Source organism: Paenibacillus sp. SSG-1 (genome assembly GCF_002224835.1).
Taxonomy (GTDB): Bacteria; Bacillota; Bacilli; order Paenibacillales; family Paenibacillaceae; genus Paenibacillus_AQ; species Paenibacillus_AQ favisporus.
Genome location: NZ_MBRK01000001.1, coordinates 1647096 through 1704766, shown reverse-complemented (window position 1 = coordinate 1704766; position 57671 = coordinate 1647096). Strand labels below are relative to the sequence as shown.

Annotated in this window: 50 protein-coding genes (2 of these 50 cut by a window edge); 13 read left to right on the top strand and 37 right to left on the bottom strand. The window is 54.6% G+C overall.

Features of this window, described 5'->3' with window-relative positions:
* The 9 genes from BCV73_RS08000 to BCV73_RS07960 form a co-directional block, all read right to left on the bottom strand.
* Positions 1-537, bottom strand: the beginning of a protein-coding gene (locus BCV73_RS08000; protein ID WP_089546678.1) for a glycoside hydrolase family 3 N-terminal domain-containing protein. Its footprint begins 1782 nt before the window's first position; the window shows 537 of its 2319 coding nt (coding positions 1-537); it begins with the start codon at positions 535-537; its stop codon lies off the left edge, out of view.
* A gap of 29 nt (positions 538-566) precedes the next feature.
* Entirely contained in the window at positions 567-2162 is a 1596-nt protein-coding gene (locus BCV73_RS07995) for a response regulator transcription factor (protein ID WP_089546677.1), read from the bottom strand.
* Positions 2146-3954, bottom strand: a complete 1809-nt coding sequence (locus BCV73_RS07990; protein WP_089546676.1) for a cache domain-containing sensor histidine kinase — start codon at positions 3952-3954, stop codon at positions 2146-2148. The genes BCV73_RS07995 and BCV73_RS07990 overlap by 17 nt, the downstream gene beginning before the upstream one ends.
* Positions 3955-3984: 30 nt before the next feature.
* Positions 3985-4728 carry a carbohydrate ABC transporter permease gene (locus BCV73_RS07985; RefSeq protein ID WP_240913019.1) on the bottom strand — a complete coding sequence of 248 codons (744 nt, stop codon included), beginning with the start codon at positions 4726-4728 and terminating at the stop codon, positions 3985-3987.
* A 104-nt stretch (positions 4729-4832) separates the two neighbouring features.
* On the bottom strand, positions 4833-5708 hold the full coding sequence (locus BCV73_RS07980; protein ID WP_076167611.1) for a carbohydrate ABC transporter permease: 876 nt from the start codon (positions 5706-5708) through the stop codon (positions 4833-4835).
* A gap of 118 nt (positions 5709-5826) precedes the next feature.
* Entirely contained in the window at positions 5827-7131 is a 1305-nt protein-coding gene (locus BCV73_RS07975; protein WP_076167614.1) for an extracellular solute-binding protein, read from the bottom strand.
* Positions 7132-7183: 52 nt separating this feature from the next.
* Positions 7184-8203, bottom strand: coding sequence for a glycoside hydrolase family 130 protein (locus BCV73_RS07970; RefSeq protein ID WP_076167616.1), 1020 nt, complete (start codon positions 8201-8203; stop codon positions 7184-7186).
* Positions 8204-8463: 260 nt separating this feature from the next.
* Positions 8464-9867 carry an NAD-dependent malic enzyme gene (locus tag BCV73_RS07965; RefSeq protein ID WP_089546675.1) on the bottom strand — a complete coding sequence of 468 codons (1404 nt, stop codon included), beginning with the start codon at positions 9865-9867 and terminating at the stop codon, positions 8464-8466.
* Between the two features lie 292 nt (positions 9868-10159).
* Positions 10160-11023, bottom strand: a complete 864-nt coding sequence (locus BCV73_RS07960) for a GNAT family N-acetyltransferase (protein WP_218828114.1) — start codon at positions 11021-11023, stop codon at positions 10160-10162.
* 345 nt (positions 11024-11368) lie between these two features.
* Between BCV73_RS07960 and BCV73_RS07955 the strand changes: the two genes are divergently transcribed.
* Both BCV73_RS07955 and BCV73_RS07950 read left to right on the top strand, forming a co-directional pair.
* On the top strand, positions 11369-13477 hold the full coding sequence (locus BCV73_RS07955; RefSeq protein ID WP_089546673.1) for an acyltransferase family protein: 2109 nt from the start codon (positions 11369-11371) through the stop codon (positions 13475-13477).
* A gap of 266 nt (positions 13478-13743) precedes the next feature.
* Positions 13744-14670, top strand: coding sequence for an aldo/keto reductase (locus tag BCV73_RS07950; protein WP_089546672.1), 927 nt, complete (start codon positions 13744-13746; stop codon positions 14668-14670).
* Here the strand turns inward: BCV73_RS07950 and BCV73_RS35390 are convergent.
* The 5 genes from BCV73_RS35390 to BCV73_RS07930 form a co-directional block, all read right to left on the bottom strand.
* Positions 14626-14814, bottom strand: a complete 189-nt coding sequence (locus BCV73_RS35390; protein ID WP_218828113.1) for a hypothetical protein — start codon at positions 14812-14814, stop codon at positions 14626-14628. The genes BCV73_RS07950 and BCV73_RS35390 overlap by 45 nt on opposite strands.
* Positions 14815-14821: 7 nt before the next feature.
* On the bottom strand, positions 14822-15748 hold the full coding sequence (locus tag BCV73_RS07945) for a D-alanine--D-alanine ligase (RefSeq protein ID WP_089546671.1): 927 nt from the start codon (positions 15746-15748) through the stop codon (positions 14822-14824).
* On the bottom strand, positions 15742-17199 hold the full coding sequence (locus BCV73_RS07940) for an aminotransferase-like domain-containing protein (protein ID WP_089546670.1): 1458 nt from the start codon (positions 17197-17199) through the stop codon (positions 15742-15744). Before BCV73_RS07940 ends, BCV73_RS07945 begins: the two co-directional genes overlap by 7 nt.
* 316 nt (positions 17200-17515) lie before the next feature.
* A complete protein-coding gene (locus BCV73_RS07935) occupies positions 17516-17965 on the bottom strand; it encodes an OsmC family protein (protein WP_076167633.1) in 450 nt (149 codons plus the stop codon).
* On the bottom strand, positions 17962-18909 hold the full coding sequence (locus BCV73_RS07930) for a radical SAM/SPASM domain-containing protein (RefSeq protein ID WP_089546669.1): 948 nt from the start codon (positions 18907-18909) through the stop codon (positions 17962-17964). Before BCV73_RS07930 ends, BCV73_RS07935 begins: the two co-directional genes overlap by 4 nt.
* 216 nt (positions 18910-19125) lie before the next feature.
* On the opposite strand from BCV73_RS07930, the gene BCV73_RS07925 reads away from it, so the two are divergent.
* From BCV73_RS07925 to BCV73_RS07905, 5 genes are all read left to right on the top strand, one after another.
* A complete protein-coding gene (locus tag BCV73_RS07925; RefSeq protein WP_244169191.1) occupies positions 19126-19956 on the top strand; it encodes a protein-glutamine gamma-glutamyltransferase in 831 nt (276 codons plus the stop codon).
* 208 nt (positions 19957-20164) lie between these two features.
* Positions 20165-21529 (top strand): guanine deaminase, encoded by a 1365-nt coding sequence (gene guaD / locus BCV73_RS07920; RefSeq protein ID WP_089546668.1) that lies wholly within the window; start codon positions 20165-20167, stop codon positions 21527-21529.
* Between the two features lie 126 nt (positions 21530-21655).
* Entirely contained in the window at positions 21656-22990 is a 1335-nt protein-coding gene (locus tag BCV73_RS07915) for a uracil-xanthine permease family protein (protein WP_089550151.1), read from the top strand.
* A 247-nt stretch (positions 22991-23237) separates the two neighbouring features.
* Positions 23238-23750, top strand: coding sequence for a TetR/AcrR family transcriptional regulator (locus BCV73_RS07910; protein ID WP_076167639.1), 513 nt, complete (start codon positions 23238-23240; stop codon positions 23748-23750).
* Between the two features lie 169 nt (positions 23751-23919).
* Complete coding sequence (locus BCV73_RS07905; RefSeq protein WP_089546667.1) at positions 23920-24819, top strand: hypothetical protein; 900 nt, start codon at positions 23920-23922, stop codon at positions 24817-24819.
* A 10-nt stretch (positions 24820-24829) separates the two neighbouring features.
* On the opposite strand, the gene BCV73_RS07900 is transcribed toward BCV73_RS07905, so the two are convergent.
* Entirely contained in the window at positions 24830-25315 is a 486-nt protein-coding gene (locus BCV73_RS07900; protein ID WP_089546666.1) for a DUF1259 domain-containing protein, read from the bottom strand.
* 160 nt (positions 25316-25475) lie between these two features.
* Here BCV73_RS07900 and BCV73_RS07895 point away from each other — a divergent pair, with 160 nt between their 5' ends.
* A complete protein-coding gene (locus BCV73_RS07895) occupies positions 25476-26726 on the top strand; it encodes a methyl-accepting chemotaxis protein (RefSeq protein ID WP_089546665.1) in 1251 nt (416 codons plus the stop codon).
* Positions 26727-26864: 138 nt separating this feature from the next.
* Here the strand turns inward: BCV73_RS07895 and BCV73_RS07890 are convergent, their stop codons facing one another.
* Positions 26865-28634: an SgrR family transcriptional regulator gene (locus BCV73_RS07890; protein ID WP_089546664.1), complete on the bottom strand. Its 1770-nt coding sequence runs from the start codon at positions 28632-28634 to the stop codon at positions 26865-26867.
* Positions 28635-28789: 155 nt separating this feature from the next.
* Between BCV73_RS07890 and BCV73_RS07885 the strand changes: the two genes are divergently transcribed.
* The gene (locus BCV73_RS07885) at positions 28790-28990 is read left to right on the top strand and encodes a hypothetical protein (RefSeq protein ID WP_089546663.1); all 201 of its coding nucleotides are present in this window, start codon (positions 28790-28792) and stop codon (positions 28988-28990) included.
* Between the two features lie 113 nt (positions 28991-29103).
* Here BCV73_RS07885 and BCV73_RS07880 read toward each other — a convergent pair whose 3' ends face one another.
* The 16 genes from BCV73_RS07880 to BCV73_RS07805 form a co-directional block, all read right to left on the bottom strand.
* Entirely contained in the window at positions 29104-30585 is a 1482-nt protein-coding gene (locus tag BCV73_RS07880; protein ID WP_089546662.1) for a sensor histidine kinase, read from the bottom strand.
* Entirely contained in the window at positions 30564-31259 is a 696-nt protein-coding gene (locus BCV73_RS07875) for a response regulator transcription factor (RefSeq protein ID WP_089546661.1), read from the bottom strand. Before BCV73_RS07875 ends, BCV73_RS07880 begins: the two co-directional genes overlap by 22 nt.
* Positions 31260-31283: 24 nt before the next feature.
* On the bottom strand, positions 31284-32054 hold the full coding sequence (locus tag BCV73_RS07870) for an ABC transporter permease (protein WP_089546660.1): 771 nt from the start codon (positions 32052-32054) through the stop codon (positions 31284-31286).
* 12 nt (positions 32055-32066) lie between these two features.
* Positions 32067-32912 (bottom strand): hypothetical protein, encoded by an 846-nt coding sequence (locus BCV73_RS07865; RefSeq protein WP_089546659.1) that lies wholly within the window; start codon positions 32910-32912, stop codon positions 32067-32069.
* Positions 32909-33646 carry an ABC transporter ATP-binding protein gene (locus BCV73_RS07860; RefSeq protein ID WP_089550150.1) on the bottom strand — a complete coding sequence of 246 codons (738 nt, stop codon included), beginning with the start codon at positions 33644-33646 and terminating at the stop codon, positions 32909-32911. The genes BCV73_RS07865 and BCV73_RS07860 overlap by 4 nt, the downstream gene beginning before the upstream one ends.
* Positions 33647-33886: 240 nt before the next feature.
* On the bottom strand, positions 33887-35023 hold the full coding sequence (locus BCV73_RS07855; RefSeq protein WP_076167659.1) for a zinc-dependent alcohol dehydrogenase: 1137 nt from the start codon (positions 35021-35023) through the stop codon (positions 33887-33889).
* 235 nt (positions 35024-35258) lie between these two features.
* A complete protein-coding gene (locus BCV73_RS07850) occupies positions 35259-36455 on the bottom strand; it encodes a GTP-binding protein (protein ID WP_089546658.1) in 1197 nt (398 codons plus the stop codon).
* A 25-nt stretch (positions 36456-36480) separates the two neighbouring features.
* On the bottom strand, positions 36481-37542 hold the full coding sequence (locus BCV73_RS07845; RefSeq protein WP_089546657.1) for a metal ABC transporter solute-binding protein, Zn/Mn family: 1062 nt from the start codon (positions 37540-37542) through the stop codon (positions 36481-36483).
* Complete coding sequence (locus tag BCV73_RS07840; RefSeq protein WP_089546656.1) at positions 37539-38441, bottom strand: metal ABC transporter permease; 903 nt, start codon at positions 38439-38441, stop codon at positions 37539-37541. Before BCV73_RS07840 ends, BCV73_RS07845 begins: the two co-directional genes overlap by 4 nt.
* Positions 38378-39085 carry a metal ABC transporter ATP-binding protein gene (locus BCV73_RS07835; protein ID WP_076169492.1) on the bottom strand — a complete coding sequence of 236 codons (708 nt, stop codon included), beginning with the start codon at positions 39083-39085 and terminating at the stop codon, positions 38378-38380. The genes BCV73_RS07840 and BCV73_RS07835 overlap by 64 nt, the downstream gene beginning before the upstream one ends.
* A gap of 386 nt (positions 39086-39471) precedes the next feature.
* Positions 39472-40398, bottom strand: coding sequence for a DMT family transporter (locus BCV73_RS07830; RefSeq protein ID WP_089546655.1), 927 nt, complete (start codon positions 40396-40398; stop codon positions 39472-39474).
* Between the two features lie 80 nt (positions 40399-40478).
* Positions 40479-40961, bottom strand: coding sequence for a hypothetical protein (locus BCV73_RS07825; protein ID WP_089546654.1), 483 nt, complete (start codon positions 40959-40961; stop codon positions 40479-40481).
* A 104-nt stretch (positions 40962-41065) separates the two neighbouring features.
* On the bottom strand, positions 41066-41935 hold the full coding sequence (locus tag BCV73_RS07820) for an MBL fold metallo-hydrolase (RefSeq protein ID WP_256992772.1): 870 nt from the start codon (positions 41933-41935) through the stop codon (positions 41066-41068).
* Between the two features lie 45 nt (positions 41936-41980).
* Entirely contained in the window at positions 41981-43267 is a 1287-nt protein-coding gene (locus BCV73_RS07815) for an MFS transporter (RefSeq protein WP_089546652.1), read from the bottom strand.
* Positions 43257-44309 (bottom strand): ArsR/SmtB family transcription factor, encoded by a 1053-nt coding sequence (locus tag BCV73_RS07810; RefSeq protein ID WP_089546651.1) that lies wholly within the window; start codon positions 44307-44309, stop codon positions 43257-43259. Before BCV73_RS07810 ends, BCV73_RS07815 begins: the two co-directional genes overlap by 11 nt.
* A 199-nt stretch (positions 44310-44508) precedes the next feature.
* The gene (locus BCV73_RS07805) at positions 44509-46110 is read right to left on the bottom strand and encodes an S-layer homology domain-containing protein (RefSeq protein WP_256992771.1); all 1602 of its coding nucleotides are present in this window, start codon (positions 46108-46110) and stop codon (positions 44509-44511) included.
* A gap of 287 nt (positions 46111-46397) precedes the next feature.
* Here BCV73_RS07805 and BCV73_RS07800 point away from each other — a divergent pair, with 287 nt between their 5' ends.
* A complete protein-coding gene (locus tag BCV73_RS07800) occupies positions 46398-46967 on the top strand; it encodes a GNAT family N-acetyltransferase (RefSeq protein ID WP_089546650.1) in 570 nt (189 codons plus the stop codon).
* 203 nt (positions 46968-47170) lie between these two features.
* Positions 47171-47917: a hypothetical protein gene (locus BCV73_RS07795; protein ID WP_089546649.1), complete on the top strand. Its 747-nt coding sequence runs from the start codon at positions 47171-47173 to the stop codon at positions 47915-47917.
* 90 nt (positions 47918-48007) lie between these two features.
* Here BCV73_RS07795 and BCV73_RS07790 read toward each other — a convergent pair whose 3' ends face one another.
* The 5 genes from BCV73_RS07790 to BCV73_RS07770 all read right to left on the bottom strand — a co-directional run bounded on the left by BCV73_RS07790 (position 48008) and on the right by BCV73_RS07770 (position 54972).
* Entirely contained in the window at positions 48008-48571 is a 564-nt protein-coding gene (locus BCV73_RS07790; protein WP_089546648.1) for a GNAT family N-acetyltransferase, read from the bottom strand.
* Positions 48572-48650: 79 nt separating this feature from the next.
* Positions 48651-50375 (bottom strand): proline--tRNA ligase, encoded by a 1725-nt coding sequence (locus BCV73_RS07785; protein WP_089550148.1) that lies wholly within the window; start codon positions 50373-50375, stop codon positions 48651-48653.
* Between the two features lie 413 nt (positions 50376-50788).
* Positions 50789-51457, bottom strand: a complete 669-nt coding sequence (locus tag BCV73_RS07780; protein ID WP_076167690.1) for a class II aldolase/adducin family protein — start codon at positions 51455-51457, stop codon at positions 50789-50791.
* 200 nt (positions 51458-51657) lie between these two features.
* Positions 51658-53133 (bottom strand): rhamnulokinase, encoded by a 1476-nt coding sequence (locus BCV73_RS07775; RefSeq protein ID WP_256992770.1) that lies wholly within the window; start codon positions 53131-53133, stop codon positions 51658-51660.
* Positions 53134-53181: 48 nt separating this feature from the next.
* Entirely contained in the window at positions 53182-54972 is a 1791-nt protein-coding gene (locus tag BCV73_RS07770) for an L-fucose isomerase (protein WP_089546646.1), read from the bottom strand.
* Between the two features lie 501 nt (positions 54973-55473).
* Here BCV73_RS07770 and BCV73_RS07765 point away from each other — a divergent pair.
* Both BCV73_RS07765 and BCV73_RS07760 read left to right on the top strand, forming a co-directional pair.
* Positions 55474-56478, top strand: a complete 1005-nt coding sequence (locus tag BCV73_RS07765) for a LacI family DNA-binding transcriptional regulator (RefSeq protein ID WP_076167698.1) — start codon at positions 55474-55476, stop codon at positions 56476-56478.
* Between the two features lie 37 nt (positions 56479-56515).
* Positions 56516-57671: the 5' portion of a TrkH family potassium uptake protein gene (locus tag BCV73_RS07760; protein WP_089546645.1), read on the top strand. It continues 206 nt past the right edge of the window; the window shows 1156 of its 1362 coding nt (coding positions 1-1156); the start codon lies at positions 56516-56518; the stop codon falls past the right edge of the window.

Genomic DNA, 57671 nt, shown 5'->3' with positions numbered 1-57671 from the left:
GGAACGCCCCCAGCGCGGGTCATGCAATATATCAAGAGCCGATACAAGTCCAATGTGGGCTCCCCTGCTCCGGATCTCCGCCGCGATGTATGAACTGGCGCGCTGCATCAGATTCGGATTCCAGGTGGCGCCTACGCCCAGGTTGACCGGATACAGCGTTCCGTCCAACGCCTGGTGCCCATGAGGGCACTCCTCTGTCAGCAGTACCGGTATCCCGAGGCGCGTATTTTCGACGACATAACGCTGAACCTTGTTGGCAGCTTCCGCGCTTTTCTCTGTCGGGATTCCGTTACCATAATGAACGCCGGACCAAGGATCGCTGCGGAACAATCCGTACAGCGCACCCATTCCTCCGCCGCGGGCGACCTCCTCTTTAAAAGCATCGGTCAGCGTGATCTCTTCGCCCGTACGGACATAAGCGTCCCATCCATACATCCGCTGATTCAACTGACCTACTTTTTCCTGCAGCGTCATCCGCTCGATCAAATCTTGGACCCTTTCCTCGATCGAATAACCGGGCTGCCTATATTTCTCCATCCTTAAATCTCCTTCCGATATCTCCTTCGCTACTCTCCCTCAGCCTTTTTACCGGCCATCAACCCGCGGTATTCCTTCGGAGTCATTCCCGTATACGTCTTGAAAACCGACACAAAATATTTATACTCCTTGTACCCCGCCTGGTCTGCAATCTCGAATACTTTATCATGGGTCGTCGCAAGGAGCTTCTTGGCATGGTTAATCCGTTTCTCGTTCATATACTCGGTGAAGCCCTTGCCCGTACTCTGCTTAAATATATAACTGAAATGGCTTGGCGTGATTTTCAGCCAGGAGGCAACCTCAGAAGCCTTTAAATCCATCCTGAATTGATCATCCATGTACCTCTTCGCTTTCTCGATAATCCAGTAAGACTTATCAAGCCCGCTTACGTTGACTTGGTGCTGCAGTTCCAGCATCTCGTCCAGCACTAGCTTTTGAAGGGAATGATATGAATTGTAAATGCTCAAGTCGGCAGCCGCCTTGAAACCGGCATCCATATCCGACATCCCGCTTCGGCGCAGCTGCTGGCGCAGCAGTACCCATAATTCTTCATAAATATGAAGGATATCCTCCAGTAAAAGTCCATTTTCCCGAAAAACGGCAAACATATCGGCGATAAATGCACCCAGTTCTTCAGGATCCTGTTTAAAAAGCCTGCTGACCAGCTCCCGGACAGCCGTCACCGTGTCATAGTTTGGAATCACCCTCTGGATCTCCATGGCTTCCCGGTATTCAGGAAGCAGCAGTTGCTGTCCTTCCAGAACATAATACGGCAGCAGGCTGACCGCTTCCGTGCATGCGGATGCAGCAAGCTCAAGCGTATGGAAAGGTGCCGAGACGCCGAGGTAAACGGTACCTATTTCTTCAAGGCATGCAATCATTCCGGCTAGCAGTTCATCCCAGACCGGACGCTCCTGAGAGGTTTTCACCACGATCAGCGAAATCATCAGATTTTCGTTCTTCAGGACGGATACCGATTCCAGGCAAGGATTGTCGGTAAACAGATGGTTAATCGCCTTACTCCATCGATTTTGGAGCGCTTCCAATTCATCTGACGCCGTTCCGCCAAACCGGGTATGATAATCGGCGATCTGCGAAGCCACAATACGATACTCGGTCCCCAGCAGGCAGGCGGGAACTTTGCCGGAAGCAAAACTGCTTCTTATAAGACCTGCAAACCAAAGTCTCGCTTCCTGCAGTCCCATATGCTCCTGTCGGTCGACCCGGCTGACAACTCCCTTCACGACAGCTGTCAGTTCATCGATGTCCACCGGCTTAAGCAAGTAATCCGTCACACCAAGCCGCATTGCTTGGCGCGCGTAATCAAAATCCTCATAGCCGCTGACCAGAATCATGCACACCTCCTTAAAGAGGACCTTCAACCGCTCAGCAAGCTGAAGCCCATCCATGCCGTCCATGCGGATATCTGAGAGAACGAGATCTACGCCGCCGCATTCGGCGATTCGCTGCAGCGCCTCTCTGCCATCTTCCGCTTCTCCGACAACTTCGACGCCATAATCTGCCCAATCGATCGTATGATGAAGTCCTTTGCGGATCACGGCTTCATCATCGACGATGAGCATCCTGATTTTTCTGGACTGCTCCGGGTTAACCGTCATTTTCATTCACCGCCAGGCTAAGCTGTATGTCAGCATCGGGAATCCGCAGCCGCACCCAAGTCCCGTCCGTAGAAGTCTGAACGACTTGCAGCCCGAACCCTTCACCGAAATAGATCGAAAGCCTATCGTGTATGTTCATCATGGCGCCCTCCCTGTTGACGTCCGCCCCCGCATGTTCCAGCGCGGCCTGAACTTCTTCTTTACGCTCCGGCTCCATTCCCGACCCATTGTCAACCACATCGATCCAGATTTCGCCGGTGTTTTTGTAGCATTTCACATGTACGATATACCGCGGCTTATTTTTGTCCAAACCGTGTTTGATAAAGTTCTCCACCAAGGGCTGAATGGTCGCTTTCAGAATCGGCACCTGCTCGATCCCAGCCTCCATGAACAGCGCATACTGAAGCTTGTCACCAAGGCGATTCTGCTGCAAAAACAAATACGACCGCACGAACTCCATTTCTTTATAGAGAGTCGTCTCGTAGTTCCCGTTGTCAATGCTGCTGCGGAAAAACTTCGAGAGCATCTCAATCAGCTGACTCGATTTCGACGCTTTTTCCAGCCTAGCCGTCCAGCGGATCATATCAAGCGTATTATACAAAAAATGGGGGTCCATCTGGTTCTGCATAAGCTTTAGTTCCGATTCCCGCTGACGAAGCTCGAGCTTGTATTTATGCTCAATCAATTCCTTAATCGTGACCACCATTTCATTGAATTTACGGTTAAGCTCGGCAATTTCGTCATGGGAATTGACCGGAACCCGAGCGTTATAATCCCCGTAGGTCACGCGGTTCGTCTCCTTTTTCAGGCGAAGAATCGGGCGGATAATCGTATAATGGAACCCGATGAGCGCCGTGAGTCCGAGAAGCTGTATCACAGCGATAATGAAGATCATCAATATTTTGACGCTCCGGAATTCCTGATTGACCTTCACTTCCGGAATCATCGAGATGATCGTCCAGTCCGTATTTTCGATCCGGTTATAAAGCGTCAGATACCGCTTGTCCTCTATCCTCGCCGTAATAAAGCCATCTTTGCTGTTCTCAAGCTCATTCATCAGCGCGTTGTCCGGCACATAGGCATCCGGCAAATGATGCTTCGATTCCATAATCATCTGCCCCTGATCCCCAACGATGAACACGCTCCCGCTGCCCTCCTCGAAAATCCCTTTTTCCAGAAGCTCTACGATACTCGCCTCATCCAGACGAATGATCAAGCTGCCCAGAGGTTTAGTAATTTCGCTGTACGAGTTAAGCAAGCGAAACAAGGACAGCACGCGGGCATGTCCGTTCCATCCGCTGTTCAGCTCATATCCTTCCGTCCAGACGATCCCCCCCTTCCGCTGCCTTGCCAGCTCCATCCACCGCGACTCGTCCCCGTAGAACGGTTCTCCCATCCCGATAAAACTCCCGTTCAATCCGGAAATTTCAATCGAACGGATGTAGCTCTTCGACATCAGCTGGAACGTCAGAAAGTCTTCGATCTTCCGCTTGAGCTCCGTCTTTTGATCGCTCGTCAGCGGAGGGCTGCTTCTTAGAAAAGTTCTCATATCCGGGCTGAGAATCAAATAATTGGCAATGTCCTTCACCATCGCGGTCTGTTCTTCAAGCTGGTTCGTTACATTGTCCAAATTGCGTTTGGTCGAGTTGATAAAGCGCTCTTCCAGGATCTGATTAAATTGATGCTGAACGACGACCCCAACGCCGAGAGTCGGCAAAAGGACGAACAGCAAAAATATGACAAGCGCCTTTTTTTTCAAGCTGAAATTGCCTAGATGCCTTCTGAAGCTTGTCTTCATGCGATCTTCTCCTTCAGGCTGCCCTGCGCATCACCCTTTGACTGCCCCTGCCGTCATACCGCTTACCAGCTGCTTCTGCAGCAGCAGATAGAAAATAATAATTGGGATCAGGGCAATCGTAAGCGCGGCCATCTGCAGTGTCATACTGGCCGTTTCGATGCCGGCAAAGTTAGAAAGGCCCAGAGGCAGCGTCTTTAGGGAACCCGAAGTAATGAGTACAAGGGCAAACAAATATTCATTCCAGTTATAAATGAAATTTAGTATCACGACCGTAGCCAGGGCTGGTCTTGTGATCGGAAGAAGAATCGACCAGAAAATACGATAAATTCCTGCACCGTCCATGACCCCCGATTCTTCCAGATCCTTCGGAAATCCCCGCATGAAGCCTTCCAGGATAAACACGGTCAAGGAAAGATGGAACGCCGTATAGGGCAGAATCAATGCTAACCGCGTATCCAGCAAATGTACCTTTTGCATGATCAGGAAGATCGGAATGAGTGTCGCGTGAATAGGTACCAGCATGCCTAACAGAAACAACCCATACACGGTACCCCGCAGCTTAAACGTAAACCGCGACAAAAAATAAGCGGCGAGCGAGCCGAGCAGGACCGTGACGGCCAACGACACGAAGGTAATGATGATGCTGTTCAAAAAGTACGTGTTCATATTGGCAACTTTCCAGGCACCGGCATAGTTGGAAAACTGCAAATGCGACGGGAGCGAAAACGGACTTCTGGAATATTCCTGCTCTTCCTTAAACGAATTGACGACCATCCAAAATAACGGAACTATATTTATAATAGCGAACAGGCTCAAAAAAGTGTATGCAATTATATGGAACAGTTTGGACTTTCTGACCAAGGGATAACCTCCTTCCTTTAAGCGTTCTTTTCTCTTCCGAGTCGGTTTAACAGACTTATGACAATCAAACTGAACAGTAGAATCAGGATCGAAACGGCACTCCCATATCCGTAGCGCATATTCATAAAGGCGCTATTGTACATGTAAATCGTCATGACCTCGGTCTGATGGGCAGGACCGCCTCCGGTCATGATCTGAATAAGATCAAATACACGGAAAGAGTTGCTGATGCTGTAAACAACGCCCACCATAATCGTCCCGCGGATCATCGGAATCGTTATGCGCAGCGTACGCTTTAGACCGGTCGCCCCGTCCAGTTCGGCAGCTTCGTTAACCTCGTCTGGAATGTTCTGCAATGCAGCCAGAAAGATAACCATATAGAGTCCGCAGTTTTGCCAAATGTAGGCGATGCTGATGGACAGCATCGACCATTTGGAATCGCCCAGCCAATTCTGCTTCCAGCTCTCTGCGCCGAATAAACCGAGGACATTGTTCAGCATTCCGTATTCCGTGTTGTACACCATCCCCCAGATCATGGACACCATGACCGAAGAAATGACGACGGGCATGAAACCTATTGTCCGGAAGAATCCGGATCCTTTCATCTTGCGGTTAAGCAAAAGGGCGAGCACAAGCCCGAGCGGGATCTGGCCCGCCAGCCCTGTTACCATGATGATGAGATTGTTTTTGACTGACAGCCAAAAAATGTCGTCCTTCAAAATATCCAAGTAGTTATCCAAGCCGACAAAGCTCATGGAGCCGATGCCGTTCCAATCCATTAGCGAGTAGTACAGCGACAACCCGATCGGAACGATGGCGATTCCCAGGTAGATGAGAAGCGCAGGAAACAAGCCAAGAAAGATAGCTAGCTTCGTCCCTTTTAAGGTGTGCATATGTGGTCCCTCCTTTTCTTCACCCCACTCATGCGATCTGATAAAAGGAAGAAAACCCGGTAGCCCAGGTTTCCTTCACGTTTTTCATCTCAGACACGAACAGGCTCACAGTGCCATTCTATTTCATGTTATCGAAAGCTTCCTGAACATCCTTGGCTACCTGCTCCGGAGTCCCATGGCCAACAGTTAGCGCCTGCAGGCCGTTTTGCATGACGTCAACCACCTGTGTCGGAATCACACTGTCGAATACTGGAGCGGTTCCCTTACTGGTGAGTTCCATCATTTCTTTCAAATACTTGCTTGCATCTGCGGGAATGTCCACCTTTGCAGGAACAACGACCCCGCTGCTGATCAGTTGTTTATACAAATCCTCGTTCACAAAAAACTTCAGAAACTCCTCGGCGGCCTGCTGCTTTTTCTCGTCCAGTCCGCTTTTAATCCCGATGCCGTACTGAACGACTCCGGCGCTCTTGGCAGGATCACCTTTTCCGCCATCCACTTTCGGGAACAGCGCGATTCCGAACTTGTCCCCTTCATCGTTTTGGATACGAATGCGGCCGTCAACGGTTGAAGAGGAAATATGCATTGCCGCTTTTCCCTGGATAAAGTAATCCTGGGCCTGCACCGTATCCATATTGTTAGCGTCGGTATTAAACGCTTTCAGTTTGCTGAGCTCATCAATGACGGAGATCGCCTTGACGAAATCCGGGTCGGTAAATTTGGCTTCCTTGTTCATCACTTTCGTCAAGAAGTCGCTGCCCGTAAACCGGTCACCGATGATGGACAGGTAAGAGGATTGCAGCGGCCATTGCTCTTTATTTCCTAAAGAAATCGGCGTTATTCCCGCGTCTTTCAGCTTTTTCACCGCATCGATGAATTTCTCATAGGTATCCGGGAATTGGTCGTAGCCCACTTTGGCCAACATCTCTTTGTTATAGTAGATAATATCCACGAATGTCTGCTTGGTAGGGATGGCGTATTGCTGGTCGCCAACTTTAAAGCCGGCCAGCGCGCTTTCTGGAAGAATGCTGTTCCACTGGTCCATCATGTCATTGATCGGTGCAAGCAGTTTACCGTCTACAAGCGGGGCCAGATCCGCTCCCGGCCATAACACGTCGATGTCGGCCAAATTGTTGCCTGCAGCGAGGGTACGCAGCTTGGTCTTGTATTGGGCAGAAGGCACGCCGTCCTGCTTAATGATGATATCGGGATGCTGCTTTTCGAACTCTTCGATCCGTTTCTTATACACATCATTGTCCACGTTTGGCGATGTCCAAGGATGCATCATGGTCAGCGTCACTTTCCCGTTCTTGGCATCTGCTCCTCCGTCCGCCTGATTATTGCCGCATGCGGCTGTAATCACCATAATGACGGCAACCAAACCTGTCATCAGCCATTTCAATCGATTCTGTGATTTTTTCATACCTTTCCCCTTCTTTTCATATAAAGTAGTATTCTCGAATACCGGAGCTGTCCTACACCAAAGATTCGCTCAAAATATGCTGCACCAGGTCATCCAGCGGAACGGTAGCCAGCGCAATCGCCGTATCCGTCACGCCGTAATAAATATAGAGAAGTCCGTCTTTTACCACGTTGCCGGTCGGGAAAATGACGTTCGGGATTTGGTAGCCAAATTTCTCGTAATAAGTTTCCGGCTCCATAATATAATTTTTCGTCCGGGCGATGACTTTCTCCGGTTGTTCCAAATCCAGCAGCATCGCTCCAACGCGGTACACCGTGTCCTCGTCCACCCCATGGTAAAGGACCAGCCAGCCGTGATCCGTACGCACCGGAGGGGTGGAACCGCCGATTTTTTTAGATTCCCACTCCGGATTTTCGGCTTTGGCGAGGAGCACAGGCTCGTCCCAGTGGATGAGGTCTTCCGAGCTTGTGATCCACATCGCGGCTTTTTCCGTGCCGTAAGCTTCCCCGACATATTCTTCAGGACGCCGAAGAAGGTAGTATTTCCCGTTTATTTTTTCAGGGAACAGAATATTGTCGCGGTCATTGATATCCAGCGGCGTCGTGTCCGATACAAACTCCCAGTCCAAGAGATTGTCCGACTTGAGTATAGAGGAACGGGTTAGCCAGTGTCCCTCCTCTTCGCCCCACCCGTCCGGATAGGAAGGTATGGAACGCTCAGGTACACCCGAACCGGTCGGATAGTAGCTCATCGCGCATGGGCGCAGCGCGTAATTCAAATAGTACGTGCCCTCAATCTTGACAATCCGCGGGTCCTGAACACTCCCGTAAGGAAAACCGAGCATGTCCGGTGTGATAATCGGTTCATCCTTGACATGGGTGAAATGGACACCGTCCTCACTTTCGAGAAGCCCCAGCACGTTTTTGCACGGAGTCAATGATTCCGCCGTCCGTTCTATCATGTAGAATTTGCCGTTATCCATGATTACCGCCGGATTGAATACGGTTACTTTTCTCCAATTATATATGCCCGGAACGACGATCGGATTTTCCGGATGTCTTGTGATCTTCATAGGTAAAGCCTCCTTGTAAGCCCTTTATTTTCTCGTCACGGTTATTATAGCTCCCGGCCAAAACACAAAATATCCCATAAACTTTCGAAAACATCCGAATAATGCAGATCGTTTTACTTATGTCAGTTATAAATCACGGAGAGCAAACAAAAACCGCCCCTTGCTGCGATGTCCGGGTGACATCGCTTTACAAGGGACGGTTTTGTTATTGTTGTATGCACGAGAACAAGTCAGCTGCTCTAATCCGGGAAACTCCCCGTTTATCTGAAGTCCTTCGGAATTCTGCGCGCTACCCCGGTCAGGATCGCCGCCTGAACCACCGCTTTGCGGATTTCGATCACAACCTGCTCGTTAAAAATACTCGGGATGATGTACAGCTCGTTCAGCTCCCCGCCCGAGACGACCGAAGCGATCGCCCGCGCCGCCGCCAGCTTCATCGGTTCGTTGATGCAGCGGGCCCGGCAGTCAAGCGCTCCGCGGAACAGGCCCGGAAAGACGAGCACGTTGTTGATCTGGTTCGGATAATCGCTGCGCCCGGTCGCGTAGACCCGGGAATGCGGAATCGCCTCTTCCGGCGACACCTCCGGCTCTGGATTCGCCATCGCAAAGACGATCGGATCCGGCCCCATGCTGCGGATATCCTCCCCGTTCAGCAGATTGCCGCGCGATACGCCGATGAATACGTCGGCCCCTTTGATCACCTCTTTAAGCGAGCCTTCGTTCGCTTCGACCTGCGGCTGGTCTGCCAGCCACTGCCACATCGGATGGCTGTATGTACCTCCCCTGACGATTGCGCCTTCCCGGTCAACCGGAACCAGCTTCGTTACGCCGGCGCTGAGGAGCATTTTGCAAATGGATACGCCCGCCGCACCGATGCCGTTCACGACGACCCGGATATTCTCCATCCGTTTGTTGACCACCTTCAAGGCGTTCAAGAGACCGGCGATGACGACCACAGCCGTACCATGCTGGTCATCATGGAATATCGGCATATCCAGCTCCTGGGCCAGCCGCGTCTCGATTTCGAAACAGCGCGGAGAGCTGATGTCCTCCAGGTTGATGCCGCCGAAAATCGGGCTGATCGCCTTGATCGTCCGGATAATTTCCTCCGTGTCCGTCGTATCCAGGCAGATCGGAAACGCATCGACGCCGGCAAGCTGCTTGAACAGCATCGCCTTGCCTTCCATCACGGGAGCCGCCGCATGCGGACCGATATCCCCAAGTCCGAGAACGGCTGTACCGTCGGTAATGACCGCTACCGTATTGCGTTTAATCGTGAGCGAATAAGCCTTATCCTGGTCTTCGTGGATCGCAGTGCACACTTTGGCCACGCCCGGCGTATACACACGCGACAAGTCGTCCCGGTTTTTGATCGGCAGCGTCGGCTGAACCTTGATTTTGCCTCCCAAGTGAACGAGAAAGGTCCGGTCGGACACGTTGATCAGCTTGATGCCGTCATGCTGCTTCAGCGATTCAACGACGCGGTCCTCCTGCGTGTCGGCCACCTCAACCGTAATATCCCGCACAGAAGAATCCTTCCCGGGGCGGATGACGTCGATGGAGGTGATGTCCCCTCCCGATTTACTGATCGCGGCTGCGACATCTCCAAAAGTTACCTTCCCGTGATCCAGCTCAACCCTAAGAATAATACTCGTATTCGCCATGATGCATCCTCCTGATTCAAGGTTTAAAAATAGTCACCCGTGCTGTTAAAGCCATTTGTCCGAAGTCTGACGACCCGGCTTTGTAACCGATTGCAATTCTATCATAAGCTGATCCATATTCAGGCCAAAAGCTCGTCCGGTTTTGACTTTTCGGATCGAAACCGCCCGCAACATATCTTAACAATAACCGCGAAACTGCACAAGCGTCAGACGTATCCATTAAGATCGGGAGTAACTCAGCGCGCCCACCGGCGCAGCTTCGCCCGTGTATAGTTTATATACGCTTGAGCCGTTACACGCTGCGTTTCATATGTACCTGGCTGACCGATATGCCAAAACCGGCTTCCTTCAGCACGCCCGTCAGCATCGTTTCGGACCCGGGAATATTGACGGTACGTAGGGTCAGTCCAAGGCTGGACGGCCCAAACACTTCACTTAGGAGGCCCTTCATCAGCGCCAAAGCGTCTTCGCTTTGCCCGCCCAGAACCTTGCATTGAAAGAGCGACGTGGAGGTATGCGTCCCCTGATCATCGAAGCCCCTTTTATACAATGCATAACCGGCAGGCTGACCTTCCGGATCGAACGCGATCAGCGATTCGCCGTTCACGATGCTCTCCCATTGCGTCTGCCAAGGCTGGTTACTGACCGTCACTTGCAGCCTTTGGATATCCTGCGGAATGCCCCTGTGGAATTCGTACTCCCCGGAACCGCCGCCGGTCAGCGCTTCATCTTTCAGGCTTTTGCATTCATAGAAGAAGAGATCGTCAATGACCTCATATCCCATCCGCTCGTACAGCGATATGGCCGGCTTGTTATCGCTCAGCGCTTCGAGCAGGGCGACATCCGCACCCTCCGCTTCGTACAGCTCAAGGCTGGCTTTGATCAGCAGCTTGCCGATGCCTTTGCCCCGATACGCCGGGATGATCCCCGTTCCCCCGTTCCATGCTGTCTTCACACCGCCGGTATTCCGCAGACCGTTCATGACAAAACCGACGGGAATACCGTCCACACAGCCGACGATCGACTGGGCGAGCGACAATCCTTGATCTGCACTTCTCTTGAGGAGCATTTCCATGCTCATCGTGATGGGGACCGAATACCCCTTAAACCCTTCGTTCCAAAGATCCGTAAGCTCGGCAGGCGAAAATTCACTCATCCTTCTCATGATTACATTCATTTTCATTCATTCCCCACTTTCTGCAGATCTAACTACATAGAATGAACTAAAGAATGAATGTTATAGGCCGTATAAGCAACAGGAAGTTCAATACACAGCTTTAGTTCAATCTATATACATAATGAATAAAATGTGAAATGAACGCAATCATTTTGTAACTTTCCCTTCGGTGCCCTATGATAAAGTATGACATGGTAAACTTATGTTTCACCGATCAACAATGTCTGGAGGCAGCTAAAGAATGCGCACATACATCTCAGGAAGTTCATACATAGCCGTTAACAACAGCGCCGCTCACCTGCCTGGAATGCCGGGTAAGCCGCTATGATTCACCTCTCGCCGAATGAAAAAAGATATATGCCGGGACTGGACGGACTCCGGACCCTGGCTGTTTTCGCTGTCATTTTATACCATCTGAACGTCGGCTGGGCGCCGGGGGGACTGCTTGGCGTCAGCATATTTTTCGTCCTGTCCGGATATTTGATCACCGATCTTCTTACCGCCGAGTGGCGAAGGAGCGGAACACTGGACCTGAAGCAGTTTTGGATCAGACGGTGCCGGAGGCTGCTTCCCGCCATGATCGTCATGCTCGCTGCCGTGACCGCCTGGGTGACATTGGCGCGGCCGTCTACGATGCCGGTTTTAAAGGGCGACGCGATCTCGTCACTCTTTTATGTCAACAATTGGTATCTGATCTACCACCAGGTTTCGTACTTTGAAAAATTCGGGCCCGTCTCGCCGCTCGGTCATCTGTGGTCGTTATCGGTTGAGGAGCAGTTTTACGTACTGTGGCCGCTGCTTATGCTGATCGGTCTGAAGCTCGCCCCGCGGCGGGGAAAAATGTTTCTGTTCATGCTCTCGGCCGCAGCGGTGTCTGCCCTGGCGATGCTGGTCATCTACGATCCGGGGACGGATCCCAGCCGTGTTTATTACGGGACGGATACCCGGGCGTTTTCGCTCCTGATCGGTGCCGCGCTCAGCATTATTTGGCCCAGCCGCAAGCTGTCTTCCCGGATCGACCGGTTCTCCAGGCGCTTGCTGGACGGCATAGGCATAATCAGCTTAGCAGCGATTCTGGTCATGATCTGGACCACTAACGAATACGACGCATTCCTGTACCCCGGCGGCTTGGTCCTTCTGTCGCTGGCCGCGGCAGCAGCCGTGGCCGTGCTCGCCCACCCGGCAAGCCGGGTCGGCCGTCTGATTGGCTGCAAGCCGCTGCGATGGCTCGGCGTTCGCTCCTACGGCATATACATATGGCATTATCCAGTAATCATTTTAACCACAACAAACGGAGCCGGAGACGTGAGCGTCCCGAAAGCCGTATTTCAGGTGGCTGCCAGCATTGCGCTGGCTGCGCTGTCGTATACATTGATCGAAGAACCGATCCGCAAAGGATTATTGGGAAAAGGGTGGAAGAAGCTGCGATCCGGCAAACTGGGCGTAGATCAGATTCCGCTGAAGGGCTGGATTACCGGGGCTACCTTACTGCTGCTGGTCATTATCTCCTGCACGGGCATCGCCCGGACACCGGCGGTGGCATCCACCGTCCAAGCGCTCGGCCCGGCTTCCGGAGCTGACGGCTCCAGCCCGGTGTCACAGGAGGTTTCCGCTGCCGGGGACGGCACTGGAAATGCGGATGCCCCTGCTTCCGGCCAGCAAACCGCAAAAGGCGGCGATCATCACGACGCCGGCCCGGCGGAAACCTCTGCCGGCAGTCCCGCCGACGTGCAAACGCCTCCTGCAGCCCAGGGCCAGCAGCCTGCGGATGATGCAGCTTCGGGCACTACAGGCCAGGCCGAAGATCCGCCTTCCGCCGGCGGCAAAGCAACTTCGTCCGCGAATCCCGTAGGCGTGGCCGGCACGACTCCCGCCAAATCCGGCGAGCCGGGAGGGAGTTCGGGCAAGGCGTCCGGGCAAGGGGCCGGCGCAGCGGGAACGAACGCCCCTCCTCCGGTCAAGCGGAATCTGGCGGTGAGCGCCATCGGCGATTCCATCCTGGTGGACGCCGCCCCATATTTGCAGCAGTACCTTCCCGGCATCGTCGTCGATGCCGAGATCGGCCGGCAAATGTCCGAAGCGCCGGACATCGTGGAGCGGCTCCGGGCGGAAGGCAAGCTCGGCGACTACGTGGTGATCGAGCTCGGAACCAACGGCGCCTTCAGCTCCAAGCAGCTTTCCCGGCTTCTCGACTCGCTGAAGGACGTCCGGCAGGTCGTGCTTGTAAACACCCGGGTGCCGAGAAACTGGGAAAGCACGGTCAATACGGCGCTCCGAAAGGCGGCCGATGCCCATGACAATACGACGCTGCTCGATTGGTACGAAGCGAGCAGCGGACAGTCCTTCTTTACACCCGACGGAGTCCATCTCAAGACGGATGGAGCCAAACTGCTGGCATCGCTGATCACAAATGCCGTCGGAACCAAGAAGTGACCAGTCTCACGAAACGTTTGTGTTTAAAGCCTTTGAGAAATACACGTATTGGAACTCATACATGACTGTTACCTTTTAGTGGTTCGTCAGGCACTGCCGCACAGCCGGGCACGGAAATGATCCGTGCCCGGTTTTTTCGGTTTATTTTCAATGGAGCCGTCTCCCTCACGTTCCCCCACCTAACTGTACATATTGAATAAACAGTTCACAATTTGATATGATAATGAAGGATTACCATCAATGAATGTAGAGAAGGAGAGATCACCATGGCTACGATTCGTTTAGGCAAAAGCGATCTGCATATTAATCCGATTGGGCTCGGAGCCAACGCTGTCGGCGGGCATAATCTGTATCCGAATCTGAATGAAGAGACAGGCAGGGACGTGGTCCGGACCGCCCTCGACCTCGGGGTGAATTTCCTGGATACCGCGTTCATTTACGGTCCCGGCCGCTCCGAAGAGCTGATCGGCGAGGTGCTGAAGGAGAAAGGCAGAGCGAAAGCCGTCCTCGCGACCAAAGGCGCGCACAAGTTTGTGGATGGCAAAGTTGTGATGGACAATTCGCCCGCCTTTTTGCAGCAGTCGGTCGAAGACAGTCTAAGACGCCTGCAGACGGATTACATCGACCTGTTCTACATCCATTTCCCTGATGAGCAGACGCCGAAGGCTGAAGCCGTCGGAGCGCTGCAGAGGCTGAAGGAACAGGGTAAAATCCGGGCCATCGGCGTATCGAATTTCAGCATCGACCAGCTGAAAGAGGCAAACGTGAACGGCTATGTGGATGTGCTTCAATCGGAATACAACCTTTTTGCCCGGGACGCGGAAAAGGAGCTGCTTCCATACTGTGAAGCGAATGGCATCTCGTTTGTCCCTTATTTCCCGCTGGCTTCCGGCCTGCTAGGCGGCAAATATACGAAGGACACCACGTTCAGCGATTTCCGCGCGAACAATCCGCGCTTTCAAGGCGAAGCTTTCGCCCGGAATCTGGACAAGGTGGATCGACTGCGGCCGATCGCTTCGCAAAAGAACGTCGAAGTGGCTCATGTGGTGCTGGCCTGGTACCTGAAGCAGCCGGCCATTGACGCTCTGATTCCGGGAGCGAAAAAACCGGAGCAGGTGAAGGAAAACTTGAAGACGTTGGATGTTCAATTAACGGATGCTGAAGTCGAAGAGATCAGCGGTATCTTTAAATAATCCGCGGGGACCATCGGCGAATGAGCCGGTACTGCGAGAAAGACGCGGCTTATCTGGCTTCGGATGTATATATTTTTTGATCTCTTCAACAAAAGGAGCTGCTTTCAGGGCGATCCGTCCTAAAAGCAGCTCCTTTGCTGTCATCCACCAATTACACAACGAGCCCGTATTCCCTCCGCCGTTCAGCCAATGACCCCTCGATAATCCGGTCCAGCAGGGCGGAGAAGGACAGCCCAGCGGCCTGCGCGCTCTTGGGCAGCAGACTGGTCCGGGTCATACCAGGCAGCGTGTTGACCTCCATCACGTAAGGAATGCCCTGGTGGAGCATGACATCCACCCTCGCGTACACGCTGCATTTGAGCACGCGGCAGCTGAGCTCGGCGGCCCGGCGGACCCGTTCGGCGGTATCCGGTTCCAGGCTCGCGACGACTTCTTCGCACTCCCCTTCTTCGTATTTGGACGTGTAATCGAAAAACTCCCCGTTCGGCTGGATCGCCAGAACCGGAAGGTACTCGCCGTTCAGCAGGCTGCACGTGATTTCCTCACCCTCGATGTACTGCTCGAGGATCACTTCATCGTCCCAGTGGAAAGCGCGCTCCACCGCTTCCCGCAAGCTCTGCTCATCCCGCGCCAGCGTCACGCCGACGCTGGAACCGCCGCTGTTCGGTTTGACGACAAGCGGATAGAGCGGTTCCGAGGCGAGCACTTTCTCCAGCTCATCCGGACTCGTCAGCAGCGTCCAGTCAGGTGTCGCTACACCCTCGTAACGGAGCAGCTTCTTTGCCGTATTTTTGTCCATGCACAGACTGCTCGCCAAAACGCCGCTGCCGGTGTATGGAACACCAAGCGTCTCGAGCGTGCCCTGGATCGTTCCGTCTTCCCCGTATTTGCCGTGCAGGGCGATCACGGCCATGTCGATACCGGCCAGCTGCTGCGGCAAATCCCGTTTCCTCGTAATTTCGATCGGCCGGACTTCGTATTTGGCGGGATCCAAATGCGAGATGATCTCCCGTCCCGTCATCAGCGACACCTCCCGTTCCGAGGAATCTCCGCCCATAATTACGCCTACTCTTAACATCCGTTCTCCTCCATTCGTCTTTGGACCGCCTTTCCGATCACCTGAATGCCGTGGACAAGTTCTTCATCGCTCACCCGTGAAAAACCGATCCGCAGCGTTCCCTCGCCCTGACCGTCCGTATAGAACACATCTCCTGCCGTAAACACCACGCCTTGTTCGTAACAATCCCGCAGAACATCCCTTGAGCGGATGCCGTCCTGCAGCTCAAGGAACAGATGGAGCCCGCCGGTTCCGGTTAACCTTTTGTGCGGTATATACTTGCGGCAGCACTCTACCGCCAGCTCGTGCTTATGCTTGTATTCAGATTTCGCCCGCTTCAAATACTTCTCAAAATTGCCGTTATGAAAATATTGATACAGCACCGCCTGATCCAGCGTAGAGGTGTGAATGTTTCTAGCCCGCTTGACGCTGACCAGCGCATCGATCAGCTCCCTGTCCGCCGCGATCCAGCCGATGCGGATGCCCGGGAACAATATTTTGGAAAAGCTCCCGAGGTAAATGACGCTGTTTCCATCCCCGCCGAAGGCCGCCAGCGGGGCCATGTGCGAACCCGAATAGCGCAGCTCCTCATTAAAGCCGTCCTCGATCAATGGAATATGGTGCTTTGCCAGCAGGCGCAGCACTTCGACCCGCTTTTCGGCTGACATCACGATCCCGGTCGGGTTGTGATACGACGGGGTGAGGAACGCCAGACCGAAGGAGTTCTCGGTCAGCGCCCGCTCCATCTCGCCGATATCGATCCCGTCCTGCTCCATGCCGATCCCGGTAATGTCATATCCTTGAAGCCGGGAAATTTTGATGGCTGTATGATGAGTCGGGTTTTCACACAAAATATGCTTTTCATTCACGTTCAGCGAGGACAGAATGATATCATAAGCTTCCGTGAACCCGTTCGTGATCAGAATATCTTTACCGTCCATGTCGACGCCTTTCGTTTCCATATAACCCGTCAAAGACTCGATCAACGGTTTGTATCCTTTGGCATAGCCGTAGTTGAGCAAAATTTCCCCTTCGATCGCCATCCGGTCCAGAAAAGCGCGCTTCACGTTGGCCAGGTCGAAGAGCTTCTCGTTGGGGGCGATGCTCGCGAAGTTAATCATCCCCTTCTCCCCGCGCAGGTCGCGCTTCATCAGATCCAGATCCGTGGCCGCTTGTGCCACCGGGCTCAAATGCTGCTGCCAATCCACATGCCAGGAAGGTACCGAAGCGATGCCCACTTTGGAGACAAAGGTTCCTTTGGAGCGGACGGTATAAATGTACCCTTCCTCCTCGAGCTCGGTGTACACCGCCACCAGTGTGTTGCGGCTGATATTCAGCATCGTGCTGAGCTCCCGCGTCGACGGCAGCTTCTGGTCCACCCTTCCCTTGCCCTTGGTGATCCACTGCTTCAAGTATTCTTTGACCTGCACCGTCAGCGGCCGGCCTTCTGTAATTTTAAAATCCGTAAACATAACGTTATTCCCCCCGTACCTATCTTCACACAATCCGCTGCCTGATAAAAGATCCACCGGACGGCGTTTTCCGGCCCGGCGTGGTTTAGTTTGTCCGCAGGCCATGATACCGGCTCTCGCCGAACCGCTTCGGCTGTCCTCCTTCTCAGGATGCCCGAAAGCCGGAGGCCGACTCACCCGCCTTCATTCATTTGTGATCTGGGCGCTTTCCTGAGTTTGCCCAAGCCAACAGAAAGACCGCCGGGCAGCCTGCCCAAGCGGTCTGTTCATACATTCAGCGGTTTGGCGCTCGCCTCTCACCAAGGCTTTAACGCCGCTATTCCGTAACGGTTTCGATCTTCGGCTCGGTCGCGAGGGCCACATTCCCGGATACCGCCCGGGAAATCATGCAGGAGCCTTCCGCTTTATGCGCCAGCCTGTCCGCCGTCTCCACATCTTTGGCCGTTGCTTCACGGGCCAGCACGATATGCGGCTTGTGCGTAATGCTGACGTACGTAAAAATGTTGTCCGTCACATCCACGATGCCTTCGGACTCCAGCGAAAGCTCATGAACCGGAAGGTGCGAGCGCTCCATCATGGCCGCCAGTGTGATTAAGTAGCAGGTAGCGGCGGCGCCGAGCAGCATTTCGTCGGGGTTCGTCCCGACGCCCGGGCCTCCCATCTCTTTCGGGATGGAAATTTGTGTACGGAGATTGCCTGCTTCGATCTGTCCATCGCTGTTGCGTCCGCCGTTCCAGCCGGCCTTTAACACAAATGAATGTTTCACAGTCCAGTCGCCTCCTGTAATTCAGAGCGGACAGGCTGCGGTTCGTCAGAAGCGATGCCATTCGCTTTATAGTTAAAGCGCTGGCGGTAGCCGCATTTTCTGCACAGCTCCTCCACGACCTCGCGCCGGGAAAAACCGTCGACGATCCGGTTTGCCCGCTCGCTTTCGATAATTTCGGAAAATGGGGTCTTGTGGATGTTGCCGAGATTAATGACGCCTTCCCCGTCAAGGCAGCAGGGGATCACTGTTCCATCCACCAGGACGCCGGCCTGATTGCGGAGTCCATGGCAGAAGCCCCGGCTGAGGTCCTCCTCCTCCGTCAGGTCCGGCCATTTAAATTCGTGGTCCATATTGATGTAGATCCGGTCCGCAATTTTGATGCCTTTGCCGGGAACGATTTTTTCCTCGATTTTGTAATCCAGGTTAAACTCCTTCTCAATGTACTCCAGCATTTCCCGATTACGGCTCCGCTCCAAGTTCGTTGCGTTGTCCGGGTCGAGATTCCACAGCCGCAGCGATACGATCATGCCCGATTGGGACACCGCCTCTTTGACAAAGGTAAGCACTTTGGAGATATAGCCGTTCTTGTCTTGGGAACCGACATGCCCGTCAAAGCTGTGCAGGGAGAAATTCATCTGCCGCAGCGCCGGCTTGTTCAGCAGCTTCCGACCTGCCTTGTGCAGCAGCGTGCCGTTGGACGTGATGTTCACTTTAAACCCTTTCTCATGGGCGATATCCAGCAGCTGGTCAATGTGCGGATGAAGCAGCGGTTCGCCTTTGACGTGAAAATAAATATATTCCGTGTGGGGTTTAATCTCATCCAGAGTATGCGTAAATTGCTCAATCGTAATATAATTGGTCGCCCGGTGCGTCGGCGGACAAAACGTACAGGCCAGATTGCATTTGCTCGTCAGTTCGACGTAAAACTTTTTGAATTTTTTCATGATGGAAGCTCCAGTCTGATCCTTAAAAGTTACCTTCTCAACCTATTATATTAGAACATCCTTCCGAAGCAAACGTAAACCGTATTTTTGACAAAGGACAGCCTTAATCGCTTGGATCTGACAATCGGGGTTATTTCCGGGCCCGGCCTGCTCATATGCTGATATATGCCGCGGGCTTTTTCGATCATCAATAAACGGCAAGGAGGGATGAACGGGGTGATTACGATTGGAAGCGGCGGGGAAACGGTGAACCCGTCAGGATGGCCAGATTTGTGGAGGGAAATTTACGACAGGAAGATGAGGAGCACGACCGCATATCATTACGAATCGCCGGCCCACTTGGTCTTTGAGCTTAGGCTCCGTGAAGCGATCGTCAGAGCGGCAGCCGACTTAAACCGGAGCGGGGTGCAGTTTGAAACCTTCAAAAATTCTCACTGCAACGAAGCGTACTGGTACTTGAACCGGCGCGGCGGCTTCGAGCTCAAGCCCCATGTTACGCCTGCCCAAGGAATCCAGGACATCTTCGTGAACGGCTGGGCGTATGGCTTCGAATGCGCGACGGGGATCGTGATCGTGTTGTACAAGGGTGTGCTCGATTGTATTCGGGAAGACGACTTCAACCGTCTGTTCGCGAATCTGCTCCTGTACGACTGGCATTACGACAGCGACCTGGGATTGATTGAAAAAACGGGTTCCCGGGATTCCTATCCGGGCGACGTCCGGTATTTTAAAAATCCGGATGTCAACCCCCATCGGATCGAGTGGCAGGGTGAAAATACGATCCAAATGGACGACGACCTGTACTACGGTCACGGAGTCGGTATTGTCACTTCAGGCGAAATCATCAGTACGCTCAACCGGTACCGGATTCCAGGCAGCAGCCGTTCCGCCTATTTGACCGACCAGATCATCCATCCGGATTTTCTGTATTTGTCGGGATTCGCCGCCGGCGGGCCACCGGCCCCCACCAACTGGCAGCAGCAGCCCTACAGGGAGAACGGCATCACCGCTTCCCGGATCGGCAGCCGGGTCTATCTTCGCTATTAAGTCTGCAGCGCAACGGCCCTTGGACTATACTGGCGCGGAATTAAGTCTAGACATGTACATGATGATTTAAGGTTAGTATAGGTAACCGTCTTCTGTAGAAGGCGGTTTTTCACTTTCACAATCATTCGCTTTTTAGTATAGACTAATCATTTTTCAGCGCATATAATAACAAAAGTATCTCCAATTAACGAACATTAAGGCGGTAAATATGAGTAAATATAAGCTATTATTCCGAGGAACGGCATTTTCCAGTAAATCATCCAAAGAAATTGAAATCCTGAAAGACCATCTCTTTTGTATCCATGAAGACGGAAAAATCGAAAAAATCGTGGCTCCTGAGGATGCTGATTATCAGGTTCTGCTGGACGCTTATCAAGGCAAAGACAACTTTTATTCGTTAGCCGAAGGCCAGTACATTCTGCCCGGATTCATCGATCTGCATGTTCACGCGCCGCAATGGGCCCAATCCGGAACGGCACTGGACATTCCGCTCTATGATTGGCTCAACACCTATACTTTCCCGCTGGAATCCAAGTTCTCGGATCTCGATTTTGCCTATGAGGTCTACGACGATCTGGTCCGCACCCTGCTCGCCAACGGCACGACGACGGCTCTATATTTTGCCACCATACATAAAGAATCCAGTTTATTGTTAGCCCGGATTTGCGCAGAAAGGGGCCAACGCGGACTCGTCGGAAAAGTCGTCATGGATGACCCGGAGCAAAATCCGGAAAATTACCGCGATGCGGACACCAAGGCGGCACTTGCAGACACGGAAGAGTTTATACTCGCCGTCAAAGCATTGTCCAAAACAGTAAAACAAGGGGTATTTCCCGTCGTGACGCCAAGGTTCATTCCAAGCTGCACGGATGAGGCGCTGCAAGGCTTGGGAGAGCTGGCCGAAAAATACGACGCGTACGTGCAATCGCACTGCAGCGAAAGCGACTGGGCTCATGGTTATGTTCGGGACCGGTTCCGGAAAAACGATGCCTATGCTTTGCATGATTTTGGGCTGCTGCGCGACAAGTCCGTCATGGCCCACTGCAATTTCCTGAGCGACGATGACGCGGACTTATTTGCCGAAACCGGAACGGCTGTCGCCCACTGCCCGATATCTAACGCCTATTTTGCCAACAGCGTTATCCCTGTCGCCCATCTTCACGAAAAAGGGGTAGAGATCGGACTTGGGACCGACATTTCGGGAGGCTTTTCTCCAAGCCTGTTCGATAATATCAGACAAGCCGTCATGTCCTCCAGAATGCTGGAAGATGGCGTGAACCCTGCCCTTCCTGCCGAAGACCGCGGTGTGCCGGGATCACGCATTACGGTCAACGAGGCGTTTTACCTCGCTACAGCCGGGGGAGGCGAAAGCTTAAGCTTGCCGGTCGGCCGCATCCAGGAAAACTATGCCTGGGATGTGCAAATCATCGATACGAAGCTGCCAACCGCCAAACTGCCGATCTTTGATCCAAATGAAGATTTGAACGACGTGTTCCAAAAAATGTTGTACCTGACCCGGCCTGAAAACATCCGCGAAGTTTGGGTACAGGGCGAGAAAGTCCATTCGCGTTAAAAGTAGACGCCCAGTGTAATGATTGGCATTCTTTTTATACTTTAAACCATCCGCTATTCGTAGAAAAAATCCAATAAATTCGAGGTGTACTCCTGAGTGAACACACAAACCGCGGCACAAACAGCTATGCATTCCGAGATTCAAGAACAAGCTCCACAATTGACTGTTTCACCCGACGATAAAATTCCGGTCTACAAATCGATCATTCTGGGCTTACAGCACGTCGTCGCCATGGACGTCTATGTCGTGCCATTTCTGATCGCGATGCTGATCGGCTTATCCTCCGGCCAGTCCAGCGCTTTGATTCAAGCGACCTTTATTGCGGCTGGTCTGGCTACGATCGTACAAACGTATTTTTGCATGAAGCTTCCTGTCGCCCAAGGCCCTTCCTACGTTCCGCTTGGCGCCATCGTCAGCATTTATGCCGCCAGCGGCGGCGGGCAGCTAGGCTGGAACTCCGTTTTAGGGGCGGGCTTGATCGGCGCGGTTTTGGTCATTGTTTTGGGCTTTACCGGCATTTTCAATAAAATCGTAAAAATGTTTATTCCGCCGATCGTTGGCGGCACGATCATTTTCATCGTCGGTCTTTCTTTACTGCCTGTGGCCATCCGGGATAATATCTACGGTGCGACAGATGCGACCATCAACCAAAACGTGCTGCTGGCCCTCATATCGGGCGCTGTACTCATCATTTTTGTCATCCTGGGTTCCTTGTTCCGCGGTAAAGGCTCCATCTTCCGTATCATTTCGGTCATGGTCGCGTTGGTCGTCGGGTGTATTTCGGCGAATTTTATGGGTGTGCTTCATTTCTCTGCGGTGAACGATGCCAAATGGTTCAGTATGCCGCAGCTCCCATTTGCCGATTTCGGCTTTTCGTTCAACATTTCGGCGATCATTACCATGGTCATTATTTATTTCGTCCTGTTGGCCGAAACGACAGGCACATGGTTTGCCGTCAGCAACGTCATCGATAAACCGTTAACCGATAAAAACTTAAACCGGGGTGTCATCGGGGAAGGCATCAGCTGTCTTATCGCTTCTTTGCTCGGTTCGACGCCGGTTACGGGTTATTCCACCAATGCAGGCATCATTTCCATCACGGGCATCGCGAGCCGCCGCGTCTTCCTGGCCGTAGGTGTATGGTTTGTCATCTTCGGCTGCTCGGGTAAACTGGCCGCGTTGATCTCATCCATCCCCACCGCTGTCATCGGCGGCGTTTTCACCATCGTCTGCGGCATCATCGCCATTAACGGCGTGCAGGTGATGAAAAACGTCAGCATCGCCGAAAAAGAAATGTACATCATCGCAATCCCGATGATCCTGACTTTGGCATTAGTCATGATTCCGCAGGATTTCCTGCACTCGCTGCCTACGTTCGTGCAATATTTACTGGGGTCGCCGATTTTGGCTGCATCGATTGCGGCGATCGTATTAAATAAGGTGCTGCCCAGCAGAAAATAAAGGAAGTAGATGCGGGTTGCAAAAAATAATGCAAGGAATCCGGGACAGGGCTGACCCGGAAGGACGCAAATAGCGTGCCTTCCAGTCAGCCCTGTTCCTTTACCGGATGCTGCTGAATAGGCTGCGCCCTGACCTGCGAATGTAAAACCGGCCGGACTCGTCAAAGACAAGCCGAATATAGAAAATGTTGACAGCGGACGATGGTGAAGCTATTATTTATTTATCAATAAATAAGGGAGTAACGAAGATGGTCATCCGGCAGGATCGCAAAGAACAAATTTTAGCCAAAGCAGTCGACGTATTTGCCGAACTCGGGTATTACAAAGCAACAACGGCGCGGGTAGCCAAGGAAGCTGGCGTTACGCAGCCGTATGTGTTTCATTTTTTCAGCAACAAGGAAGAGTTGTTTATCGCCGTCATCGATCAGGCTATCGGGCGGATCGCCGATGCCTTTTCACGGGTAGAAGCGCCCGCCGATCAGCTTATGGAAACGATGGGGCAAGTATTTGATGACGTAATGAGCAGCTACCGGGCAGAGACGCTGCTCGTCATGCAGGCGCATACAATCCCGGAACCGGCGATTCGTGAGCATGTGCGCGGGCTTTTTTCCAATATATTCAGTTCGGTGCTGGAGAAATTTACCGCCGCCGGTTTGCCGGAGCCTGAAGCCGCGGCAAGCCAGTTTATGGGCATGGGGTACCTGATTACGGTGGCTGAAGTGCTGGATTTACCGCAAATGCTTTGCTTCAAGGATTGTTAGAGTGGTACTTATTCGAGCATGGGGACTAAGCGCTAGACGCTTCTAGATGGTTCAAATTCCAGCCGGTCTGGAGTAAAACAGAGAATACAAAAAGGCAGTTTCAGACTGCCTTTTTTGTAGCCTATATATTTATTTATTAATAAATAAAAAACAGGAGGTTTGAGGATTGATGGAAAACTATATTCGTTTGGCTTTGCGGGGCGCCGGACGCCTTTTTGCGGAGGAGAAGCTGCTTGCTTGGCTCGGTGTTGCAGGGTTTGTCCTTGCCGCGGGCATCGTTGCATATATCGGCATGTTCGGCCCGGTTGTACCGCCGGAGGGCAATGTCGCCAGTGCCTTTTCGTTCAATGCGGCGATCGGCGTATTTATACTGTCGATTGCCATGCTGCTGCCGCTGTCCGGCTTTAAGGCAAGGGCACGGACGGCCATCCGCCGGGTGTTTGTTCCGATCGTCGTCTATGCATACGCCGTGGAGACAATCCAGCATTTTCGGGGCGTAAACCCGCGTTTCTCGCAATCCGGTTCAATCATCGATACGATCGCCGGAACTGCGTTTGGCCTTGCGTCCTTCATCCTTATTATCGTGACGACCATTGTAGCCGTCGCCTTTTTCCGCCGCAAGCTCTTGGCCGCACGGCCGCTGCTGATCCTCGGCATCCGCTATTCATTTGTGTCGGTGACGCTTAGCTTTGCGGCCGGCTTGTGGATGATCGCCCTGAACGGGCGCTTTACAGGAGCAGGCGGCAATATCATCGTCCTGCACGGCCTTGGCTTTCATGCGCTGCAGGTTCTGCCGCTGCTCGGCTGGTTGTTGGAGCGCTCACGGGCCGAAGCCCGGCGCGCACAGCTGCTGTTGCATACAGGCAGCGCCGCTTGGATCGCATCCGTTGCCGCGGTCGCTATTCAGACCGCCGCGGGCCGCACCATTTTCGAGTGGTCAGCGCTGCCCGTCGTGGCGGTCGCCGGATTGCTTCTTTGCCTGGCATCCATTGCAGCCGCGGCGGGCACCGAGTTGTTAAAGCCGCGCTTCGCCCCTGCTGTTCCGTCCTTCACTGATCTGGAGCGGTAAACAAACAGTTTTAATGGACCGTGCCTTGGTGTTTCACCGCTTCCATGGCATGGTATACCGTATGACTGAGGGAGGCGAGGTCTCCTTCCGCCTGAAAATGAAGGTACAGCACCTCCGGCTCCTGCTGCATCCAATGATTATGCACAGCTGAGATGTTGATCTTGCCTTTGCGGAGTGCATCTATGACCGGATTGACTTCGTCCTCCAGCAGCGCGAATTCACCGGTCACAACTCCCTTTGCCCCTTGGGGGTCCGTGTGCTCGAAAGTGGCACCCAGGGCAAGATCCATCAGCTCCGGCGACAGGTGACGGCCCATAAGGGATACGTTCAGGTCGCTCCGTTTGATATGCACGTCGCAGACGTTTCCTTCCTGCTGGGCATTTGATTTAAAAAGACTCTTCTCGATTTTGCAAACATCGGCTGGCTTTGCTGATGCAGCTCCTGCCGGAGCTCCAAAGATTAGAGCCATGATGCACATCATCCATACCAAACGCATCGGTAATAACCTCCTGACAACTCACTTTTTTGGTTTATTATGGCTTCATGGAATCACTTTCATGTAGTGAATCGACAAAAATATTCATATATAGACCTTTTGCTCATATCGATGTTATAATATGGTAAAATTTGCTCAATTGAAGGAGGTCTATTTTCCTATGTCTTGGCTGAAGAATCTTCCTCTGTCCCAGCGGGTCCTGGCCGGATGTTACTTGGTGGCCGCATTGTTCGCACTCCCAGCCCTGATTATTTTCATTCTGATCGGGGAAATCCTGATCGGCGCGGCGTTCGTCATCATCTTTGCCGCACTGACTTACCCTTTAGCCCGCTACATCGAGAAAACGCTTACATCTTCGTTTGACAGCATCGCTAACGCCACCGCCAGCATTGCCAAAGGCGATTTTACAAACCGTGTCGATGAATCGGGTTCCATGGGCGACGTCAGCCGATCGTTTAACAGCATGGTGGACAAGCTGAAGAAAATTTTGAACGACGCGTCAAGCATCACCCGCCAGGTGATGGATTCGAGCCGCGGTATCGCAGATAAAAATCAGGAGCTTAAAACCGTCATGGCGACAGTCGCCACTTCGGCCAACGAGCTGGCCGTCGGCGCAAACGAAATTTCCTCGGACGTCGCCGGCATGACCGAATCCATCCAGGCCATCGAGCTCAAAGTCGGCAACTATGCAGCCTCTACCAAGGAAATGAAGGAGCAGTCCGAAATTACCTTCAGCCTCGTAGAGAAAGGACGGCAGTCTGTGGAGAAGCAGGCGGAAGGGATGCGACAGAACGTCGAGGCAACGGAGAATGTAGCCAAGACCATTGACACGCTGTCCAAAAATGCCCAAGGCATCACGAAGATCACCAAGACGATTTCCGAACTTGCCGAACAGACCAATCTCTTGTCCTTAAACGCTTCGATCGAGGCGGCGCGGGCAGGCGAGCATGGGCTTGGCTTTGCCGTGGTTGCCCAGGAAGTCCGCAAGCTTGCGGAGGAATCAACTGCGTCTACACAGGAAGTATTCAGCCTCGTTAAAAGCATTGAGCAGAGCATTCACCAGGCGATTGACAACATCAAGATCAACGAGGATGTGGTGCAGCAGCAAAATGAACGGATCCGCGAGGCCGAGCAAATTTTTGCCCACATCGTCGAAAGCGTACAATACATAACCGAGCAAATCACTTCATTCTCAAATGAAAGTGACCTGATGCTGGACAGTGCCCGTAAAATATCGGCGGCCATCCAGAATATTTCGGCCATCACCGAGCAGTCCTCCGCCGGTACGGAGCAGGTGTCCGCCGCCATGAACGAGCAGATGAAGTCGATCGAGGCGGTCGTCGATGAGACCGAAGCGATGAGACAGGCCGTGTTCCAGCTGCAGAAGACGATCCAGATTTTTAAATTCTAATCGGTATATATGAATAAAGCAGGCATACAGTGGGGTTCATCCCGCGGTATGCCTGCTTTTATGATTAAGCAACAGATTAGTCCTAAGCCTCACAAACGTTTCATACTTGAGCACGAGCTTCGCTTTTGCAGCCTTTCGTCATGCCTGTTCCAGCCATACATCCTTAAAGTCGATCCACCCGAGGGGATTCAGGCTGACACCGCGTACCGAGGGATGCAAAAAGGTGCTCAGCCTCCGGTGGTGCAGAAAAATGACCGTCGCCTCATCGCGGAGATGTTCCTCAATCTCCTTCAAGAACATCCGCCGCTGGTCCGTAGATTCGGCCGCCACGGCCGCATCGATCCGGCCGGTAATCCATTCCTTCCGTTCACGGTCAAAATAAGCCTGCATGACGCAGTCCCTGTGTTGATAAGCTTCAATTTCACATACCTCGTCTTCAGGAAATACCAGGCCGGAGATAACGAAATCCGATTCCGGCCACTGGTCATAATCCAGGGTCTCGATGTGGATTCCCCAGGCAGCCAGCCGGTTTACGACCCACATGCCGTCTTCCCCATATTTTTGGTGGCATGCAAAGCGGAGGACCTCTCCGTTATAACCCGATTCTTCCAGCGCCCTCCGGACGCGATCGGGACGCGTCGGTTCCACCGCGTGGGAACGGCTCGCGTCAGGACGGAACCCAAAAGCCGGCAGCGCCCGTTCGCCGCCCAGCTCCGCAACCATATCACCGGGATGCAGGATCATCCGCACGGCCCGCCGGAACGCCTCCGACTGCTGCACACCTTCACGTGACACGTTCCAGGTAAGCAGCGTACAGCCCTGGCACAGTTTCTCGATCTCCTGCCAGGTATCCTCCGGCGTACTCCGGTCCATACGCATCGTATCCAGGCTGTGGTGAACCTTGGCGATTCCATCCATTTCCGTGCTGCATTCTTCCGGCATGATCACGATGTCGACGCCGTCCAGATACGGCCTCCCCTGAAAATAGGCGTCAAACGCCGCCATCCCGATCCGGCCGCTGGTCCAAGTGACCAGACGGAACGGGCCTGTTCCGAGCGGATGGCTCCAATAGCTGTCTTCTTCCATGCCTGCGAAGCCGAAGGGCAGAATCGAAGCCGCCGCCGAGCACATGAACCGGTCAAACATCCAGTTAGGCCGGTTCAGCTTGACCCGCAGAACCCGGGGTCCGATCGTCTCAACACGCTCCACGCCTCGCATCAGCCATCCGTTGGCCGTCCCGTCCTTAAGGCGTTCGAGCGTGAACTGCACATCGCGTGAGGTCAGCTCCTGCCCGTTATGGAAGCGAACCCCCTTGCGCAAATAAAACGTCCATTCCGTGGCGCTGTCGTTCGATGACCAGGTATGAGCGATCATCGGCGCAATCGTGCCGGTCTGTTCATCAAACCTCAGCAGCCGGTCAAAAATTTGCCGGATCAAATGCGAATCGAACGCGTACAGCAAATCGGCGGGATCCAGCGTATGCGGAGATTTCAGCACGGGAAAGATCAGCGTATCATCGGGGCCGCCTTCTTCCCCTTTTTTGTAGCCGAAGTGGTTATCCAGCCATTCGAGAAATTTCGGCTTGGCGTACGTTCCGTTTCCAAATCCCCCGATCAGGTCGAAGGCGCGTTTGTAATCGCCGTTCTCCACAAGATGCTGGGAATACTCGATCAAATAGGCTTCCTTGTCGGCTTTGAACACGATCCTCGACCGGTTCCCCCGGCCCAGCCCGGGCAGCCACTCGATCAAATGCTCGCTTTCAAGTTTTCTTAAAATCAGCTTGGCGTTACGGCTGGTGCAATACAGCGCATCGGCCAGCTCATCCAGCGTCACTTCGATAGGTATTCCCAGCTCCGTGCCGCCACCAAAGCGCTCATGAAGCAGCAAATACCTTTCATCCAACAGCATACTCAGCCCTCCTTGCTCGACGTCCCAAATAAAAGAGGAAATCCTTTTGCGCAAGTATACACTTTTTATCCCCTTTTGAATAGATCATAATGGCATTAGACAGAGAAAAGACAGATTCATCCAATACCGGAACATTTATTCGAGGAGGAGAACACATGCTGGAACATCATTATGTGCAAGAAAAGTTGATGGAATACCGCCAAGCTGAGCATCACCGCAAACATGCCGGCGTATCAGAAACTACGGAATCAGCTGATCGTTATAAGTCCTTCAAATCCCAAAAAAACACGCGTTGGATGCTCGCCATCACTTCAAGCCTGTTAAGACGAAAAAAAGGAAAGCATCCTTTCGCATAAACATCGGTTAGGGGATCTCATTCACCGTTTCGTTGTGAGACCCGCCTCCGACAAAACAAAAGACAGGATGAACGCATCCTGTCTTTGCCGGTGCCTTTATAGACGCTTTCCGTTCATTGCCCCGTTTCACGGTTATGCATGTCCGTCCGAACCGTAAACGTAATGCAGGCCCCGCCCTCCGGCCGGTTGGAAGCCTGAATGCCTCCCCCATGCTTATCGCAAATGACGCGGGCTGTATACAGGCCAAGCCCGGTTTGTCCCTTGTCGCCTTTGTAAAATTTTCGGAACAGATTCGGTATGTCCGCTTCGTTGAAACCAGGCCCCGTATCACAGATTTCGTACCGGATGTCCTTCTCGCGAATGGTGAGGGATACGCTGAGGCTCCCCTTCTCCGGAACATACCGGAGGCTGTTCGTAATGACGTTATCCAGAACCTGCCCGACGCGCTGGACGTCCATATAGACGGGATACGGCTCCGGCCGCTCATCGGTCACCGTATATTCCAGCCGGATCTGCTTGCCCGCGCACAGATAGCGGATCTCCCGTTCTTTGGCGCCTGCAAACTCCGCGACATCCGTTTCCTTCACATACAGCGGGAAATATTCCATATCCTTCTCGGAAGCCACCTGAATATCCTGAATCAGCCGGTTGACCCGTTGAATGTTGCCCTCCACCACGCGCAGGCGTTCTTCCAGCTTGTCACGCGGAATCACTCCCGCGGTATCCGTCAACATTTCTACATTGCCCTGAATAATCGTCATCGGTGTCCGGAGGTCGTGGGCGATGGCATCCATCATATCCCGACGCTCCTGCTCGAGCTTCCATTCCCGGAGCAGGGAGTCTTTTAGAGCAGCCCGCATCTTTTCAAAAGAATCGGTGAGCAGCCCCAGCTCATTGGCCGCCTTGTAAGTGATCGTAAAATCAAGATCCTGCCTGCGGATCCGCTCGGATGCATCGATAAGTTCATGAACGGGACGGCTGATCCGCCTTCCGAACCGGGCTGCAAATATATACGTAAAGAGCGCAATGTAAATAAAAGGCGCCGCAAGAAAACAAATATTCAGGGCAAACTTGAGAATATCCGCTGACCCTGGGCCACCGTTGGAAGTCACCTCAAGCTTGTACTCCAGCGCGATGGCGCCGCGCAGCTCTCCAGAGGAAGACGTCACCGGGACGATCTTCGTAATGACGCCGCCGAACCCGATGCTGGGCTGCCGCGAAAAAGAGGTATTTAAGCGTTGGACCAAATCCCCTTTTTGTTTAAAAACCGGTCCGGTCAGTGTTCCGTATAACGCCTTGCCCCCGGCGTCCATCACTTGATACTTGATCCCTTCTCCGGGAATCTTCTCCTCCAGTTTCGGCCGGCTGGCCGGATCCAGCACCGCTTCTCCCAAAGTGCGCGAGTACGCGGCAATCGCCGGAATCTTCTGTTCGTAGTGATTGGCCGGATTGAACCAGCTGCTGCTCGTGAGCCACCAGAAGCCAACAATATAGGTTACCGCCGTCAGCACCAGACTGAGCAGCATGATCAGGATGAACGTAGAGATCAGCTGCTTTTTAATGGAAAGCCGCTCTATAAAGCCGATTTTTCCCATTTATACCCGACCCCCCAAACCGTCGTGATGTATGGGGTATCCGGATCCGTACCGGTCAGCTTCGCCCGGATTTTCTTCACATGCTCCGTTACCGTGCTGGCATCGCCCATCGCCTCAAGCCCCCACACTTTGTCATAGATCTGCTCCTTGGAAAAAACCTGGCCGGGATGCAGCGCCAGCAGCTCGATAATGTCGAATTCCTTCGCAGTCAGCGGAATCTCGGTCTGCTTGTAGGCGACGCTCCGCCCTTTCAGATCGATGTGCAGCAGCCCGTACCGCAAGGTGGACCGTTCCGCCTGCTGGCCGGCAGCCCGCCGTCTCCCCCGGAGATGGGCCGCGACGCGGGCTTTCAGTTCCCGGATGCTGAACGGCTTCGTAATATAGTCATCGCCGCCGATGGACAACCCCTGGATCCGGTCTGCTTCGGCCTGCCTCGCGCTTACGAACAATATCGGGCAGCCAACTTCCTCGCGGATCATTTGGCACAGCTCAAAGCCGTTGATGTGCGGCATCATGACGTCCAGAATAATCAAATCCGGCCGGTCGTGGATCCGTTCCAGCGCCTCACGCCCGTCTGCGGCGGTCATCACCTCGTAACCCTCCATCGTCAGCGCCTGCTCCAGCAGGGCGGCAATTTCGGCTTCGTCATCCACGATCAGTATTTTGTCGCTCATTGCATGTACCTCTTTCTTCTCTCTCTATTTGGTCCAGCCTCTCCGCTGCCATAATCCCATTGTAACGGCAAAACCAAATCCAAGACACACCAGAAGCGGCAAATAAAAAGGATGATGGTATAATCCCGCTGTCAATTTAAAGATCGTACTCATTCCCATCAGAAGGAACCCGAATGAATCAGAGACATACAAAGACCCGGCTGCGACCGCAATCCACCCCAAATAACTGAGCACAACGCCCGGCAGCAGCGTACAGATCAGGCTGGTCAGACTCAGCTGCGCCAGCAGGATCAGATAAAAAAGGCCGTAAGACTTCAAGCAGTAGAAGAACGCCCCAGTCGGGCCGTATTGCTGTTCCGGATTCAAAAACACCACGGTATCCGCGCCGGGCAGAAAAGCATAGCCGAAGGCTTCGCCGACGGCAAACGTTACAGCCGTGAACAGCAGCAGCATTCCCGCCAGGTTCATCCATTTAGCCAAGAACAGCTTGGCGAAGGATACCGGGCGAATCAGCACCATCCGCAGCTGTCCTGATGTGTACTCCCCGTTCATGCTGTCGATGATCAGCATCGGTCCGATAATGAGCACGAGGAAGAACGACACCTCTTTCAACAAAAACAAAGCGAAATTTTCCGACACAAGCGGAACGGTCGATACGTTATCGAACGCCCCCAACTTCTGCATGCTTAAAAAAAGACAATCCAATCCTATAATCAAGGCAAAGATCAGCAGACTGACGAGCGTCTTTTTCCGTCTCCACATCCGTTCCCAGTCGCTTAACATCATCGCAAGCATCATTTATCCCCCTTACATCCACCGGTCCGATTTTGAAAATACAAGCAGCGATCCCACGCCGAAAACCGCGGCATATCCTAAGCCCACAAGCAGCGCGGTCAGGGCTGCGGCTTCCGAACTCACCGCCTGGGCCTGACCCAGCATAACCGCGATTCCGCTGTACTGAATTTCAGTCAACGACAAATACTTGAGCATCGTCGGCAGTCCCAGGCCGCCAACCCGGTTGGCCAGCTCATAAATCAGCGGAAATCCGAGTGAGCACAGCAGAAATCCGAGCCCCAAACCGACGGCGCCCGTCGTCGTCCGCGAAATGACGGCCGCCGCCATGAAGACACTCCCGATTTCCAGCACGCTCAGAAACGCAAGTCCGTAATACAACAAGGTGTAGCCGATCATCCCTTTTAAGGGGACGGTATGGTCATGGTAAAACAGCTGAATGTGTTCATGAGGCTCGAAGAACAGCAGGCCGGCGGCCACCGACAACAGCAGGTATACGGTAAAATACAGCGCCATCACCGCCATATAGGCCAGCCATTTAGCGTGCAGCAGCTGCCCTGCCGTGAACGAACGGAGCATGACCATCCGGATCTGCCCGCTGCGGTATTCCTCCGTGACGGAAAGCGTGAGCAGGATCAGGGACATTACATTGAAAACAACGATCAGCTGCTCGATCAAGGCCATCACCGGAAAATTGCCCGCCCAGGTATACTCCGCACTCGCGGGTGAAATTCCCCGATTGTGGCCGGCATAATATTTGGCGGTAGCCGCGACGACAGCAGGCATGGCGATCAGGAACAGCCAGGTGATTTTGCGCTTCCACATCCGTTCCCACTCGCTTAGAAACAAGGCGCTGTTCATGAGGTCATCATCTCCACAAAGTGCTCTTCAATCCCCTTCGCCCCGGCCGCCTCCTGCCACTCGCGGCTTGTGCCTTCCCAGACCAGCTTGCCTTCCTTGATGATGACAAAGCGGCTGCAAATCCGCTGCAGCTCGTCCAGCAGGTGGCTCGAAACCAGAAACGTAATCCCGCGCTCCTGGTTCAGCCGCTGGATCAGCTGGCGCAGCTCGCGGATGCCCATCGGGTCAAGTCCGTTCGCCGGTTCGTCCAGAATGATCAGCCGCGGATCCCCAAGCAAAGCCTGGGCGATGCCGAGCCGCTGCTTCATGCCGAGCGAGTAGGTTTTTACTTTGTCCGAGCCCCGTTCGCTCAGCCCAACAATCGACAGAGCCTCCTCCACACGTGCTTTCCGCTCTGTCCCCGGCACATTCGGATGCAGCCTTGCCAGGTTCAGCAGGTTGTCCCTGCCTGACATATAAGGAAAAAAGATCGGCGATTCCACAATCGCCCCGACCCGGGACAGCGCCTTGACTCGCTCGCGCCCCACATCGGTTCCGTCAATTCGGATGCTCCCGCCCCCCGGCTTGATCAGTCCTGTCATCATCCGGATCAGCGTCGTTTTCCCGGCACCGTTCGGACCGACAAAACCGCATACATCCCCCGCCTGTATGGAAAAGGACACGTGGTCCACCAAGGTACGCGCCCCCGCTTTTTTCGATACGTTCAATACTTCCAGTACGTTAGTCTCGTTCATTTCGTTCATATGATCTCCTCCTGCCAAGAAGTATAGGAGGCAATTCTAAAGAATTTATAACGTCGGCAAAAAAACCTTGAAAGCAGGGGGGCTTCCTCATTGCAAGAGTCAGAAGCTGTACAGGTATACGAAAAAAAGGAGGGCGGCAGGATCATTCCTGCACACCGCTCCTTTTTGGACGCGTGATTCGATGATTCGCTTATATCACGGGATGTGCTTCTGAACCCGCTTGATATCTTCCTAGGGCTTCAGCACGACCTTGATGCAGCTCTCATCCTTGTTATCGAAAATTTCGTAAGCCCGCGGCGCATCGCTAATATGCAGCCGATGCGTAATGATGTCGGTCGGGTCGATTTTCCCGGTTTGGATCTGCCGGAACAGCTCGGGCATGTAATGAATGACGGGGGCCTGTCCCATTTTCACCTGCACGTTGCGCTCGAACAGATGACCGAATGGAAACATGTTGTATTTCAGGCCGTACACCCCGATCACCTGAATCGTTCCGAACTTGCGGACGACATTGGCGGCGGTATTAAAGGCACCAAGCGATCCTCCCTGCAGCATCAGGGCTGTCTCGACCTTCTCCATAGCGGTCCGTTTGGCATCCAGTCCCACACAGTCGATGACAACATCCGCTCCGCCCTTTGTCGCCTCCAGCAGCGTTTGGTCGATGTCATGAGTCTTCTCGAAGTTGTACGTCTCCACGTTGTTTGTCCGTTTGGCATGCTCCAGCCGATAGTCCACATGGTCGACCGCTATGACGCGCTTGGCCCCTTTTTGCCAGGCGAATTTCTGCGCCAGCAGACCGACCGGGCCGCAGCCGAGAATAATGACCGTATCGCCGTTCTTCACGCCGGCATTGTCTACGCCCCAATAGGCGGTCGGAAGAATATCGGAGAGGAACAGAATTTTCTCGTCCTCCACCTCGGCATCCTCCGGTACCTTGAAAGGCACGAAATTGCCGAAAGGCACCCGGAGCAGCTCCGCCTGCCCGCCCATGTAACCGCCGTACGTCTCCGAGTAGCCGAAATAACCGCCCGTATCCTTGGCGTCATTGGCGTTGTCGCATTGGCTTTCCATCTGGTTTTGGCAGAAAAAGCACTCTCCGCACGCAACATTGAACGGTATGATGACCCTGTCGCCTTTTTTGACGCGGGTGACATCCGGTCCGGTCTCCTCAACGATCCCCATCGGCTCATGACCGATGACATAATCGTCGTACATCCCCGGAATCAGCCCGTGGTAAATGTGAAGATCCGAACCGCAGATCGCGGTGCTCGTCACCCGGACGAGAATGTCATCCCGCTTGACAAGCTTCGCGTCGCCGACCTCCTTCACTTCCACCTTCTTTTTGCCCTGATAGGTTACAGCTTTCATGCCAGCATCGTCCCTCCTTGGATTTGACCGTAGTGTCTCCCCGAACCTGCGTTTTCACGCATGGGCGGCGGGTGAAGTCCCTTATCCTTTACACGCAATCCGGCAAATTCAAACGCGGGATGGGCATGTGATGCTCCATAGAGCCTCGGAAGGCGTAACTTGGCGAATTACGAAAAAAAAGCCGCCCGAATGAACCCTTTTTCGGACGGCCAAGCTCTGTACGTAAGTACCTATGTTACTGGATTTCGATCCAAGGCAGCGGATTTCGAAACTCAGCCCAGTTCATTTCCATCTCTCCGCTGGTCAGCAGGCACTCATCGAGGCGGCGGGTGATGCCTTCCCGGTCCATGCCGATCCCGATCAACACAATCTCGTTCATCCGGTCACCCCAGGTTTCGTCCCATCTGCGCCGGAGATCCGGCTCCTGTGCCAGCCATTCCCGCTGCTCCGCCTCCGGAAGCGAAGCGACCCAATAGCCTGCCGGGCCAAATTGGATCGACGGCCCAGCCTGGCTGATGCTCGCCGCCATGTCGCCGCGGACGGCCAGCCAGACCAATCCCTTGGCGCGGACGATCTCCTCCGGCCAGTCCGACAGCAGCGCGGCAAGCCGCTCTGGATGAAACGGGACCCGCCGGCGGTATACGAAGGAGCCGATGCCGTATTCCTCCGTTTCGGGCGTATGATGTTCGCGCTGCAGCTCCTGAATCCAGCCGGAAGACTGGCTCGCCGCATCAAAATCGAACAGGCCCGTGTTCATGATTTCACCCGGTGCGACCTCCCCGTTCACGGTGCGGATGATTTTGGCTGAGGGCTGCAGCTTCCGGATCAATCCCTCCAGCTGGTTTAACGCCTCTTCTTCCACCAGGTCGCATTTGTTGAGGAGCAGCACGTCGCAGGTTTCGATCTGATCGATGAGCAGATCGGCCACATCACGGTCATCCTCCTCCCCGGCGCCTTCCTTCCGGTCGAGCAGCGTCTCCCCTGAGGCGAAATCATGCCAGAAGCGGTACGCATCGACCACGGTAACCATGCAGTCCAGCCGGGCGTATTTCGTCAGGTCAATCCCGGAGGCCTCGTCCTGGTAATGAAACGTTTGCGCAACGGGGATCGGCTCGGAGATGCCTGTCGATTCGATCAGAATGTAGTCAAATCTCCGCTCCTCCGCCAGCTTGCGGACTTCCTGCAGCAGGTCGTCCCGCAGCGTGCAGCAGATGCAGCCGTTGGACATTTCGACCAGCTTCTCGTCCGTGCGCGACAAGGAAGTCTCCGATTGAACGAGCCGCGCGTCTACGTTAATTTCGCTCATATCGTTCACGATGACGGCGACCTTAACGCCTTCGCGGTTGTTCAGCACATGGTTTAAAACCGTCGTTTTGCCAGATCCGAGATAACCGCTCAAGACGGTGACCGGAATGACGGATGATTGGTTCATAAGAGCAAGTCCTCCTGTCATGGGATTATTCATTCAGCGCCTTCACCAGCGCCGTTAAGTTTGCCTGCATAATCTGGAGATAGTCGAGGTTATTGGCTTCGTCTTCGGCGGTCAGCCCCTCGATCGGATTCAGCACGGCCGACTTCGCCCCGACCTCTTTGGCGATCGTATCCGCTACACTGGAGGATACCAGCGTCTCGAAGAAAATCGTCTTCACCTGATGAGCCTTGGCGAACTTCACGACCTCCGCCATCGCCTGCGCCGACGGTTCCTGTTCGGGAGAGAGACCGGCAATCGGTACCTGCGTCAGTCCATACGTGTGGGCCAGGTATCCGAAAGCTGCATGCTGCGTAACAAAATCTTTGCGCTTTGTGCCCGTCAGCTCTTTCGTGTACTGCTCGTCCAGCTGCTGCAGCTTGGCTATGTAGGCAGCGGCATTTTTTTCAAACTGTGCCTTGTGCTCCGGCGCCTTCGCGGACAGCGCTGCTTCGATTGTGCGGACTTCTCCGATGGCAAGCTTCGGCGACAGCCAAACATGGGGATCGAAAGCGCCGTGATCGTGCTCGTGTTCATGCTCATGCTCATGGGCATGCCCCTCTTCGTGTCCGGTTTCCGCTTCAGCCGCATGCGCGTCTCCATCTGCAGCGTCATGGTCATGGTCATGATCGTGGTTTTCTTCTTCCGTTCCCGGGATCAGCTCCAAGCCCTTGCTCGCTTCTACCGCCGTCATCCCCTTGCTGTCCGAGCCGGAGACCACCTGATCCACCCAGCTTTCCAACCCGGCTCCGTTATAGACCAATATGTCCGCCTGCTCGATCGCGGCCATATCCTTCGGCGTCGGTTCCCAGTCGTGGGGCTCGGTGCCAGCAGGAACGAGCAGATGCACATCCGCCAAATCGCCGGCAACCTGGCGGGTAAATTCATACATCGGGTAGAAGCTCGTTTCGATTTTGAGTTTGTCCTTGCCGGCGACGGTCGCTGCAGCCGGCTCCGCGCTATCATTCTTCGCTGCCGATCCGCATCCGGCCAGGACCAGGATCATCGAACTTACGATAAGTGCAGATAGAAAGGGTGTTCTTTTATTCATGATACGTTTGTCTCCTCTTCTTGATATGATGTGCTCATTACCTGCCGGGAGGTGGACGGAACGGCCCTGACCGCTTCTCCCAAGTGGCGCTGTCTGCGGCGCTGGCCGACCTTCTGAACGGCAATGCCCGCAAGAAGGATCAGCAGCAGCGTCAGCGCAATCGTGCCGCCTGGCGGAGTATCCGTGTAATAGGAAGCCGTCAGGCCGCCGAACACGCCGGTCAGACCGGCACAAACTGCCAGGATGCACGCCTGCAGAAAGCCGCCGGCAAAGCGCAGCGCAAATGCGGAAGGCAGCACGATCAGTGCCGAAACCAGCAGGACGCCGACAATCGGCATCGCCGCAGCCACGATCAGTCCCGACATGACCGCGAATGCGAACGTCAGCAGCTTGACCTGTACGCCGCCCACGGCAGCCGTCTCCTCATCGAATGTCAGCGTATAGAGGTGGCGCCGAAGGATGGCGAAGAAGATCAGTCCACCCGCTGTCACCGCGGCGATGATCATCAGCTGCAGCGGATTCACGGCCACGATGGAGCCGAACAGGTAGCTGCTGAAGCTTTTGCTCAGGCTGCTCTTCATGCTCATCAGCACCATCGCCAGCGCCAGCCCGGACGTCATAATGATCGCAACAGGAACCTCGCTGTATGCGCGGTAGGACCTCCTGAGCTGTTCAATCGCAATCCCGCCGATCACCGCGAACAGGAATCCCGCCAGTACAGGGCTCATATGCAGGACGCTCCCAAGCGCCACGCCCGCCATAGATACATGCGACAGGGTGTCCGCCATCAGCGACTGCCGCCGCAGGACGAGAAACACGCCGAGGATCGGGGCGATTAATGCAATAAGACTTCCTGCCCAAAAGGCGCGCTGCATGAATTCGAAGTGAAGCATTGGCAGTCCTCCTCCTTTCCTTCCAACCGGATGACCCGGTCTAAATAGGGACGGGCTTCATCCAGTCCATGCGTCACCATGAGCACCGTGCGTCTGGCATCCGCGGATACATAGTCCCTCATCCATTGGTAAAATTGCAGCCTGCTGCCTGCATCCATGCCAGTTACCGGCTCGTCCAGGACAACCAGATCGGGCTGCTGGGCCATGACGCGGGCGATGCATGCCTTCTGCTTCTGGCCGCCGGATAACCCGCCGATTTTTCTGGTGCGGTATTCCCACATTCCCGCCCGCCGGAGGCTCCATTCCACGAGCGCATGCTGCTCGGCGCCGAAGCGGCGGAACAATCCAAGCTTCGGGTAGCAGCCGGAACGGACCAGCTCGATCACCTTGCTCGGAAATCCGCTGTTGAACGAGGCTGCCTGCTGCGGCAAATACCCGATGGCCTTCCGGTTAAAATCCGGGGCGTAGCTGACCTCGCCGCTCCACGGCTTTACCAAGCCGAGCAGCAGTCTCAGCAGCGTCGACTTGGCTGCACCATTCGGCCCGCTGACCGCGATAAACTCGCCGGATTCAATCCGAAGCGAGACGTTATGTATGACGGGGACCCCATCATAACCGTATACAACGTTGTTCATTGCTGCGATATTCATCCCGTTTTCACCCTCCTCATCGTCAAGGGATGAATCATTCCCTCTCGGATTTATTCGTAAATATTACGATTAATTCCAGACAAAAAATTTTTGCCCTTTCTGCAGCTTATGGAGTTTCAAAGCGACTGCCGTTCCTGTGGCTTGCTTATAATCTCGCGTATCATCCATTCAGTCCGATTTTTTCGGGGAATAGGATGGCAAATATTCAAATCGGTACATTATATGGATTATTAATCGTAATTATTACGCTTTAACGATTAAACCATAAAACATCCAAGCTGGCAAGTAAATCGTAATAATTACTATTAAATTTTCTGTATAAAGGGTTTCATCGCAAAAAAAAGCGGCTCCGACCATAGGTCGGAGCCGCTTCGTAGTTGGTCAAATCATGGCGCCGGATGGGCCGGCTCGACGGGAATATCACTTTTCGGCCGGCTTTTGGACTTCCCGGCGTTCAGAAATACGATCAGGCCGGCAATCGCCAGCAGTCCCCCCGCCAGCTGAAACAGCGTGATCGCTTCACCAAGGATCAGGAACGCGAGCAGGCTCGCGCCAACCGGTTCTCCCAGGATGCTCATCGAAATCGTCGATGCGGGCACGTACTGCAGCAGCCAGTTAAACAGCAGATGGCCAAATACCGTCGGGACGACGGCCAGCAGCAGAAATATTCCCCAGTCCCGTCCCGGGTATGCCGTAAAAGACACCCCGGCCGCCGCGTTATATACGGCAAACACGACCGCGGCCGAAAGAAACACGACAAAGCTGTACACAAAGGATGGCACGCGGGCGACCATTTTTTGCCCGATCAGCATGTGCACGGACACCGCGAGCGTGCCAAGGACGGACAGCAGATCGCCAAGCAGATTGTCACGGGATACGCCGATATCGCCGAGTCCGATCAGAACGGCTCCGGCAATGGCGACCACCATGCCCGAAATGGCTGCAGCCGACGTTTTTTCCTTATAAAAGAAGAACGCCCCGATGACGATAAAAACCGGCTCCAGCGCTAATATAATCGTTGAGCTGGAGACGCTTGTCAGCTTGAGCGATCCCATCCAGAGCAGGAAGTGAAGCGCGAGGAAAAAGCCGGACGTCCCGAGGAGCAGCCAATTTTTTATGGATAGTGCCCGTAATTCCTTCCAATGGGGCTTGAGGAAGGGAAGCATCAAAATCGCGGTAAACAACAGACGGTACATGCCCTGCACCGACGCAGGCGCGGACGACCATTTTACGAAGATGGAAGAGAACGATATCGCCGTAATGCCGATCAGTAATGGAATAAATGTAGGTAGGGGTGCGGATGTTTTTCTCATGAATGTTCCTTTCAACTGACATAGGGTGCGCTACAACATGTTATTGTAGCACGCCTCATCCGCCCCGTCATGCCGAAAGTTTAGTACGGACGTCTGGATACGACCCACCATCCGCATAGCATGGCCGCCGATACACAGAATAACAAAATATGGGCATTGTAATAGAGCGAATTATTATACGGATTTAGAGCGCCAAGGAATAGCGGCGAGCCAAGCCTCTCCGTCATCTGACGGTATGTATCCATCCACTGCATGATTTTGCGGTATTGGAAATAAACGGACAGGAGCAGGGCTAGCAAGGAAAAAAGCGGTAACCAGAACCGGTAAGCCTTCTTTACGATATGGTCGCTGAGATCGTCAAAATATTTAACGGCCATAATAAAGGTCGCGATCATCAGCATCAGCGCGGCCGTCCAGGCCGGAAACAAAAACAGCAGTCCGGGATTACCGTTGCCGGATATCGTCCTCCCGTTGTAACGAAAGGTCGTCAGGTCGACGAGATACACGAGGAGTACGCACAGCAGCACAAGCACGGCATACCATTTCACCGATTTTACGGACAAGAGTGCGGTTCACTTCCTTTCTTCAAACGGTGTACTTTTGATAAAAAAAGCCGTATTCCAGGAGTATGGCCCCCCGTTGTACGGCTGATCGTTCTAAGCTGCGATTAATGTTCGTACCGTTTCACGTAGGTCCCGTGATCCGGAATGGCCAAGCTGTCAAATTGTTCCACCAGCCTCTTCAATCCCGCCGCAAGCATCTCGCCGGTTGCGGGCTCTCCGTGCCCGGTGACGGCTGCATCCGGGTGCAGAGCCTCCAGCCGTTTGACCGACTGCCAGGCCGCAAACCAATCCGGCGTAAAATACCGCGGCGGTCCGCTAATTTCGACCTTCTGGGTCAGCACTTTGTAGAGCTCATCCTGCCGGACGGTCGTAAAGGCGTCCCCTGCAATCAAAGTCCGGTCCCTTTCCCGGAACAGGGATACATGCCCGGGCGAATGTCCCGGCGTAGGAATCCACCGGTATTCCGGCATGCCCGGTACGCGTCCGTTATCCGGCAGCGGCTTGACCCATGGTCCCACGTTGACCGGCTCGTTCGGAAACGCAAAGGACAGCTTCGCGAGCACTCCGCCCTCCACGGTCGGGTCGGGCTTCGGATAGCTTTCCTGTCCCGTCAGGTATGGCATCTCCAGCTTATGGGCATATACCGGGACTTCCCAGTGCTTCACCAAATCGATCAGTGCGCCCACGTGGTCAAAATGGGCATGGGTTAATATAATCGCTTCCGGACGGCGGCCAGACCCGAAGCGCTCTTCCACTGTCCGGATGATGTCATCCGCCGAACCCGGCATACCTGCATCGATCAATACGAACGATCCAGCCTGCGGGGCACCGGCCAGCACGATATTGACGATTTGCACCGTGTAGCTGTATACGTCGGGGCGAACCTCCACGCCCTCACCGCTGGCCGCCGAGGTGGCAGGAATATAATGATAGTCTGATCCATAAGACAGCTCTTGATCGGTACCTTTCTCCATAGTCAACCTCTTTTCCTTCATGTGGTATGTAAAACGGTTGTTTTCCTATGGATATTTTCTCAATTCACCCGCCGGATTATGTCTGAAAATCATCGTCCAGACCACACCGATTCCCGTCACAGCCATAATGAGCAGTCCGACCGTCAGGAACAGCCGGGGAATTCCGTACGCCGCAGCGCAAAAAGTGCCGTAGAGGATACCAAGCGGTCCGGCAGATTTGACGAGCAGCAGCCGCATCGATAAAACCTGCCCAAGGACCTGCTCAGGGACCAGCCTGTAGAAAGCATTACTGCTGAAGACATTCCAGAACGGCATCGCGATCCCCGCAGCCAGCTCGATCACCAAGGCAGCAGGCAGGCTGCGAACGAGCGACAGCCCGACGTAAGTCGCCCCGCCGGTCAGGAGAGCGGTGAGCATGGTGCCAAGCATCGGTGAGGTTCCCTTTATTCTGCCGGCTGCCCAGCTGCCCAGCACATACCCGCAGGGAAATGCGGCCGTAAACCAGCCATATTCCGCCGCGCCGCCGCCAAGCACCTCCGAGACGTACGGGATATACATCGCCTGCGTAGCCGCTACGCCAAAGCTTGTAACGGAGACAAACATCGCGAGTGCAACCAGCAGGCGGTTGCCCGAAAATACCTTCCATCCGGCCCGGACCTGACCGAACCAAGCCGCTCCCGCGCCTGACCGGCCTTGTTCAGGAGAAGCATCGTAGGCAGGTGGCCCCTCCCGAATGCAGCAGATGCACAGGAAAGAGCCGACAAACAGCAAAGACAGGATCAGAAGGAGTGCTCCCGGTTCAAGGACCTGTACGCCAAGACCCGCCAGCGGGAAGGCTAAGGTCCGCATCAGCTGCACGCTTCCCGACATCCATGCATTTTTGCGGGTCAATTCTTCCTCATGCCTTACCAGCTTCGGAAGCAGGGCACCGGAAGCAAGGTCGTACATGACAAACGAGCTGATCCAAGACGCCGTATACAATATATATGACTGTCTTTCCCCGGCTATCCACATCAGGCCCGCGGCAAGATAAACCGCAGCCCGGACGGCTTCCGACAGCTTCATGACCGCCGTTCTTTTCCACCGGTCGATCAGGGGACCGGCAAGCAGCTGAACGCCCCATTGGGAAGCGAAGCTGATCAGCCACAGCCCTCCCATCGCCACTGTGGAGCCTGTCACCTCATACAGCAGCCAGGAGAGGATAAACGTACCGCAGGTGCCAGCGAACATGGACAGCAGCTGGTCCGCATACAGCCATGCGAAATTTTGCGGCCACTGCCTCGGCTGTGCGTAATCACCCTCCGCTTGTTCCGGGTTCTGCCTATTGATCATGGCTGCCAGTCAAAAATTCGTTCAGCTCCCGTTCATGATGGTGAAGTGACTGCGGATTCCAGGCATAGCTGCCGCCCTTCACCCGGATGAGCCCGGCTGCGCGCAGAACGGCCAGATGATGATGCACCGTCGTTTTCCCCAGCCCAAGGGCGTCGGTCAGCTCCTTCAGCGTCCGGTCCTTCCCGGCGATCAGCTTCAAGGCGCGGAGCCTTTTGTCATCTCCCAGCGCCTTGTAGATCTGCACCAGCCTGGACGGCGGCTCGTAAGGATCCCGGAGCCCCGGCAGGCTGGTATCGCTGACAGGATAATAGAATACCTTCGTTTGCGGCAGTGAAGCCTCGACCGTAAACGGCCTATAAATGATATGAGGAATGAGCAGCACCTGCTGAACCCCCGGCTCGGGGGCATACTCCACACCGGTTGCCCTCAGGACAGCCTCCTCAGGTGAAAGCGTCCGAAGCCAGGCCTCCTTCTCCTCCGCATCCCGCTTCAGCACGGCCGCCGTTATCTCCCGCTCGCGTTCCATAAACTCCGCGTCCCACAGCTGCAGCAGAGCAATCAGATGGTCCCTTAGCGTATCGGCATCCGTCGTCATCACATCATGAATCAATTGTGGAAAAAAACGGTGTCCGCGGCAGGCACCCATCATCTCTTCCGCACCAGCCGCGTCTCCTTCCGCCGCCCGTCTGCGGGCTGGCTCCAAAGCTGTCTCCAGGTACGGGAGCACAAGAAAGCGGAACTCCTCCCTGCTTAGAGCATGAGTCTCCATTGCAAAGCTTTCAATCGTCTCGCAGTTCAAGAAATGCAGCAGCTGGAGCAGCATTTTCCAGGTGTTATGCTCCTGGCAGAACTGAAGCTCGGCTTCGAGCCGGCTGCTGGCTCTTTGGCGCAGCTGGGCATAATATTCGCCGGGCTTGTCCAGCGACCCGTGAAGCTTCGGATAGGTCAGCACGGCTGCTCCCAGCGCGCACTCATACCAGATGGAGGACAACACTTTGGCCTCATAGCTCGTTCTTTTAAAGGAAAGATCCAGCAAGTTCATCCCTATTCTCCTTCCAAAATTCCATAGTATCGATACCGGTGAATTCCAAAATCTGGACTAATATGTTTTTATTCTAATCGATCAGTTTAAGATATTCAATAATTATAGAACATTACATTCTAATTTTATTGAACTTTAATATAAAAATAGAGCCTGATCTATCCCAAGATCAGACTCCACTTATTTTACTGGTCATGAATTAGTAGGAAGCATACCTTGCCGCATTGGACATCGCCGTCCATACGTCAGGCGTCTCCGCCCCCATATACCAGAAAGCGTAACCGGCTACTCCCCGGTCGGCTGCCATAACATATTTTTTCGTGATGGACCGGCTGTCCTCAATCCATATTTTATGGGTATATCCCTGTTTTTGATATTTGAAAACGTACTGCCCCAGGTTGTCGTCCCAGCTGCGGTTATAGGCCACGGAACGCGTGCGGACGCCCTGCTGTGCCAGGTTCAATTCTTCCGAAGTGGCTCCTCCTTCTTTCAGCGTCCAGTCCCGGGTATAGAATGGCAGGGCCAGGATCGTCTTGAACGATGGCACGGAGCGAAGAAGCTTGTCCAGCGCGCTTTCTACCCAAGGGTAAGAAGATACGGACCCGGCGATCGGGTCGCCGCCCCAATGCTCATCGTAACCCATCAGAATGATATAATCCGCCGCCTGTCCCAACGCCTTGTAATCGAAGGCTTCCGTCCAGTCGGTTCCGAGGTCCGGCGACACGTCGATCGATACGACGCCGCCCACGGTACGCAGGCTTTGGTCCAGCTCCGTCACGAACGCCGTCAGCGCTTCACGGTCCTGAGGGCTGACATTTTCAAAATCGACGTTGATGCCGTTCAGCCCGTAGGTTTTGACATAAGCGGTCAGCTGTCTGATCACGCTGCTTTTTTTCGCAGGATCGGTCAAAATATCGTCCGTCAGCTCGGGATCCGAATGATTGCCGAGGAGCGCCCACACTTTTTTATGATTCTGCTTCGCCCAGTTCAACAGGCTGGCGTCTACGTGGTTGGACAAGGAGCCGGTCCCCTCCTCCAGAAAAAACCAACGGGGTACGATCGTGTTGACGTTGGATGCCTTCACCTTGGCGATAAACTGGGAGATGGTCAAACCGTTCTGCCATCCGACCTGCAGAGAGGACGCCGGCGTGGAATGGATCGCCTGATCCCATGACGAAATTTGCAGCACGCGGTCAAGCACGGCCGCCGTTTCTTCGCGGGTCATATTAGCTTTGGGGCGGAATTTTCCGTCCGCTCCTTCCATCAGGCCTAGTGAAGCCGCGGCTTTGACATAAGGGCGCGCCCATGCGGAAATGCTCGCGGCATCCTGATACGGCAGCTGCCCTGCGCTGACCGCAGCCGGTTCCTTTTTCAGCGCGCGAACGATCAGGACTGCGGCTTCCTCCCGGGTAATATTCGCCTTCGGCTCAAAGGTGCTGTCGCTTTTCCCCTGAACAATGCCAAGGTTCAGTCCGGCCTGCACCCAGCCGTAATACCAGGATGTGCGCGGAACATCACGAAAAGCCGGGATGTCCCCGTCCACTTCCTTCAATTTAAGCAATCGGTCCGTCATGGCGGTAAACTCGGCACGCGTCACCGTTTTGCGCGGTTCAAACGCTCCCCCTCCCGTTCCTTCAACAACGCCCTCGTGAACGAGGTCGACGATTTCATCCCGGGCGAAGCTCCCCGAAATGTCATGAAAAGGCAGACTCGAGCTGCCGGATGCGGCATATACCGGTCCAGTACTTGCGGCCAGCATGAATGCTGCAAATAAGGTTACTAACTTTTGCGGTTTAATCAAGGGAGGGTGCCTCACTTTTCATAGAATAGATTTTCTTTCATAGAATGCTTACTCTTATCCTATCAAAAAGATGCGGACGATTTGATCGCTAAATATTGGTAGATATGGTATAAAAACCGTCATAGTAAAGTGGAATGAAAACGGGAAGATACGACAGCATTTGCCATGGACAGCCCTGGAAATTAGACTTATATTACTGTAAGCAGGCATCCAGATTGCCGATATGAAGCGGCCGGAAATATAGTTGGAATGCCATCGACCGATATTACATTTAAGGAGGGATTGTAATGCTGCTGGATCAGCATGAGGCCATTTATTTAAGAGAGCTGGTGGAAGAGGATGCAGAGGCGCTTTTTACGCTGCGCCGAAATAACCGCGACTTTCTTCAGCCCTTCGAACCGATTCGTCCCGAATCGTTCTGGACGCTGGAAGGACAGGTCAAGGACGTGTGGAACGGCATCACGGGCGCTGAGCTGGATCAGGCTTGTGTACTGGGCATCTTTTTAAAGGAATCGCACCGGCTGATCGGCCGGGTTGCCTTGACGGCATTTGCGCGGGGCGTATTTCAAAACGCCAACATCGGCTACTTTATGGCCCAGGATCAAAACGGAAAAGGCTATATGACCGCGGCCGTCCGCATGAGCGTGGATCATGCGTTTCGAAGCCTCGGGCTGCACCGGGTGCAGGCCGGCGTCATGCCGCGGAACCTGCGGTCGCTGCGCGTTCTGGAAAAAGCAGGCTTCCGCCGGGAAGGCCTTGCGGAGCGGTATTTGCAAATTAACGGCGTGTGGGAGGATCATGTCCTGCTTGCCGTGACGGCGGAAGAATGGCCGGGCCTCGAGCAGGCGGCGGAATAGCGAAGAGCTTAGAAGGAAGGCTTGCGATTTGCCGGACGATCTTGAGTCCTTCGTGAGGCTTTTTCGCGTTTCTTTTGTGCGGCATTTGGGCGGAGACCCTTCCCGTGCTACAATGTTATTACCAGTTACATAGAATGAATAACTACTATACTTTCTGATCTCTTAAAAAACGCAAACACACCAACGGCTGAAAGGTAAACGATATGGAATACTTGTATGAAACAAAAGCGGGCAGCTACGAGGACTACGCCAGCGGCAGGGTACTCTATAATGCCCCCGGCGTGACCTCCTTCCCGGTGCGGCTCGGAAGCGAAATCGTCCAGCGGTGCTTCGGCATCCTGGAGGATCGGGGAATTTCCGGCCCTTATACCCTATACGATCCCTGCTGCGGCGGAGCCTACCTGCTGACCATAACCGGTCTTCTTCACGGAACTAAGGTCCGGCGGATGTATGCCTCGGATGTCGATCCGAACGCCCTGTCCGTCGCGGGCAAAAATTTGGCGCTCCTGACGAAGCAGGGGCTCACCGAACGGGAGCTCCAACTGCGGGAGCTGTACGGAAACTACGGCAAACCTTCGCATAAGGAAGCGCTGGAGAGCTTGGCCCGCCTTGAGTCTGCAGTCTCGGGCCTGACTTTGGACGCAAGCGTCGTTTTTCAGGACAATATTACGGAGCCGCATCACCTGGATCACGTCGATCAGCCGATCCATCTCGTGCTGACCGACCTTCCCTACGGGGATCTCGTCAGCTGGGAAAGCGGCGACGCCGACCCGGTGTCCGCTTTATTTGAGCATATCTATCCGCTGCTCAGCAGCGAAGGTGCGGTCGTCGCGATGATCGCGGACAAAAGCCAGAAGCTAGGGCATGCCAGTTATAAGCGGCTTCAGCATTTCAAGGTCGGCAAGCGGCAGGTGGCGATCTTTGAACCGATCCGGGAAACGAAGGCTTGATGTGCCTGAAATGACCGCTGCCAGTATATAAATGCAGCAAAGGACAGCCCGCCGGCTGTCCTTTTTCTGTTCATTCTTCGTGGGCTGACTTCAGCCCAAATGTTTGACCATATGATAATACACATGGCCGTTAATCATAATGTTTTTATCGGTCTGATATCCGAGCTTCAGGTACAGCGAATGGGCCTTCGTGTTATCCGTGACAACCGCCATGGCGATTTTAGCGTATCCGTATGCACTTGCCCGTTCCTCGGCTGCCCGAATCAGGGACGTGCCGATCCCCCGTCCGCCATACTCCGGCGAGACCGAAAGCGTGTCGATGTAATATTCGTCGAGGTCCGCTTCCTTATCCAGCTGCAAATCCGGGTTCTGCTTCATGGTACGCAGCCTCGCAAGGATGGGCCGGTCCAGCTCCGCCGCCTGATCGCCTCCATATGCCACCACAAGGCCTACCGGACGTTCATCCAGTTCTTTCACCAGCGTCTGATTGTAGCCAAGGCGGCCTTCCTCGGCGGCAAAATAGGCTTCAAGCGCGGCCAGCACGGATTCCTCGCTGTCCTCTCCGGTTAATTGATGCGCAACATCGTGCAGCGCATCGTACAGCAGCCGGGCGGCATGATGCGCGTCTTCTCGTTTTGCGGGTCTGATTGTCATAGCTTCCTCCATCATAGCAATACATAGGGTTAATCTGCCCAGGAAATTCCATTCCTGTGTGCAGGCACAATCCCTTCTATTATAGAGTTTCCCACGACGCGGAACAAATTCCAGCAGCCAGCCGCGCAGCCTCCTGCCACGCTACCTCAGTCCGTCCACCGGCCCTGCGGTCTGTCCACTCGACGACGCCTTCCCCGGCCCGTTTGCCTACGACAATGCGAAGCGGCAGGCCGATCAAGTCGGCATCCTTGAACTTCACACCCGGCCGCTCCTCCCGGTCATCGACGAGGCATTCCACGCCCTGCCGCGCAAGCTCCTTGGCAATCTGGTCCACAACCGCCGCCTGATCCGGATCCTGGGCGGAGACGGGAATCAGATGCACAGAATACGGGGCAATGCCGAGTGGCCAGCACATCCCTTGTTCCGCGGGCGATTGCTCGGCCACTGCCGAAAGGAGGCGGGAAATGCCGATGCCGTAACAGCCCATGATCATCGTCTGCTCCCGGCCGGCTTCGTCCGTATATCCGGCATCGAGAACGCTGCTGTATTTGGTGCCCAGCTTGAAGACGTGGCCTACTTCGATGCCTTTGGCAAAATGCAGCGTCTCCCCGCAGTTCGGACAGCGGTCCCCCTCCTGCACGCTGCGGTAATCGCCAATATGCGCCGGCTGAAAATCCCGGAACGGCACCACGTTCCGCACGTGCGCATGTTCCTCCCCCGCTCCGGCTGCCGCGCCGCCGTGCAGCACGGCATCGCGATCCAAATATACAGGGATATCAAGGCCGACAGGTCCAGCATAACCGTGAGGTGCTCCCGTCACCTTCAGCACCTCCTGCGGGTCGGCGAGTTCAAGCGTCACACACCCAATCGCTGCGGCAAGCTTATTCTCGTTGACTTCATGATCTCCCCGTACGACGGCAGCGACTGGCTTATCGTCAGCCATATAAATCATCGTCTTCAAAATATGTGATGAAGGCACCCCAAGGAAGGCGCTCACTTCTTCGATCGTCCTTGTGTTCGGCGTGGCGACTTTTTCGATTGCGGGAGCTTGGCGTTCCGCTTCATCCGCCGCACGTTCTCCGGCAGCCGCAGCGGCCTTCTCCAGATTGGCCGCATACCCGCAGGCCAGGCAGCTGACGATCGTATCCTCGCCGATTTCCGCGGGCGCCATGAACTCGTGCGTTTCCCCTTCACCGCCGATGGCTCCCGCCTCCGCTTCCACCATGCTGAACTTCAGGCCGCAGCGGGTGAAGATGCGGCGGTAAGCATCCCGGACCGCCTGATAGGTCCGGTCCAGCTCCTCCCAGCTGCGGTCAAACGAATACGCATCCTTCATTAGGAACTCGCGCCCCCGGAGCAATCCGAAGCGCGGACGCCGCTCATCCCGGAACTTCGTCTGGATTTGGTACAGGCGAAGCGGGAGCTTGCGGTACGTATTCACCTCGCTCGCAGCAAGCGCCGTGATGACCTCCTCATGCGTCGGTCCGAGCACAAAATCGCGCTCATGCCTGTCCTGCAGGCGGATCAGCTCCGCCCCGTAGGCCCCGTACCGTCCGGAGCGCTCCCACAGCTCGGCCGGCTGCATCGCCGGCAGGTGCAGCTCCTGGAACCCGGCCTGGTCCATTTCTTCACGGACGATTGTCTGAATCCGGCGCAGCACGCGCCAGCCAAGCGGCAGGTAGCTGTAAATCCCCGCAGCCAGCTGCCGGATAAAGCCCGCCCGGAGCAGCAGCTGGTGGCTTCGCGCTTCCGCTTCGGCAGGCGCTTCGCGCAGCGTTGGGATCAGCAGGGACGTTTGCTTAATAATATAACGGCTCATCGCCGATCAGCCTCCTCGTATCTTTTAATGCAGCACATATTCGCGACAAACACAAACTCAATCTCAAACAACAAAAAACACATCCGTCCTGAAGGGACGAATGTGTTCGTGGTACCACCCTGTATTCAACCGCCGCAAGTACGGCAGTCCTTAATTGGCAACATAACGGGATCACCCGGCCATGAGTACTCGAACCTGCAGATTCTTTCATCACGGCAGCTACAAGACGGGAAGCTCATGTCCGTGCGCGGAAACCTTTCAGCCAGGGGTTTCTTCTCTGGAAAACGCCGGTCCTCATGAACTGTTGCTCTTGATCATCGCTTTGAAAATTTGACAAACCATGGTTTGTTTTTTCCATACTTTACAGGATGATCAAGACCGATGTCAAGAGCCGGATATCACTTCATTTTCTGCAGGAGCTGCACCCGGTAGGCTTCGCTTTCGAGCGACTGAATCTCTTTGTACTCGGCGTCGGTCAGCACTTTCGGCTCGCCCACCGCTTTGGCGGCGAGGTACACCTTCGCGCTTTCCTCCACCACCTCTGTCCGGTAGTACGCTTCGCGCAGATTTTTCCCGGTCGTCACAAGTCCGTGATTTTCGAGCAAAATCGAGTTGTGATCCCCGACTTTCTCCGCGACCGCATTGGCCAGCAGATCGGTCGTCGGCAGCACGTAGGGCACAAAGGCGATGTCGCCAACAAGTGCGGCCTGGTCCGGGAACAGCATCGGCAGCTCCTTCGAGACCAGCGTCAACGCGATGCAGTGGGCCGGATGGGTATGCACGATCGCCTGGATATCCGGATTCACCCGGTAGGCAAACAGATGCATCAGTACCTCTGATGACGGCCGCACCTCTTGATCCAGCACGTTGCCGGAGTCGATCTCCACCCGGATCCACTGCTCCGGCTCAATGTCTTCAAGTGCAAACCCGCTCGGAGACAGCAGCATGATGTTACCCGCTTTCGCGCTAATGTTCCCGCCCGGTCCCACTACCAGCCCTTTGGCTACGGTTTTCCGGGCATACTTGGTCAACTCTTCCCTGACTTGCTGTTCAAGTTGCACAGTCATTTCTCTCCACTCTCCTTTATAGAGGTTGTTCAAAAAGTCCGCTTTTGATCACGAAGTAAATCGGGAAGCTGATTCGGCATCGAATCTTGAATTCAGCCGGGCCTTCCGGTGCTCACGTACCCACACGTACGCTCTGCTCCTCAGTCCCTAGCTTCATCCAATCTTCTCGGTGCTGAAAACCGACCTTTTTGAACACACACTTATACCGTCTCTTGACGTTTAAAAAGCTTCACGTACTGCTGGTAGCGTTCCTCCCACATCGCCGCATCCTCCGGCAGGTAGGTTTCCGGCGGAAAGGATTCAAGAACGACCTGCCGGATCTCGGCAAGGTCCTTCACTTCGCCGTGCGCCAGCGCCTGCATCATCAGATTGCCGATGGCCGTGGCTTCCACCGGCCCGGCAATCACCGGACGGCCGGTAACGTTGGCCGTCAGCTGGCACAGCAGCCGGTTCTGGATGCCGCCGCCGACGATATGAATATGCTCCATCCGCTCTCCGGCGAGCTTCTCGATTTCGTCCAGCGTCTGGCGGTATTGAAGCGCCAGACTTTCGACAATGCAGCGGACGATGGCCGCGCGGGATTCCGGCACCTTCTGCCCGCTGTCCCGGCAGTATTCGCGGATCCGCTGCGGCATACCGCCCGGCGGCAGGAAGACGGCGTCGGCAGCGTCGATATAGCTGCCGTTCTCCGGCGCCGACAGCGCCAGCTCGGTCAGCTCGTCGTACGTGAGCGGCGTGCCTTCCAGCGCCCACGTGCGACGGCACTCCTGCAGCAGCCACAGCCCCATGATGTTCTTGAGCAGCCGGATTTTGCCGCCCGCTCCCCCTTCATTGCTGAAGAGGCTGTCCCGGCTGTAATCGCTGAGCGCCGGCTGATCGAGCTCGATGCCCATCAGCGACCAGGTTCCGGAGCTGATGAAGGCATACGGGGCAGCCCCCGCCGGAACGGACGCCACCGCGGCCGCCGTGTCGTGGCCCGCCGCGGCGATCACCGCCATGTCCGGCACCTGCAGCTCCTCGCGGATGTCCTGCCGCAGCTGTCCCAGCATCGTTCCCGGCATCACGATCTCCGAGAACAGCGATTCCGGAATGGAGAGCGTGTTCAGAATGCCGCTATGCCATGTACGGCTGCGCGGATCGAGCAGTCCGCTCGTGCTGGCAATCGTATATTCATTGGCCATGACGCCAGACAAATAGTAATGGAACAGATCCGGCATCATCAGCATTTTTAACCCGTCCGCCCCATAGCCGGAGCGGACCTTCTCCTCGGCATACAGCTGGTAAATCGTGTTGATCGAGGAGGAGCGGATGCCGGTCATCCGGAACAATTCCTTTTCCGGAATCGCTGAGAACACTTCCGGCATGACCTGCTCTGTCCGCAGGTCCCGATAATGATAAGGGTTGCCGGCCAGTCTCCCCTTGGCATCCACCAAGCCGTAATCAACGCCCCAGGTGTCCACCGCCACCGATACCGGGGCACCGCCCGCCATCCGCCGGGAAGCGTGAATGCCCTGCTTCAGCTCATGGAACAGCCGCAGAAAATCCCAGTGGAAATGGTCCCCGAGACGAACAGGTTCGTTACTGAAACGATGCACCTCGTTAACGGTCAGCGTTCGGCCATTGAATGCACCCGTCACGGCGCGTCCGCTGCTTGCCCCAAAATCCACCGCCAGCATGTGTAAGGATTGCGAACCCATTAGCCTCACCTCGCCCGTAGAAAATGCTTACTTGTACAGCGGTCCGAAGTTTTGGCAGGCCCGGAAGTCCGCTCCCTCCGGATCGCTTGTTCCGAACAGCCCCCAGGCTCTCGGACGGAATACCTGCTCTTCCGAAACGTTGTGCATGCTCACCGGAATGCGCAGGATCGAAGCCAGTGTGATCAGGTCCGCGCCGATATGTCCGTAGCTGATCGCACCGTGGTTGGCTCCCCAGTGATCCATCACGGAATACACGTCTTTGAACGCTCCCTCGCCCGTCAGGTTCGGGGCAAACCATGTGGTCGGCCACGTCGGGTCGGTCCGCTGATCCAGCTTGTCATGCACTTCCTCAGGCAGGTCGACCGTATATCCTTCGGCAATTTGCAGGACAGGACCAAGCCCTTTGACCAGGTTCAGTCTGGACATCGTTACCGGCATGCCGCCGCGCGTCAGGAAGTCGGACGAGAAGCCGCCCCCGCGGAAATATTCCACCGCCGCCGGGCGCCAAGACGTGGCTTTGAGGCAGTTGTCCGCGTCCTCCTGCGTAATTTCCCAGAACGGCTTCAAGGCAGGCTTGCCGTCCTTCATCTGCTCCCCGGTACCATCCAGCGCCGCCGGTCCGGAGTTAATCAAATGCAAGAGACCGTTCGCCGCGGCTCCGTCGAGCTCATGACCGGTCACCCGCTTCACCGCGTCGGGACTCCAGTATGTACGGACGTCGGCAAAGATTTGCGCGGTATTGGTCAGCATGTATCCGAAGAGCATCGATACGCCGTTCAGGCTGTCATTTTCGGTGGCCACCAAATAAGGCGCCCGGATGCCGTTCCAGTCGAACGAGGAATTCAGTATCGCTTCATGGAAGTCACCGTTCGGGAAGTGGTCTGTCCACTGCCGCTGTCCCTGGAAGCCGGACACGATCGCGTGATGGCCCATGGCCTCTTCTTCAAAGCCAAGCTTAGCCAGACGCGGATTGCCCACCATCAGGTCGCGTACGATCTGCGTCATTTTGACAACCGTCTCCCAGTCCTTATCCTTCTTCTCACGCGAAGTCCGGATCGCTTCAGGATTGTTGTCAGGCCCTTCATTGCAGTTCTCCTTCACCCAAGCCATGGCGAGCTTGAACTCTTCCGGATCGTAAATCTCCTCTTCGATCCGCCGCGTAATCTCCGACATGTCCACGTACTCGTTGCGCATGCCCAAATATTCCTGGAAGAAGTCCGGATCGATCATCGAGCCGGCGATGCCCATCGACACCGAGCCGATGGCCAGGTAAGATTTGCCCTTCATCGTTGCAGCAGCCAGACCGGCTCTCGCAAAACGCAGCAGCTTCTCCTGCACGTCGGCAGGAATCGAAGGATCGTTCAGATCCTGCACGTCACGCCCGTAAATGCCGAACGCCGGAAGTCCCTTCTGCGCATGGGCAGACAATACGGCGGCCAAATAGACCGCTCCCGGTCTTTCCGTACCGTTGAATCCCCATACCGCCTTCGGAATCGAAGGATCCATGTCCATCGTTTCCGTACCGTAGCACCAGCACGGCGTCACGGTGATGGATACGCCTACGCCGGCTTTGGCGAATTTGTCGGCGCAAGCCGCCGCTTCCGCCACGCCTCCGATGCAGGTGTCCGCAATGACGCATTCCACCGGAGAACCGTCAGGGTAGCGAAGCTGTTCGCCCAGAAAAGCAGCGACCGACTTCGCCAGATTCATCGTCATATCCTCCAGGGACTCCCGAACCCCCTTCCGTCTGCCGTCGATCGTCGGCCGGATGCCGATCTTGGGGAAGCCGTGCTTCCATCTTTCGTTCTGGTTGGACATCGTTTGTTTCCTCCTCAGCTTTTCTTATGATTTTTCATTGCTTACGATTGGGGTTACCGGTAACCCTAAAACAAAAAAATATACAGCCTTCCAATCCGTCGTTCCTATGAAAAACGTCAAACGGCATGCATTTTGGGAATACAGAACAAGCCTGAAGGAAAGGGACATGGATCGATCGGAGCACCGTCACTAAACCGAAACACGTGCTGATCTCTTCAAAAAAAGAAGGCTGCTTTCCTGAAATTTCAACGCTGCTGCTCTATATAACATACCGGTCCCGCTGCCTCGTCCGCTCTTTAGATCGTCCTAAGCTCCAGGTACAAAACGCCTTGCATGATTGCTTGAATTGGATCTGCTGCAATGATGCTGGGTCAAATGCTTAAAAAAATGTATAATGAGTTATCGGTAACTTTAAAATAACAATGAAAGCGATTACTGTCAATCCGTATTTTCTTTTATCCGGGCGGTTCTGATAGAATATACAGCAAAGAGGGGTTTACATTGGTAACAATTTACGATATAGCGCAAAAGGCCAACGTCTCGGCCATGACGGTCTCCAAGGTCATCAACAACACCGGGCGGATCAGTGAGGAGACACGCCGCAAAGTCAAAAAAGTGATGGAAGAACTTAATTACATACCGAATTCAAATGCCCGGAGCCTTGTCCTGCAGCAGACCCAAATTCTGTCCCTGCTCATCACGGACATCACCAACCCGTTCTATACGAGCCTGGCCCGCGGTGCCGAAGACGGTGCCAAACAGTACGGCTACCGCCTTCTGTTCGGCAACAGTGACGAGGATTACGCGAAGGAAAAGGATTATGTCGACATGATCCTGTCCACGCGGGTCGATGGCGTGCTGTTTGCTCCTGCAGGGGACCTGTCGCTGAAAAATCTCGAGAAGCTGCGGGCTCACAACATCCCGTTCGTCATTATGGACCGGGCGGTGCCCGGAATCGAGTCGGATATGATCTGCGGAGACAGCAAGGAAGGCGCCCGGAAGCTTGTCGATTACCTGATCGGGCTGGGCCATCGCCGCATCGCGCTTGTCAACGGCTCCCTCGACGTCTCTACGGCCCGGCTCCGTTATGAGGGATACGCGGAGGCGTTGGCCCTTCAGGGCATCCCGTTGGATGAGACGCTCATCATCCACCAGAACTACCGCGATTACCATGCGGATGATCATCTGGAGCAGCTGCTCGAGCAGCCTTCTCCTCCGACCGCGATTTTTGCGGCCAACAACGTATTGGCGGTCGGTGTAATCCGGGATCTGCGTGAGCGCGGCATCCGGGTGCCGGAGGACATCTCCGTCGTTTGCTTTGACGACCTCGATCTCTCGTCGGCGCTGGACCCCTTTCTGACGGTGGCGGCACAGCCGGCTTACCAGTTTGGCGCCATGGGCATCCAGCTGCTGGTGGAGCGGATTCGGGGCAGCTCGGTTCCGGAGTCCCGCAAGGTAATTTTGCCGTCGGAGCTGGTGATCCGCTCGTCTGCCAAACCTATCTAAGTCACAGCAAGAGGTGAGTTTCATTTTACAAAAAAGCATGACCCGGGGGCATTGGTCCAAACGGCTGCTCACGCCCCCTAAAATTCTGGTGTTCGGGTTTCTGATCATGATCGCTGCCGGGGCCCTGCTTCTGACGCTGCCGGCAGCCTCGGCTACCGGCATCTCGATCGGGCCCCTGAACGCGCTGTTCACGGCAACTTCAGCCGCCTGCGTGACCGGCCTTACAGTCGTCGACACGGGAACGGCTTTTTCCGTGTTCGGACAAACCGTTATTCTGCTATTGGTCCAAGTCGGCGGCACCGGCTTCATGACGATGGCAACGCTGATCGCGCTCGTGCTGAACAAGCGGATTTCGCTGAGAGAGCGCCTGGTTTTGCAGGAAGCGCTGAACCACGGCACCATCGACGGCGTTGTCCGGCTGGTCAAGAAGGTTATTCTGTATTCCCTGCTGATCGAAGTAGCGGGGGCACTGCTGCTTGCGGTCCATTATGTCTTCTCCCTTTCTCTGCCGCTGGGCAAGGCCGTCTATTTCGGTGTCTATCACAGCATCTCGCTGTTTAACAACGCCGGATTCGATTTGATGGGAAGCGTGCAGGGACCGTTCAGCGGTATGGCCTCCTTCGTGAGCGACCCGTTTATGAATATCGTCCTGATGGCACTTATTTTTCTGGGTGGGATCGGCTTTATCGTGCTGTCAGACCTGTTGGAATACCCGAAGGTCCGCAAAATTTCACTGCACAGCAAGGTTGTGCTCAGCGCGACCGCAGTGCTTGTCTTCGTCGGCGGCCTCATCATTTTCCTGATGGAGGTCAACAATCCGCGAACGTTGGGTCCGCTTAATACAGGCGGCAAGATTTGGGCTTCGCTGTTCCAATCGGTGACGACCCGCTCCGGCGGTGTCAATACGGTCGATATCGGCGGCCTTCACCAGTCAACGCAGTTCTTCATGATCCTGTTGATGTTCATCGGCGCAGCTCCCGGCTCGACCGGAGGCGGGATCAAAATTACGACGTTTGTGCTGCTCCTCGGTGCCGTGCATGCGATGATCCGCGGTCGGGAGGATGTCGTCCTGTTCCGCAAACGGATCGCCAAGGATGTCGTGTACAAAGCCATCACGCTGACGCTCCTTTCCATCCTGCTGATCATCCTGTTTGCCATGCTGCTGTCGGTGACGGAAGACCATGATTTTATGT

Coding starts and splice junctions, on each gene's coding strand:
- BCV73_RS07990 (WP_089546676.1), bottom strand. CDS start 3,954: ATGAAGACAAGCTTCAGAAGGCATCTAGGCAATTTCAGCTTGAAAAAA.
- BCV73_RS07960 (WP_218828114.1), bottom strand. CDS start 11,023: ATGAGTGAATTTTCGCCTGCCGAGCTTACGGATCTTTGGAACGAAGGG.
- BCV73_RS07910 (WP_076167639.1), top strand. CDS start 23,238: ATGGTCATCCGGCAGGATCGCAAAGAACAAATTTTAGCCAAAGCAGTC.
- BCV73_RS07820 (WP_256992772.1), bottom strand. CDS start 41,935: ATGGAGAAAGGTACCGATCAAGAGCTGTCTTATGGATCAGACTATCAT.
- BCV73_RS07855 (WP_076167659.1), bottom strand. CDS start 35,023: ATGAAAGCTGTAACCTATCAGGGCAAAAAGAAGGTGGAAGTGAAGGAG.
- BCV73_RS07870 (WP_089546660.1), bottom strand. CDS start 32,054: ATGCTTGCGATGATGTTAAGCGACTGGGAACGGATGTGGAGACGGAAA.
- BCV73_RS07780 (WP_076167690.1), bottom strand. CDS start 51,457: ATGACTGTGCAACTTGAACAGCAAGTCAGGGAAGAGTTGACCAAGTAT.
- BCV73_RS07880 (WP_089546662.1), bottom strand. CDS start 30,585: ATGGGAAAAATCGGCTTTATAGAGCGGCTTTCCATTAAAAAGCAGCTG.
- BCV73_RS07885 (WP_089546663.1), top strand. CDS start 28,790: ATGCTGGAACATCATTATGTGCAAGAAAAGTTGATGGAATACCGCCAA.
- BCV73_RS07815 (WP_089546652.1), bottom strand. CDS start 43,267: ATGATCAATAGGCAGAACCCGGAACAAGCGGAGGGTGATTACGCACAG.
- BCV73_RS07985 (WP_240913019.1), bottom strand. CDS start 4,728: ATGGTCGTCAATTCGTTTAAGGAAGAGCAGGAATATTCCAGAAGTCCG.
- BCV73_RS07895 (WP_089546665.1), top strand. CDS start 25,476: ATGTCTTGGCTGAAGAATCTTCCTCTGTCCCAGCGGGTCCTGGCCGGA.
- BCV73_RS07850 (WP_089546658.1), bottom strand. CDS start 36,455: ATGAACCAATCATCCGTCATTCCGGTCACCGTCTTGAGCGGTTATCTC.
- BCV73_RS07865 (WP_089546659.1), bottom strand. CDS start 32,912: ATGAACAGCGCCTTGTTTCTAAGCGAGTGGGAACGGATGTGGAAGCGC.
- BCV73_RS07930 (WP_089546669.1), bottom strand. CDS start 18,909: ATGAAAAAATTCAAAAAGTTTTACGTCGAACTGACGAGCAAATGCAAT.
- BCV73_RS07970 (WP_076167616.1), bottom strand. CDS start 8,203: ATGAAGATCACAAGACATCCGGAAAATCCGATCGTCGTTCCGGGCATA.
- BCV73_RS07835 (WP_076169492.1), bottom strand. CDS start 39,085: ATGAATATCGCAGCAATGAACAACGTTGTATACGGTTATGATGGGGTC.
- BCV73_RS07795 (WP_089546649.1), top strand. CDS start 47,171: ATGGAATACTTGTATGAAACAAAAGCGGGCAGCTACGAGGACTACGCC.
- BCV73_RS07830 (WP_089546655.1), bottom strand. CDS start 40,398: ATGAGAAAAACATCCGCACCCCTACCTACATTTATTCCATTACTGATC.
- BCV73_RS07770 (WP_089546646.1), bottom strand. CDS start 54,972: ATGTCCAACCAGAACGAAAGATGGAAGCACGGCTTCCCCAAGATCGGC.
- BCV73_RS07915 (WP_089550151.1), top strand. CDS start 21,656: ATGCATTCCGAGATTCAAGAACAAGCTCCACAATTGACTGTTTCACCC.
- BCV73_RS07775 (WP_256992770.1), bottom strand. CDS start 53,133: ATGCTGGCGGTGGATTTTGGGGCAAGCAGCGGACGCGCCGTGACGGGT.
- BCV73_RS07800 (WP_089546650.1), top strand. CDS start 46,398: ATGCTGCTGGATCAGCATGAGGCCATTTATTTAAGAGAGCTGGTGGAA.
- BCV73_RS07900 (WP_089546666.1), bottom strand. CDS start 25,315: ATGCGTTTGGTATGGATGATGTGCATCATGGCTCTAATCTTTGGAGCT.
- BCV73_RS07790 (WP_089546648.1), bottom strand. CDS start 48,571: ATGACAATCAGACCCGCAAAACGAGAAGACGCGCATCATGCCGCCCGG.
- BCV73_RS07995 (WP_089546677.1), bottom strand. CDS start 2,162: ATGAAAATGACGGTTAACCCGGAGCAGTCCAGAAAAATCAGGATGCTC.
- BCV73_RS07845 (WP_089546657.1), bottom strand. CDS start 37,542: ATGAATAAAAGAACACCCTTTCTATCTGCACTTATCGTAAGTTCGATG.
- BCV73_RS07905 (WP_089546667.1), top strand. CDS start 23,920: ATGGAAAACTATATTCGTTTGGCTTTGCGGGGCGCCGGACGCCTTTTT.
- BCV73_RS07975 (WP_076167614.1), bottom strand. CDS start 7,131: ATGAAAAAATCACAGAATCGATTGAAATGGCTGATGACAGGTTTGGTT.
- guaD (WP_089546668.1), top strand. CDS start 20,165: ATGAGTAAATATAAGCTATTATTCCGAGGAACGGCATTTTCCAGTAAA.
- BCV73_RS07965 (WP_089546675.1), bottom strand. CDS start 9,867: ATGGCGAATACGAGTATTATTCTTAGGGTTGAGCTGGATCACGGGAAG.
- BCV73_RS07810 (WP_089546651.1), bottom strand. CDS start 44,309: ATGAACTTGCTGGATCTTTCCTTTAAAAGAACGAGCTATGAGGCCAAA.
- BCV73_RS07950 (WP_089546672.1), top strand. CDS start 13,744: ATGGCTACGATTCGTTTAGGCAAAAGCGATCTGCATATTAATCCGATT.
- BCV73_RS07945 (WP_089546671.1), bottom strand. CDS start 15,748: ATGTTAAGAGTAGGCGTAATTATGGGCGGAGATTCCTCGGAACGGGAG.
- BCV73_RS07875 (WP_089546661.1), bottom strand. CDS start 31,259: ATGAGCGACAAAATACTGATCGTGGATGACGAAGCCGAAATTGCCGCC.
- BCV73_RS35390 (WP_218828113.1), bottom strand. CDS start 14,814: ATGACAGCAAAGGAGCTGCTTTTAGGACGGATCGCCCTGAAAGCAGCT.
- BCV73_RS07980 (WP_076167611.1), bottom strand. CDS start 5,708: ATGCACACCTTAAAAGGGACGAAGCTAGCTATCTTTCTTGGCTTGTTT.
- BCV73_RS07955 (WP_089546673.1), top strand. CDS start 11,369: ATGATTCACCTCTCGCCGAATGAAAAAAGATATATGCCGGGACTGGAC.
- BCV73_RS07860 (WP_089550150.1), bottom strand. CDS start 33,646: ATGAACGAGACTAACGTACTGGAAGTATTGAACGTATCGAAAAAAGCG.
- BCV73_RS07940 (WP_089546670.1), bottom strand. CDS start 17,199: ATGTTTACGGATTTTAAAATTACAGAAGGCCGGCCGCTGACGGTGCAG.
- BCV73_RS07890 (WP_089546664.1), bottom strand. CDS start 28,634: ATGCTGTTGGATGAAAGGTATTTGCTGCTTCATGAGCGCTTTGGTGGC.